Below are 45870 nucleotides of genomic sequence, written 5' to 3' on the forward strand. Positions count from 1 at the left end.
GGCGTACGGCTCACCGACGTGCGGCTGGTGCCCGCCCGCGAGCACTACTTCCCGCAGGCCGGCCGCAGTCCGATCATGGCCTGCGTCACCTCTTTCGACGGCCGGCTCGCCGTCGAATTCCCCCACCACACCGCCTGTTTCAGCCGGGCGTTCATGCGCGAACTACGCGACGAGGTCCGCGCGAGCCTCCTCGCCCTCGCCGAGCAGGGCGAGGGCTGAGAAAAGGAAGGACCTACACCCGAAAAGACCCACGCCTGAAAGGGCGTACGCCTTAAAGGAACTACGGGAGATTCTTTTCCTCCAGGGCCGCCGCCACGATTTCGCCGATCCGCTGGATCGGCTCCGGCTCCGTCATGTCGTAGTGACCGCACGCCACTTCGTGGTCCTCGATCACCCCGTCGACGTAGGCACCCCACTCCGCGGCCTTGTCCTGGGCGTCCGACGGGTCGTCCGAACCGCCGGAGGCGGCCGCGCCGCCGACGGCGCTGAAGAACAGCACGTCGCCGTGGAACACCTCAAGCTCGAAGTCCGATGCGATGCGCAGGTTGTTGCGCATGACCCGGGCGATCCGGTCCGCCTCCGCGGCCGTCACCTCCGCGCCCGGCGCGGGGCCGGACGCGTCGAGCAGCCGCAGCAGTGCCTCGACGTCGGCCGGCGCGCCCTCGGGCAGGTGGACACCGGTGAGCCGCGAGACCAGGGCCGCCACCTGCCGTTCGGCCACCTCCGGGGACGGGGGGTGGCGGTGCAGCAGCGGGGAGTCCAGCATGGCCAGCAACTCCACCCGCTCGCCCTCGCCTTGCAGCGCGGTCGCCATGGCGTGGGCCACCAGACCGCCGTACGACCAGCCGAGCAGCCGGTAGGGGCCCTCCGGCTGGATCTCGCGCAGCAGGTCCAGGTAGGACTCGACCATGTCCTTCGCGTCGGTGGCGGGGGGTGCGGAACCGTCCAGCCCGCGCGCCTGGATGGCGTAGACGGGCTGCCGGTCCCCCAGGTGGGCGAGCAGGCCGGCGTACCGCCAGCCGATGCCGCCGCCGGGGTGCAGACAGAACAGCGGGCGCCGGTCGCCCGCGGAGCGCAGCGCGAGGACCGGGGCGAAGGCGTCCAGCCCGCCGCCGCGGCGGCCCGCCCGGTCCATCAGGCCGGCCACCGTGGGGGAGGCCAGAACCGTCGAGCCCGGCACGTCGAGCACGCCCGCGTCCCGCAGCCGGCCGGCCAGGAGGACCGCGCGCATCGAGTCGCCGCCCAGGTCGAAGAAGTTGTCGTGGATGCCGACCGGCTCCACGCCCAGCACCTCCTGCCACTGCTCGGCGACCGCGCGTTCGAGGGCGGTGCGGGGGGCGTCGTACGCGGTTTGGAGGTACGGCCGGGGGGCCCGGGTGGCGGCCGTCGCGACCGTGTTCTCCGGGGCCTCCATGGTGTTCGCGGTGTCCGCGGATTCCGTGGTGACCGGCGAGGTGCTCTCGGGTGCCAGGTGCGCGGCGTGGCGTGGTGGGTCGATCCAGTGGCGGCGGCGGTCGAAGGCGTAGCCCGGGAGGGACGCCCCCGGGCCGTGCTCCCGGGCTCCGTCCAGCGGTGCGAGATCGACCGGAACCCCGGCCGTCCACAGCCGTGCCAGTGCCTCGGTGAACACCTGGACGTCGGACCGTGTGCCCTTGGCGTGGCGCATGGTGGTGACCGTGGTCGGCGCCGCCTCCGGCAGACAGGCCCGGGTCAGCTTGGACAGCGCGTCGCCGGGGCCTACCTCCACCATCAGCGGTTCGCCGTGTTCCCACAGGGTCCGGACGCCGTCGGCGAACCGGACGGTCCCGCGGAGCTGGTCGACCCAGTGCCGGACGTCGGTCGCCTCCTCGGCGGTGACCCAGGTGCCGGTGGTGTCGGTGACGTAGGGGATCCGGGGCGGGCGCAGGGTGACCCCGCGGACGAGCTCGGCGAAGTCGTCGAGGATCGGGTCGAGGAGATGGGAATGGGCCGCGAGCGACAGCGCCAGCCGCCGGTGCGGGATCTCCTCGGCCGCCAGTCGCCGCTCCAGTGCGGCCACCGCCTCCTCGTCGCCCCCGACCGTGCAGGCGTCCGGGCCGTTCACCACGCTGAGCGAGAGCCCGCCGGTCAGCAGGGGGCGCAGCCGTTCCTCGCCCAGGGCCACGCTCACGGTGGCGCCGCCGGCCGTCACCGACAGCCGCCCGCGCTCGGCCACCAGCGGCAGCATCTCCTCCAGGTCCATGACCCCGGCGAGACAGGCCGCGGTGTACTCGCCCAGGGAGTGACCGATCAGGGCGTCCGGACGGACCCCGCGCTCCATCAGCACGGTCGCCAAGGCGTACTCGGTGACCACCACCGACAGCAGCCCCGGCACGCCGTCGTCGGCGGTGCCCGCGCCGAACAGCGTGTCCTGCAGGTCCAGGCCCAGCACCGGCCGCAGCAGGCCGGTGCAGTGGTCGACGACGTCACGGTACGGGGCGCAGCCCCGGTACAACTCCGCGCCCATGCCCGGGTAGTGGGCGCCGCCGCCGGGCAGCAGGAAGGCCAAGCGCGGGGAGCGGTCCGCGCCCCGCGCGGGAGTGTCGGACAGCGGACGGCCCAGTGCCTTGACCGCGTCCCGGCCGTCCTCGACGACGACCGCGGCCCGGTGGGGCATCGCGGGGCGGCGGGTGCGCAGAGTGTGGGACACCTCGGCCAGGTCCGCGTCGGGACGGTCCGCCAGATGCCGGGCGAGCCCCTCGCACTGGCCGCGCAGGGCTCCGGGGGTACGGGCGGACAGCGGCAGCACCTGCCACCGCGCCCCGGGGGTGTCGTCCGGGCGGTCGCTCACCGGTGCCGGCGGCGCTTCCTCCAGGACGACGTGGGCGTTCGTGCCGCCGATGCCGAAGGCGCTGACGCCGGCCCGGCGCGGACCGTTCCGCGACGGCCACTCCTCCGGCGCGGCCGGCACCCGGAACGGGCTCGCGGCCAGGTCGATCAGCGGGTTCGCGCGGCGGAAGTGCGCGACCGGCGGGATCAGCCGGTGCTCCAGGACCAGCACAGCCTTGATGAACCCCGCCATGCCGGCCGCGGCCCCGAGGTGGCCGATGTTGGGTTTCACCGAGCCCAGGGCGCAGAAGCGCGTGCGGTCGGTGCTCTCCCGGAACACCCGGGTCAGCGCCTCCACCTCTATGGGGTCGCCGAGGTTCGTGCCCGTGCCGTGGGCCTCCAGGTAGCCGATGGAGTCCGCGTCGACGCCCGCCAGCGTCTGGGCCGTCAGGATCGCCTCGGCCTGCCCCTCGGTGCTGGGCGCGCTGAAGCCCACCTTCCGACGGCCGTCGTTGTTGACCGCCGACCCCTTGATCACCGCCCGGATCCGGTCGCCGTCGGCCAGGGCGTCCCCCAGGCGTTTGAGGACCACCGCGCCGACGCCGTCGCCGGGCACGGTGCCCGCGGCGTCCGCGTCGAAGGCCCGGCAGCGGCCGTCGGGGGAGAACATGCCGCCCGGGACGTGGCGGTAGCCGAGCTTCGCCGCCGGGTTGACCGAGACCGCCCCGGCCAGCGCCATGTCGCAGGCGTGGTTCAGCAGGTCCTGACAGGCCGTGTGGATCGCCACCAGCCCGGTGGAGCAGGCCGTCTGGAGTGACAGGCTCGGTCCCGTCAGCCCGAGTTCGTACGAGATCCTGGTGGCCAGGGTGCCCAGCGAGTTGGCTGCGGTGCTGTGCACCAGCTCCACCGAGCCGGGCCGGCCGGCGAACCTCGGGTACACGTGGGAGGCGTAGTAACGGCTGTCTCCGGCGCCCGCGTAGACGCCGATCGTCCGCTCCTCCCGGTCGGCGGCGTACCCCGCCGCCTCCAGCGCGTGGTAGGCGCACTCCAGCAGCAGCCGCTGCTGCGGGTCCACGATCGCGGCCTCGGCGGGGCTGCAGCCGAAGAAGTCCGCGTCGAACAGGTCGATTCCCTTGACTACCGAGGCCCTGCGCACCAGGGAGGGGTCCTTGAGGTCCGCCGGATCGCCGCCGGCGGCGAGGAACTCCTCGTCGTCGACCGGGCGGATCGACTCCGTGCCGGCGACGACGTTCTCCCAGAACTCCTCCACGGTGTCGGCCCCGGGGAAGCGCGCCGCGATGCCGATGACGGCGATGTCGTCGTCCGAGAACTCCTCGTCCGGGAGGCCGTTGTCCGTGCGCCCGTTCTCCGGAGTGTCAGGAGTGTCAGTCATCGCCGTCGGTCCCCTTGTCCCGCTTGTTCTGCCGAGTGGTCCTGGTGCGTGCGGCGCGCTGCCGCTGAGCCCGCTGCCGTGCGCCCGCCAGGGGTCCGCCCGGCGCGGGAGGTCCGTCGTTCCGGGCCACCTCTTCTCCGTCCGCGGTCTCGGGGACGGTCACCCGGTCGACGAGGTGCCGGGCCAGCGCCGCGACCGTGGGATGGCTGAACAGGTCCACGACGGTCAGGTCGCAGCCAAGTTCCCCGTTGATCGAGGTCATCGCCCGTACCAGCAGCAGGGACGTGCCCCCGAGGTCGAAGAAACTGTCGTCGACACCCACGCGGTCGCGGTCCAGGACCCGGCGCCAGATGCCGCACAGCCGGTCCTCCAGCGCCCGGAGCCCGTCGGTGTCCGGATCGGCGGGCCGAACGGGCGCCGCACCGGCGGGCGCCGTGCCGACGGGCGCTGTGCCGGCCGTCCGCAGGACCCACCGCTCGGCGGCCCCCGCCAGCCGGGCACCGTCCGCCGCGGCCCGGTACAACCCCCCGAGGTCGGTGCCCTCGCGCAGCGCCACGCGGGCCGCGAGGCGGTGCACCGGGCGCGCCGGGCCCGTGAGCCGGCCGCGCACCCAGGGGGCGCCGCGGTCGACGCCGATGAGCAAGTGCGGCTCGTCCAGGGAGCGGGCGAGGTCGAGGGAGCGCAGCGCGGCGGCGTGGTCCAGGACCCGGTACCCGCGCGCTTCGGTGAGCGCCCGCAGCTCGTAGCCCCGGCTCATTCCGATGTCGTTCCACATGCTCCAGGCCAGGCTGTGGGCGGTCATCCCGCCCTCGCGGCGCTGACGTACCGCCAGGGCGTCGAGGAAGGCGTTGGCGGCGGCGTACGCGCCCGTCATGGAGCCGCCGAAGAAGCCGTTGACCGAGGAGAAGGACAGGAACGTCGACGCCGAGCAGTCCTCGGCCAGCCGGTGCAGCACCCAGCCGCCGGTGACCTTCGCGGCGAGCGCGGCCCGCCAGGCGTCCAGGTCGTACTCGGTCACGGGCCGCTGGTCGAACGCGCCCGCGAGGTGCACCACCCCGGCCAGCGGGGTCGACCAGGCGGCGGCGGCCTCGTCCACCACGGCGCGCACCTGCGCGGGGTCGGTGACGTCGGCGCACGCGTAGCGCACCTCCCCGCGCTCGCGCACCCTGCGGTACGTCTCGATGCGCCGGGCAGTCTCGCCGTCCCGGTCGGCCGCGGTGTCCCAGGTGTGCTCGGGCGGCAGTTCGGTACGGCCGACCAGCAGTAGCCGGGTGCCCGGCACCGCGAGCAGATGCTCGGCGACCAGGGCGGACACGCCGCCGAGTCCACCGCTCACCAGGAGGAAGCCGTCGGTGGCGGGGGCCGGTCGCCTGCGGGGGAGCGGGTCGGGCAGCGGGGCCAGGCGGCGCACCCAGCGCTCGCCGTTCCGGTACGCCACCTCGGTGTCGGTCGCCGGGCCGTCCGCCTCGGCGAGGATCAGCCGGGCGGCCTCGGCGGGGTCGGCGACCGGGAGGTCCAGCCGGCCGGCGTCCAGCCAGGGCAGTTCCTCCCGCAGGCTCTTCAACAGGCCGCCCGCGGCGGCGTGCAGGCAGGAGGGCCGGTCCTCGGGCAGGACGTCCTGGGTGCCGCCGGTCACTAGACGCAGGGCGACCGTACGGTCTGAGGTGCCGTTCGGGGACAGGGCCCTGGCCAGGCACACCAGGCTGTCCACGCCGTCCTGTTGGGCCTCCAGCAGGCCGGTCACGGACTCGGGCTCGTCGCGGCCTGCGGTCAGCGCTCCCAGGTGGATCACGGTGTCCACCGGGCGGCCGTCCACGGTCAGGCCGGCGAGCAGCGCTTCGTAGTCCTCGGGCCGGTCGACGCGGACGTGGTAGCGGGACGCGTCGACCCGGCGGAACCCGGCGGCCGCGGTGACGACCGTGCACAGGGCGCCGCGCCGCCACAGCAGCCCGGCCAGCTTCTCGGCGACCCGGGCGCCCAGCGTGTCGCGTCCGGCGACCACGAGGGTGTGCCGAGCGGGGGAGGCCGTGGGCCGCGGGCGCCGCGCCCGCCGCCACACCGGGCGCAGGAACCAGTCCGGTACGGTCGCGGCGGTGCCCAGCAGCACCTCGGTGCGGCGGATGTCCTCGTCGAACTCGCCCGCCTCGAAACGCGCCCGCAGCTGCGTCCGCTGGATTTTGCCGATCTCGGTCTTGGGGATGGTCTCCGGCTCCACCGGGACCAGGTACGCGGGGGTGATCCCGATCTGCCGGGTCACCTTGCCGCGGACCGTGCGCAGCGCCTCGGCCAGATCGGTGCCGGGCAGCACCCGCAGGAACAGGGCCAGTTGGTCGGTGTCCGCCGCGGGGTCCGGCCGTACCGCGCACGCGGCCGTGAAGGACCGCTCCACGAACGGCAGTTCCTCCACGCAGGCCTCGATCTCGTGGCTGTAGTGGTTGACGCCGTTGATGATGATGACGTCCTTGGCCCGGCCGGTGATGTACAGTTCGCCGGCCCGCAGGAAGGCCAGGTCCCCGGTGTCGAACCAGCCGTCCTCGGTGAACGACTCGGCGTTCTTCTCCGGGTTGTCGTGGTAGCCGGAGGTCACTGAGGTGCCGCGGACCTGGAAGTGCCCGACCGTGCCCTCGGGCACGACGTGGCCCTGGTCGTCCACCACCCGCATGGCGAACCCGGGGTAGGGCAGCCCGCAGCTGACGAAGCCGTCCTCGTCCGCCGCAGGTTCGGCCGGCAGCTCGGCGTCGGTGACCACCGAGCAGGTCTCGGACATCCCCCAGCCGGGGTGCACGACCGTGGGCGGCAGCCCGAACGGGGCGAGCACCTGGAGGAAGCGGCGGGCGGTGGCGGCCACCACGACCTCGCCGCAGTTCATCACCAGCCGCATCGGCGACAGGTCCCACCGGCGGTCGGCCATCCGGTCCGTGTGCTCGGCGGGCAGCCCGAAGGCGAAGTTGGGCGCCCAGGTGACGGTGACCCGGTGCCGGTCCGCCAGGTCCATCCAGCGCAGCGGGTCCTCAAGGACCCACGAGGTGGGCGCGTGGACCTGCCGGCAGCCCAGGTAGACGTCCCGGAGGTGGAACATCACCACGCCGGTGACGTGGTCGAGCGGGATCCAGTTCAGCGAAACGTCGTGCTCCGTCAGGCCGTTGACCTGCGCGGTGGCCGCGGAACGGGTGAGCACGCCCCGGTGACTGATCCGGACCGCCTTGGGCAGGCCGGTGCTGCCGGAGGTCAGCAGCATCAGGATCAGGTCGTCCGGGCGGGCCGGATGCCAGTCGGCGTCGGCGGGCCCCGAGCGCAGCTCGTCCACGGTGGTCAGCCGCAGGTCGGCCAGACCGCGCCGTCCGGCGAAGGCGCGCAGGCCCGCCTCGTGACCGCCGGAGGTGACGATCCACGGACGGCCCAGCATCCCCCATACGCCCTCCAGCTTGTTCACCGCCGCGGAGTCCTCCGCGTAGGACGACGGGACGGTCAGCGGCACCGTGACGAACCCGCCGAGGACGCAGCCCCACAGGGCCGCCAGGAAGTCCTCGGTGTCGTCGCACTGGAGGATCACCTGGTCGCCGGGGCGCAGGCCCAGCGCGCGCAACCCGCCCAGGACCCGGGACGCCTCCTCGGCGAGGCTCGCGTAGCTGCGGCGCACGGTGGTGCCGTCGGCCCGCACGTGCACCACCTCGGCGTGCGGTCCGCCGGTCGCCGCCCGGCGCAGGGCCTCCGCCCACGTCCGCACCCGGGGTTCGGGCAGTTCGGGCCCCTCGCTCAGCGAAGGTACGGCCTCCTGCCCGGGGGCGGCCGCCGCCTGCGCGGCCTCCTCGGCCCCCGTCCGCTCGGCCGGGCGCGAGGCGGCCGGTCCCGCGTGCAGCAGGCCCAGGGGCTCGGTGTCCTCCTCCAGTTCCACGGTGACGTCGTCCACCCCGGGCAGCTTCGCCAGCGCCCGCCGCCACCGCTCCGCCTGTTCCGTGCCGATTTTTGGGAGGCTGTCCAGCGCGGCGGTGTCCAGGGAGCCGTCCGCGCTGCGGGGCAGGTCGGTGACGGCCATGATCCGCGGTGCCCGTCCCTGGGGAGCCGTCTGCCGCAACGCGCGCTCTGCCTGCTCGGCCGCGTTCGCCCGGGTGGGCACGGCCAGGACGGTCGGCCTGCCGTCGTCGCCGTCCTGTGGCGGCAGGGCCACGCACTCCCTGATGCCGCCCGCCGCGAGGACCGCCCGTTCCAGGGCTTCCGAATCGAAGGTGGCGAAGGGGGCGTCCGCCGCGGGGGTCCGCGCAGGCCGCGGGCCGGGGTCGGGCAGCTCGCTGATCCGCAGGTCCGGGTCCGCGGCCACGGCGGCGAGCGTCTCGCGCAGTCCGTCGGCCAACCGGCGGACCGTGGCCTCGTCGAAGAGGCCGGTGTCGTACTCGACATGGCAGGACAGCCCGGCGGGTGTCCCGTCGTCGGCGCGGCGCTCCGTGAACTCGACGAACAGGTCGAACTTCGCCGTGCCGGTCGCCGTGGGATGCAGAGGCGCCGCGTTCTCGCCGAGCCGCAGGACCGCCTCGGTGTTGTTCTGGAGGGCCAGCATCACCTGGAACAGCGGGTGCCGGGCGGCCGCGCGGGCCGGGTTGAGCTCGTCCACCAGCCGGTCGAACGGCAGGTCCTGATGGTCGTAGGCCGCCAGGTCGAAGGCGCGCACCCGGGCCAGCAGGTCGCGGAACGCGGGGTCCGCCGAGGTGTCGGTGCGGGTGACGAGGGTGTTGGTGACGACGCCGATCACCTCGTCCAGGGCCGCGTCGGCGCGCCCCGCGACCGGCGTGCCGACGGGGATGTCGGTACCGGCGCCGCAGCGGGTGAGCAGGGCGGCCAGAGCGCCCTGGAGGACCATGAACAGACTGGCCCCGCCGGTGTCGGCCAGCCGCAGCAGGGCGCGGTGCAGGCCGGCGCCGATGTCGACGCTCAGGCCGCGGCCCCGGCGACCGGGCACGGCGGGGCGCTCCCGGTCGGCAGGCAGCGGGATCTCCTCGGGCAGGCCGGCCAGAGCCTTCTTCCAGAACGCCAGTTGACGGCCCATCAGGGAGTCGGCGTCGCGCAGTCCGGCGAGCAGCTTCTCCTGCCACAGCGCGTAGTCGGCGTACTGGACGCCCGGCGGCGCCCAGTCGGGAGCCCGGCCCTGCGCGCGGGCCGCATACGCCGTCGAGAGGTCGTGCGCGAACGGCACCAGCGACCACCCGTCGGCCGCGCTGTGGTGCAGGACGAGTACCAGCGTCCGCTCCCCGTTCCGGGGGCCGTACAGTCCCGCCCACAGGGGGAGGTCCCGCGTCAGGTCGAACGGACGGCGCAGTGCCGTGGCGACGTACGCCGCCACCTCCTCGGCGGGACAGTCCACCGACTCCAGCGTCGGCCGCACGGTTCCCGGCGCGCGGATGTCCTGGTACGGCGTGCCGTCGGCCTGCGGCAGGAGGGTGCGCAGGCCTTCGTTCCGGTCGACGACGTCCGTCAGCGCGGCGCGCAGGGCCTCGTCGGCGACCGGCCGCTTCAGCCGTACGACGAGCGGCATGTTGTACGTGGCGACCGTGGGGTCGAGCTGGTTGAGGAACCACATGCCCTGCTGGGCGGAGGACAGCGCGATCCGTTCCGGGCGCTCGGCGGCCACCAGCGCCGGCCGCGCGGGTGGCCGCGCGGCGGAGGGGGCCGCCATCCCCGCGGCGATCTGGGCGGGGGTCGGCTTGGTGAAGATCGTCCTCAGGGACACCTCGGCGCCGGTGGCGGCCCGCAGCCTGGTCCGCAGCTTGGCGGCGAGCAGGGACTGCCCGCCGAGGTCGAAGAAGTCGTCGTCCGGCCCGACCGAGCCCGCGGGCAGTGCGAGCAACTCCTCGAAGAGGCGGCAGACGAGAGCTTCGGGGCCGCTCGGGGGCTCGATGTCGGTGTCGGTGTCGGCGGTAGGGGTGAGGCCGTCGGCCGGCCCGGTGGGCATCCGGGCGGGGCCCTCGTCCGAACGCGAAGAGTGCGCAACCGCCTTGTCGACCGTGAACTCCTCCCCTGCGGCGCCTAGTTGGTCCAGCACATCCAGCAGTCCCGCCAGGTGACCGACGATCTCCTCCTCGGCGTACAGCGCCGGGTTGGCGTCGAGGGCGATGTCCAGACCGGTGCCGTCCGCGCCCGGCCGCACGGTGATCAGCAGGTCGTCGACCGCGCCGCCCGACAGGTGGTGCGGCGTCGCGGGGTGGCCGCCGAAGTGCAGTCGGTGGGAGAAGGGGACCAGGTTGACGAGCGGCCCGAACAGCCGTCGGTCGCCGCCCAGGAACTTCAGGTCCCGGCGCAGGTCCTCGCCGCGGTACTGCTGGCGTTTGCGGACGTCCCGCAGCCCGTCGGCCGTCGCCGCGATCAGCTCGGTCGCCGTGGCGCCCGGCCGCACGGACAGCCGTAGCGGAAGATTGTTCGACACCGTGCCCGGTGTGCGCAGAGCGGCGGATCCGAGCCGGCTCATGGTCGTCACACCCAGGACCACGTCCTCGTGGCCGGTCACGCGGTACGTGTACGCGGCGACGGCGGCGAGCAGCAGCTCGTTGCGGTTCGCGCCCGCCTCGGACGCGACGGCCGAGAGTCGCTCGGCGGCGGCCGGGGACAGGCGCGCCGCGCGGCGCACGAAGGCGGGCGAGGGCAGCGCGGAGCCCTCGGTGAGCGTGACGGCCCCGGAGAGGCCGGCGAGGCGCTTCGCCCAGTGGGCGCGGTCCCGCTCGTAGCGCTCCGAGGCCCGGTAGGTGGCCTCCTCGTCCTGGAGCGTCCGGACGGGGGCGAACCACGCGGCCGGCACTTCCTGCCCGGCCGCCAGCGCGCTGTAGACCTCGGCGGTCCTGCGGAAGACGAGCAGGTATCCGTAGCCGTCCAGGAGGATGTGATGGACCTTCATGAACCACAGGTGGCGGTCCTCGGCCGCCTTGAACAGGGCATGGGTGAACGGCGCGCCCTCGTCCAGCGGCACCGTGGTGGCGAGGTCGGCGCGCATCCACGCCTCGGCCGCCCCCGTGGGATCTGGCGCGGAACTCACGTTCTGCACGTGCAGCACCCAGTCGTCGGTCGGCGCCCACCGGCAGCGCGGTCCCTCGGGTGTGTCGACGAAGCGCAGCCCCAGCGCTTCCGTCTCGGAGACGGTGCGGCGCAGCGCCGTCTCGAACAGGTCCCTGTCGAGCGGTCCGTGGATCTCCAGGTACTCGCCGGTGTTGTAAGCCGGGCTCCGCGGGCCGAGCTGTTGCCCGTACCAGATGCCTTCCTGCGCTCCGGTCAGGCCCGTCGGCACGGCCGGAGTCACCGGGCCCGAAGTCGCCGGGCCCGAAGCCGTGGCCGGCTCGGGAGCACTGCGCGGCGGCGACGCGGAAACCTTGGAGTCGTCTGCGTCCTGGAGCACGGTTACCACCCTCGTCAGACAAATGGACTACGGCCGCACGGATCCCGGTGTCCCGCTCGGCCGCGCTGGCCCGGCAGGTTCACCACGCGGGACTCCGGAGCGTCACGCCCCGGGGGATGCCGACGGTCGCCGTGGCAGTGGTCCATTTCGGCGTGCGTGGGGGTGCTCATCAGGTCTCCAGCGTCGGATCGCCCGAGGCAGCCAGCTTCCGTATTCCGGCTCGAACGCGGGTCAAGGAGCGGTGGAAAAACCTGCTTCAAGGGCGGCTCAAGCACCCCGTGACACAGTCGCATCGCCTCGCGCGCCGAGGGCGCGTCCGCCGTGCACCGGACCGACCGCCTGCAAGGGCGCCCGAGCCAACCGCCTGCGAAGGCGACTGAACCGACAGCCTGTACAGGCGACTGACAGGAGCCGTACCCCCATGACCGTTCCCCTGCTGTGCTTCCCCTTCGCCGGAGCGGGCGCGAGCTTCTTCACCCCGTGGCAGCGCTACGACCTGAAGGCCACCCGGGTTCATCCCGTCCAACTCCCGGGGCGCGAGCGGCGCCTCGACGACCCGCCCTACCCGGACGTGTTCACCGCGGTCGAGTCGATGGCGGACGACCTCGTCGCCGAGGCCGGGCTGTCCTCGGGGCCGGTGGCCCTTTTCGGCCACAGCTTCGGTGCCGTCCTCGCCTACGAGACGGCGCGTCACCTCCGCGAGCGGCGGGGGATACCGGTGGCCCACCTCTTCGTCAGCGGTTCGGCAGGACCCACGACCAGGCGTGAGGTGGGCGCCACCGGGCTTCCGGACGAGGAGTTCCTGGCCCGGGTGCGCGAGTTCGCCGGATACGACCACCCGACCATGGCGGACCCGGAACTGCTGGAGCTGCTGCTGCCGACGCTCCGCTCCGACGTGGAGATGCACGAGGCGTACGTCTCGACCGCGAAGGACCCTCTCGACGCGCCGATCACGTCCGTGCGCGGCCTGGACGACGCGCTGGTCTCGGCCGAGCAGGCCGGTCAGTGGAAGACGGTCGCCCGGTCCGGGTTCCGTCTGGAGGAACTGCCCGGCGGCCACATGTACCTGACCGAGTACCCGGGCCCGCTGCTGAAGCTCATCGACGACGAGCTCAAGGCGTGGGCATGAGCCAGAGACTGAACGGCAAGACGGTCATCGTGACGGGCGCCGCCCGCGGCATCGGCCGCGCCTGCGCCGAACTGCTCGCCTCGCACGGCGCCGATCTGGTGCTAACCGACATCGCAGACGACCTCCCGCTGGTCCTGTACGCCCTCGGCAGTGAGGGCCAGTTGGCCCACACGGAGAAACTGTGCCGGGCGCACGGCGCCACCGTCGTCTCCCATCCCGCCGACGTCCGTGACCTGCCCGCCGTCGAGGCCGTGGTCGCAACAGCCGTCGAGCGCTTCGGACGTGTGGACGCCGTGGTGAACAACGCCGGCATCGCCGCCCCCTCGGGCCGGGCGGTCCACGAGATCGGCGAGGACGAGTGGACCGTCATGCTGGACGTGGACCTCTCCGGGGCCTGGCGCATGACCCGGGCGGTCGGTGAGGTGATGGCGCGGCAGCGCTCCGGCAGCATCGTCAACATCTCCTCTACCGCCGGGCTGGTCGGCTACCGCAACTTCGCCGCCTACGTCACCGCCAAGCACGGGCTGATCGGCCTGACCCGCGCCGCCGCCCTCGACTACGCGCCGCTCAAGGTCCGTGTGAACGCGGTGTGCCCGGGGTCGGTACGGGACGATCCGGTGCTGGAGGGCCGCATGCTCTCCGAGATAGCCAAGTCCCTCGACGTGCCCGTCGCGGAGCACGAGGAGATCTTCGTGCAGGCCCAGCCGACGAACGAACTGGTCGAAGCGGGCGAGGTCGCCGAAGCCGTGCTGTGGCTGGTCGGCGACGGCTCGCGCGGTGTCACCGGCAGCGTGGTCACCGTCGATGGCGGATTCACGGCCAAATAGGCGGCTGCGTCGCCGAGCAGCCGGATGCGTGGCCGAGAAGCCCGGTAGCCGACCTCAGGGCCGGGGAGCCTGGCGGCCCTCCCCACGGTCGGGGAGCCCGGCAGCCCCGGCCCGCACCTCAGACAGGGAGCCCAGATGTCAGCGGTCCTGACCGCGTACGAGTCGCACAACGCCCTCTCGCCCACCGAGCGTTCCCGACCCGACGACCAGCACGCGGTCGTCCTGCGCCCGGACCGGCGTGTGGACCCGGAGGTCCTCGCAGAGCGCCTGCGGGACGTCGTCGCCGGATGCCCCGTACCCGACGAACGCGACCTCTGCGCGGCCGTGCGGAACGGCGCCCGGGAGCCCCGGACGGTGTGGTGCGAGACGGTGTCCTGCCGCTCGGACGACCCCCGGGCGGTGCGGGCACTGCACCGAGAACTGCTGCGCCCGGTGCCCCGGTACGGTCCGGCGCCGGTGCGGCTGGTGGTCCTGCGCTGCGCGGACGCCGACCAGCTCGTCTTCACCGCGTCTAGGCGGTGTCTCGACCGGGCGTCCCTCACCTCGGTCGCCAAGGCTGTCGCCGCCGGCCCCGACAGCCCCGCGCCGCGGCTGTGGTGGGACCTCCCGGCCACGGGCCCGGACGACACGGCGGGCGTTTCGCGGGCAGCCACCGCGGCCGCCGCGGGCGCGCCGGGCCCCGCCGACGGCCCCGCCCGCCGCGCGGCGCACCGGTTCACGCTCCCCACGGCCCCGGCCGGCCACCGCCCGGCACCGGGCACGCCGGAGCTCCGCGCCGTCCAGCTGGCCGCGGTCGCGTACACGGCGATGCGCTACCTGGACCGTGCCGAGGTGACCGTGGACGTGGTGCGGCGCCGTCACCGCAGTGCCGCCGTCCTGGGCGCGGCGGAGGAAGCCGTACCGCTGACGCTGGCGGAGACCGACACCACGGGCGAACTGCTCGCACGGGCGCGGTCTGCCCTCGACGACCTCGCCCGGTCCACGGGCGCCGCACCACCGGCCGCCGACGACGGCGGCGAGCACACGCTGTCGCGGATCACCGTGGCCTTCGACGACGAGAGCCCCGACCCCGAGGTGGCGTACTTCCCCGGCACCCGGCCCGGCACGCCCCTGGCCCTCCACTGGTTCGATGAGGGCCCCGAGGGGCCGGAAGGGGTGTGCCTCTTCGACGAGAGCCGTCACGACGGGACGCTCGTCGCGCAGTTCTGCCGGCACCTGACCGGGGTCCACGGACAGCTCCTCGACCAGCCGCCCACGACGCCCGTGGACCGGCTGCGGATCCTGGACGATGAGGAGGAGGCCGCGATCCTGGACTTGGCGGACGGCGGTCCGCTCGACGCGGAACTCCGCTGTGTCCACCGGGCCTTCGAGGAGGTCGCCGCCGCCCGGCCCGACGCCGTGGCCGTCACCCACAAGCGGGAGACCCTCACCTATCGGCAGCTCGACGAGCGGGCCAACCGCTTCGCCCACACGCTGAGGTCCCTCGGCGTGGCGGAGGGGGACCGGGTCGGCGTCTGCATGGAACGCTCCGCCGATCTGGTGGTGGTGCTCCTGGCCGTCCTCAAGAGCGGGGCGGCCTACGTCCCCACGGACCCCGGCTATCCCGCCGAGCGGATCGCCTACACAGTGAAGGACGCCGGTCTGCGGCTCGTGATCGGCCCCGAGGAGGACTCGGGCCCGGACATCGCCGGAGCCCGCACGGTGTCCCTCGCCGACCTGGCCGCGCTCGCCGAGCGGGAACCGGACACCCCCGTCACCGACCGGAGCGACCCGGCGCGGCCCGCGTACGTCATCTACACCTCCGGCACCACCGGCCACCCCAAGGGAGTGGTCGTCCCGCACCGCAATGTCACCGCGCTCGTCGAAGCCACCCGCGCGGACTTCGCGCTCTCGGCCGACGACGTGTGGTCGCAGTTCCACTCGGTCGCCTTCGACTTCTCCGTGTGGGAGATCTGGGGCTGTCTGCTCACCGGCGGACGGCTGGTGATCGTCCCCTACTTCGCGGCCAGGTCACCGCAGTCCTTCCTGGACCTGCTGGTGTCGGAGCGGGTGACCGTCCTGAACCAGACGCCCTCGGCGTTCGGCGAGATCGTCCGACTCGTGCGGTCCGGCGAGGCGGACGGGACGGTGTCGGTGCGGCTGCTCGTCTTCGGCGGAGAGGCACTCGACCCCCGTGTCCTCAGGCCCTGCCTGGACACCGACGGCTGGTCGCGGTGCCGCTTCGTCAACATGTTCGGCATCACCGAGACCACGGTGCACGTCACCGCCCAGACCGTGACACGGACCGAGATCCTGCACGGCGACCGGTCGGTGGGCCGCCCGCTGCGCGGCTGGAGCGTCTCCGTCCGGGACCGCAGGGGCCGGCTGCTCCCGCGGGGCGTCCGGGGCGAGATCCAGGTCGGTGGCGTGGGTGTGGCGCTCGGCTACCTCGACCGCCCGGAACTCACCGCCGAACGCTTCCTCGACGACCCGGCCGGCGGCGGCACCCGGTACCGCAGCGGCGACGGGGGCAGGCTGCTGCCCGACGGACGTATCGAGCACTGGGGCCGCCTGGACAACCAGGTCAAGATCCGCGGCTACCGCATCGAGACGGACGAGGTGCGGGCCGTTCTGCTGGAGGACCCGGCCCTGTCCGACGCCGTGGTGATCCCCGGCCGCGACCAGGTCGGCGGGCTCCGCCTCGACGCCTACCTGATGTTCCGCGACGGCGTGGGCACCGACCACGGCACGGCGGAGATACGGGAACGCGCCGCCAAGACCCTGCCGCAGTACATGCTGCCCAGCACCTGGACGCCGATCTCCGAGATCCCCCGCACGATCAACGGGAAGCTGGACGCCGGCAGGCTGCCGGCGCCGCAGCCCGCCGTGCCGGGCGGCGCCCGACCGGCCGACACGGCGTCCGGACCCGATGCGTCCGGGGCGGCGGCGGAGTCGGGGCTGCTCGCCCGGGTCTGCTTGCTGTGGAGCGAGGTCTTCGGCTTCACGGTCGGTCCGGACCACGACTTCTTCGGCATCGGCGGCAACTCCCTGCTCGCCACCCGGCTGGCGGCCGCTTTCCGGGACAAGGGCCTGCCGACCCCGCAGACACGGGACCTGTACCGCAATCCCACACCGCGAGCGCTCGCCGCCCTGCTGGAGCGGTGATCTGCATGTCTTGGGGGGCGCGAACCGAGTCGCGCCCCCCAAGACATGTGGTGACACGGGGTCAGGACAGCTTGATCGTGGGACGGTACAGGTCCATCCAGACGGCCAGGTCGAGGACCCGCTCGAAGGCGTCGCGCTCGTCGCGCTCCACCGCCTCCGGTGTCTCCCGTACGGCCCGGTCGAGCGCCCCCCGCTCGAAGAACTCCACCGCGCGGTGGTCGTCGGACAGCAGCTCGCCCACCTGACGCTGCAACGCCTCGACGTAACTCAGCTCCTGCGTCAGCGGATAGTGGCCCTTGGGCCGGTCCGCCACCGAGGCCGGCAGCAGATCGCGCACCGCGGCCCGCAGCAGGCTCTTTTCCCGGCCGTCGAACGTCTTCATCGACCACGGCGCGTTGAAGACGTACTGCACCAGCCGGTGGTCGCAGATCGGCACCCGCACCTCCAGACCGACCGCCATGCTCATCCGGTCCTTGCGGTCCAGCAACGTGCCGAGCGCGCTGGTCACATGCACGTGGGAGAACACGCGCATCCGGCGCTCCTGCGCGTCCTCGCCCGGCAGGGACGGCACCTGCGCGACCGCGTCGGACCAGCGCTGCGCCAGATAGCCGGGCAGGTCCAGGACGCCCTGCGTCAACTCCTGCCGGTACAGCCGGGTCGGCACCAGGGGCGCCACCCACGGGAAGGCCGGGGTCCGCTGCGTCGCGGGGTGGTGGAACCACGAGTAGCCGCCGAACGTCTCGTCGGCGGACTCGCCCGACAGGGCCACCGTCGAGTGCTCACGGATCGCCTTGAACAGCAGATACAGCGAGTTGTCGCCCTCACCGAAGCCGAACGGCAGATCGCGGGCCGCGATGACTGTCCGGCGCACCTCCGGGTCGGCCAGCGCGCGGTGGTCCAGCCGGATGTCGCTGTGCAGCGTGCCCACGTGGTCCACGACCGCGTGCGCGAACGGGGCGTCCGGCGAGCCGCGCAGCTCGTCCGCGCGGAAGGCGTCCGGCTGCTCGAAGTCAACGGTGAACGTCCGGACTCGCCCGCCCTCCTCGGCGAGCTTCCGCCCCGCCAGCGCCGTCAGCGCGCTGGAGTCCAGCCCGCCGGAGAGCAGCAGGCACAGCGGCACGTCCGCGACCAACTGCCGGCCGACGCTGTCCTCCAGCAGCTCACGGACCCGGCGCACAGTCTTCTCCGTGTCGTCCCGGTGCTCCTCGACCTCGAGCCGCCAGTAGATGCGCTCGCGCACACCGGACCGGTCGACGATCAGCATCGTGCCCGGCCGGACCTCCCGCATGCCCTGCCACACGGCCACGCCCGGCTCCTTGACGAAGCCCATCATCTCCCGGAAGCCGTCCTGGTCCACCACGGCCTCCACGGCCGGATGCGCCAGCAGGGCCTTGGCCTCCGACCCGAACAGGACACCGTCCTCGGTCTCGTACACGTACAGCGGCTTGATACCGAGCTGGTCGCGCAGCAGGACCAGGCGTTCGGTACGGCCGTCCCAGATGCCCAGGGCGAACATGCCGAGGAGACGGTCGGCGACCTCCTCGCCCCACTCCAGGTAGCCGCGTAGCACCACCTCGGTGTCACTGGAGGTGCGGAACTCGTGTCCACGGCGGCGCAGTTCGTCGCGCAGCTCGCGGAAGTTGTACGCCTCTCCGCTGTACGTCAGCACCACCGGGCCGTCCGGGGTGTCCACCGTCATGGGCTGGACCCCGCCCTCCAGGTCGATGACCGAGAGCCGGCGGTGGCCCAGGGCCGCGCGCGGGGACACCCAGGTGCCTCCGGCGTCCGGGCCGCGGCAGACCATGGTGGCGGTCATCGCGTCCAGGACGGGGCGTTCCTTCTGAAGGTCGTGCCGGAAGGCGATCCAGCCGACGATCCCACACATGTGCGTCCTCTCCTGCCGATGTCTTGTCCGGTGACGGTCCGCCTCGTGCGGAGGTCAGCGGGTGGTGGCCATGTGGGCACGCAGCCCGTCGATGTGGGAGCGGGCCGCGGGCTCCAGAACCGCCCGCATCAGCAGGGGCTTCAGATACGTCCACGGGCGGTGCAGTTCGGCGGCCCACTGCCAGGTGAGCCGCGAGCCGTCCGGGGTGGACTCCACGACGTAGTCCTCCACGAGGTGGCGGAACATGCGGACGGTGCTCTCGACGCCGGTGAACGTCTTGCGGCGGCCCTCCTCCCAGTGGAAGAACCGCTCGCGCAGCACGAGCCCGCTGTTGAGCTCGACCTCCCGTGTGGTGCCGACCCCGAAGGGCCGGGGGGAGGTCCAGGTCAGCCGCTTCACGCCCTTCGTCCAGTGCGCCGGGCCGGAGTCGTCCGTCAGGGCCGCCCAGGTCTCCTCGACCGGGTAGGGGACGTCGACGGAGCGCGTCATGTACAGGGGTGCCCGGGTGAAGTAGGAGTGGTCGGCTTCTTCGATCGGGTGGAAACGAGGGGGCATCGGGGCCGTCCTTCGAGGGGTGCGGGGGAGGAGATCAGGAGAGGTGGCCGCGGACCGCATCGAGCGTGGTCGCGGCGTGCGCGGTGAGCATCGTGAAGTGGTCGCCGGGCACGTCCACCTCGGCGGGCGCGGGCCGCACGGGCCAGTCGGCCTGCCAGCCGGAGGCGGGGAACTGCGGTTCCGGCAGCGGCTCACTCGCCCGGACCTGGAGGACCGGGACGTCGAGGCCGTCCGGACGCCAGTCCGCGAAGAGGCGGCCGAAGCCGCCCATCGCGGTCAGCGCGGTGTCGTCCAGGAGCGCGGCGACGCCGTCGTCGGGCGTCTCGGCCAGCGACCGGCCGATGTACCGCGCGACATGCGGCAGTACGGCACTGCCGGGCGCGTAGCTGTCCAGCAGGACCAGAGCCTCCGGACGGGGGCCCCGGCGGATCAGCTCCGCGGCCACCACGTCCGCGAGCCAGCCGCCGGCCGAATGCCCGACGAGCGCGAAGGGCGCGCCGCCCGTGCACCGTTCGACGTCGTCGGCGTGCAGCCGGACCAGGGCGTCGAGGTCCGCGGGCAGGGGTTCGCCCGTGACGAAGCCGGGTGCGGGCAACACCCACATGTCCCGTTCGCCGCGCGCGCCGGCGGCCAGCCGGGCGTACTGGTGGGCGCCGGACTTGCCCGCGAACGACGGGAAGCACACGAGCGCGGGTCCCCCGTCGCCGCGGGCGAGCCGCACCGGCGCGGGCCGCCGTACCGTCCCGGCCTCGACGTCGGCCGCGTCGAACGTCTCCCGGAACCGGGCCGCATCCTCCAGGAACGCCTGGAAGTCGGCGAAGCGGCCGACCTGCCCGGCCCGCGCGGCGAGCGCGGTCAGGACTCCGGAACCGGTGGACTCGGACGCCGTCGGGGCGGGGGAGTCCTCGGGCTCCTCGTCGCCGGGCGGTGGCAGGAGCGCCGCGGAGACCAGCAGGGTGTGGAGGTGGGCGGCGAATCCGTCGAGCGTGGGGTGCTCGAAGAGCGCCGTGGCCGGCAGCTGTGCTCCGGTGGCCGTCTGGAGGTGCACGCGGATCTCCGCGGCCATGACGGACTCGATGCCCAGCTCCGGCAGGCTGAACGCCGCCTCGACCTCGGCGGTGTCGGCGTGCCCGAGGGCCGTGGCCACCTGCCGGGCGATCAGGGCACGCAGGGCGGTCTCGCGGGCGTCGGCCGTCAACGGGGCCAGGTGATCGCGCAGTTGGGCCGCCGCGTCCCCGGCCGGTTCCGCCCCCCCTTCGCCTCCGGTCGGCGCGGCCATCGTCGGCAGGGTGCCGTCCGGCCAGAAACGGCGACGCTGGAAGGCGTACGTGGGCAGGTCGACCGGGGCGCCGACCGGGACGCCGTCCAGGACGGCGGACCAGTCGACGCGTACCCCGCGCACGTGCAGCAGGGCCAGCGCCTCCAGCGCGCTCTGCCGCTCCGGCCGGTCGCTGCGCAGCAGCGGCGCCGCCTCGGTGTCCGGGCCCGGGCGTCCGGACGCCGCGTCCCGCACCAGCGCCGTCAGCACACCGCCCGCGCCGGCCTCGACCACCGTCGTGACGCCCGCGTCCAGCAGCGCGTCCACGACGTCAGGGTCGCCGGGCGTCTCACGCAGCCGGCGGACCCAGTGCTCGGGCTTGTCCCCCTCCCCGGTCGTGGCGCCCGACAGCATGGCGATACGCGGCGGCCGGAAGTCGATCGTGTCCGCCAGCCGCCCGAACTCCTCCAAGGCGTCCTGGCTGGGTCGGGATTCCCGCGACGCCCCGTGGCGCCCGTCCGGGCCGGAGGCCGACCGCGTCAGCCGTGCCCGCGCCGCCACCAGCCGGCAGGCGTCCTCGGCCGACAGCACACCCGCCGCGTACAGGGCCGTCAGCTCGCCGACTGCGTGACCGCCCATCACGTCCGGTACTACGTCCCAGGACTGGAGCAGCCAGAAGGAGGAGGCGCCGACGAGGAACGCGGCGGCCTGGGCGTACCCGGTCTCGTCCAGCAGGGCCGACCAGGGGGTGCCGGCCTCGGCGAACAGCACGTCACGCAGTCCGGGACGGGCCGCGTCGCCGTCGCCGCCGAGGGCCGGCTCGCGTTCCAGCTTCTCGCACAGCTCGTTCAGGGCCCGCGCGAAGACCGGGTATCGCTCGTACAACTCGCGCCCCATACCGGCGTATTGGCCGTCCTCGCCGGGGAAGAGGAGGCCGACGCGCCCGCCTGCAGCCGTACCGCGTACCAGGCCGGGTGCCGGTGCTCCCGCCGCCAGAGCGGTGAGCCCCGCCTCCAGGGAGTCCTGGCCGGTGCCGACGACCACCGCGCGGTGCGGCAGCGCGGCGCGGGCGAGGGCCAGCGTGCCGGCCACGGACGCCAGGTCCGTCCCCGGGCGTGCGGACAGGTGCTCGCGCAACCGCCGTGCCTGCTCCTGCAGGGCCGCCGCGCTGTGCGCCGACAGCGGCCACGGCAGGGTCTCCCGCCCCGTCTCCGCCGCCGGAGCCTCGGGGCGCGGGGCCTCGTCCTGCCGGGGCGGCTGCTCCAGGATCACGTGCGCGTTCGTCCCGCTGATGCCGAACGCCGACACCCCGGCGCGCCGCGGACGTCCGGTCTCCGGCCACGGGACCGGCTCGGCCAGCAGTCCCACGGCACCCGCGGACCAGTCCACATGCGGAGTCGGCTCGGTCAGGTGCAGGGTGCGCGGCAGGACGCCGTGCTCCATCGCCTTCACCATCTTGATGACACCCGCCACGCCCGCGGCGGCGGCCGTGTGCCCGATGTTGGACTTCACCGAGCCCACCCACAGCGGCCGTTCGGCCGGCCGGTCCCTGCCGTACGTCTCCAGCAGCGCCTGCGCCTCGATGGGGTCGCCGAGCGTGGTGCCGGTGCCGTGCGCCTCCACGGCGTCGACGTCGGCGGGGGTGAGGCGGGCGTTGGCCAGGGCCTGGCGGATGACGCGCTGCTGGGAGGGCCCGTTGGGCGCGGACAGGCCGTTGGAGGCACCGTCCTGGTTGGTGGCGGTGCCGCGGACCACGGCCAGCACCCGATGGCCCTTGCGCCGCGCGTCCGACAACCGCTCCAGCAGCACCAGGCCGACGCCCTCGCCCCAACTGGTCCCGTCGGCGGTGGCCGAGAACGGCTTGCACCGGCCGTCCGGTGCCAGTCCCCGGGTCCGGCTGAACTGGATGAACGGATCCGGCGTCGCCATCGTGGTGACCCCGCCGGCCAGCGCCAGCTCGCACTCGCCCGCCCGCAGCGACTGCGCCGCCAGGTGCAGCGCCACCAGCGACGACGAGCACGCCGTGTCCACCGTCACCGCCGGGCCCTCCAGGCCGAAGGTGTAGGACAACCGGCCGGACATCACGCTCGCCGCGCTGCCCGTCATCAGGAAGGCCTCGATGCCCTGCCGCGCGGCCGCCCCCGCCACCAGCCGTGGATAGTCCTGCCCGGCGAGACCGGCGAAGACCCCGGTACGGCTGCCGCGCAGGCCGGTCGGGTCGATACCGGAGTGCTCGAACAGCTGCCAGGCGGTCTCCAGCAGCAGCCGCTGGTGCGGGTCCATGGAGAGGGCCTCGCGCGGGCTGATCCCGAAGAACGCCGCGTCGAAGCGGTCGGTGTCGGCGAGGAAGCCGCCCTCGCTCGTGTAGGTGTGGCCGACCCGCCCCGGATCGGGGTCGTAGATCGCCTCCAGGTCCCAGCCGCGGTCCTCGGGGAAGGGGCTGATCGCGTCGGTGCCGTCGTCGACCAGCCGCCACAGGTCCTCCGGCCCGCGCACGTCCCCGGGATAGCGGCACGCCATCGCGACGATCGCGATCGGGTCGTCGTCCGTGGGCGTGCCCGTGTCGGCAGGGGCATCCGGTGCCGCGGCCGGGGCCTGCTCGCGGGTGCCGGTGATCCGGTCGAGCAGATGCCCGGCCAGGGCCTGCGGGGTCGGGTAGTCGAAGACGACGGACGCCGACAGGCGGGTGCCGCTCGCGGCGCGCAGCCGGTTGCGCAGCTCGACCGCGGTCATCGACGTGAAGCCGAGGTCGTTGAAGGTCTGGCCGGGCGCGGCGGGGGACGACAGGCCCAGCACGGCCGTCGCCTCGTCCACCACAAGGTCCAGCACCAGCGACTGCCGTTCCGCCGCAGGCAGTTCGGCCAGCCGGCGCGCCAGCTCGGTAACCCCCTCCTCGCCCTCCGGCTCCGGCCGCCCGCCCGCCTGCGCGAAGGCCGGCACGGCACCCAGGGGTGCGGGCACCGGGTCCGCCGCCCGGCGCTCGACCCAGTACCGCCGACGCTGGAACGGATAGGTCGGCAAGTCCAGCACCCGTCCCGGCGGTGTCGTGAACCCGCTCCAGTCGACGCGGACGCCATGGCTGTGGACGTGGGCGGCCGAGGCCAGGAAGCGGGGCCAGCCGCCCTCGTCCCGGCGCAGGGTGCCGGTGACGAGGATGTCGCGCTCCGCCTCCTCGGCGATGGCTTCGAGGGCGAGCGTGAGCACCGGGTGCGGGCTGCACTCGACGAAGGCGGTGTGCCCCTCGGCGAACGCGGTGCGCACCGCGTCGGTCAGCCGGACGGTCTGCCGGAGGTTGGTGTACCAGTACTCGGCGTCGAGCGTCGCGGTGTCGACGGGGTCACCGGTGACCGTCGAGTAGAAGGGGATCGCCGCGGTGCGGGGCGTGATGTCCGCCAGCGCCCGCAGGACCTCGTCCCTGACGGGTTCGACGTACGGCGAGTGCGAGGCGTAGTCGGCGTCGATCCGGCGGGCCCGGATCTCCAACCCCTCGCACAGGGCGACGAGTTCGTCCAGGTCCTTCGGCTCCCCGGCGACGACGGTGGCCCCGGGACCGTTGACGACGGCCACGTGCATCCGCCCCTGCCACGGCTCGATCAGCTGCCGGGCCCGCTCCTCGGACACCGCCAGGGGAACAAGACCACCCCGTCCGGTGACGGCGAGCAGCGCCTGGGCGCGCAGCGCGACGATCCTGGCCCCGTCCTCCAGGGTGAGCGCGCCCGCGACCACGGCCGCGGCGATCTCGCCCTGCGAGTGGCCGATGACGGCGGCGGGTTCGACACCCAGGGACCGCCACATAGCGGCGAGGGAGACCATCACCGAGAACAGGGCGGGCTGCACGTCCACGGAGCGGGTCAGCCGCTCCCCGCCGCACAGCAGCTCGGTGAGGGACCAGTCGACGTACGGGGCGAGCGCGGCCTCGCAGTCGGCGATCGACCGGGCGAACACCTCGGAGGTCTTCAGCAGTTCGGTGGCCATGCCGGTCCACTGGGAGCCCTGCCCCGGGAAGACGAACACCGGACGCTCGTAACTGCCCTGCCCGGTGACGACACCGGGCACCGGGTTGCCGGCGGCCAGGGCCCGCAGCCCGGCGAGGAGTTCGGCGCGGTCGGCACCGAGGACCACCGCGCGGTGGTCGAGGCCGGCGCGCTGGGTGAGGAGGGCGTGCGCCACCTCCCGTACGCCCGTGTCGGCGTCCTCTCGTCCGCTCTCCTCCGCGTCGGTGAGAGCGTCGAGGTGCGTGGCCAGGCGCTCGGCCTGGTCGCGCAGGGCCGCGCCGTCGCGGGCGGAGAGGGCGAGCGGTACGACCGGAGCGAGGGGCGGGACGAACCCGCCCTCGGGCTCCGGGGTTTCGGCGGGCGCCTGCTCCAGCACCACGTGCGCGTTGGTGCCGCTGACGCCGAAGGAGGACACGGCGGCGCGGCGAGGCCGGCCCCTGGCGGGCCACGCGCGCCGCTCGGTGAGGAGTTCCACCCGGCCCGCCGACCAGTCGACGTGCGGCGTCGGCTCGTCCACGTGCAGCGTCTTCGGGAGCACCCCGTGCCGCAGTGCCATGATCATCTTGATGATGCCGCCGACACCGGCCGCGGCCTGGGTGTGCCCGATGTTGGACTTCAACGAGCCCAGCCACAGCGGCTCTTCACGACCTTGCCCGTAAGTGGCGAGCAGCGCCTGCGCCTCGATGGGGTCGCCCAGCCGCGTACCGGTGCCGTGCGCCTCCACGGCGTCGACGTCGGCCGGGGTGAGACGGGCTTCGGCCAGGGCCTGCCGTATGACCCGCTGCTGGGACGGGCCGCTGGGCGCGGTCAGGCCGTTGGAGGCGCCGTCCTGGTTGACGGCGCTGCCGCGGATCACGGCCAGCACCCGGTGCTCGTGGCGCCGCGCGTCCGACAGGCGCTCCAGGACGAGGACGCCGGCGCCCTCGCTGAAGCCCGTGCCGTCCGCGGCGGCGGCGAAGGCCTTGCAGCGGCCGTCGGGCGCCACACCGCGCTGGCGTGCCGTCTCGGTGAACATGAACGGCGTGGCCATCACGGTCGCCCCGCCGGCCAGGGCCAGTTCGCTCTCGCCGCGCCGCAGCGACTGCACGGCCACGTGCACGGCGGCCAGCGACGCCGAGCACGCCGTGTCCACGGTCAGCGCCGGACCCTCCAGGCCGAAGACGTATGCCAGGCGGCCCGAGAGGATGCTCGCGGTCAGACCGCTGATCAGATAGCCCTCCAGATGCTGCGGGTCGTGCCGCAGCAGCGTCCCGTAGTCCTGCTGGCCGGTGCCCATGAACACGCCCGTGCGGCTGCCCCGCAGCGTCGACGGGTCGATGCCGGCGTGCTCGAACGCCTCCCACGAGGTCTCCAGCAGGAGCCGCTGCTGCGGGTCCATGGCCAGGGCCTCCTGCGGGCCGATGCCGAAGAAGGCGGCGTCGAAGCGGTCGGCCCCGTCGAGGAAGCCGCCCTCGCGGGTGTTCGTCGTCCCCGGCGTGTCTGGGTCCGGGTCGTACAGCGACTCCAGGTCCCAGCCCCGGTCGTCCGGGAACGCGGACGTCGCGTCCCGGCCCTCCAGGACCAGCCGCCACAGCCCGTCCGCCGACTCCACGCCGCCCGGGTATCGGCAGGACATGCCGACCACAGCGATCGGCTCGCCCTCGGCGGACTCCAGCTCGGTCAGTCGCTCACGGGTCTGCTGGAGATCGGCCGTCACCTTCTTGAGGAAGTAGCGGAGCTTGTCCTCGGTGGTCTCGCCGTTCGCCACGGTGGTGCCGTCCTCTCTGTCGCGCACGGGTCAGGAGATCCCGAGTTCGTTGGTGATGAAGTCGAAGACCTCGTCGTCGTCGGCCGAGTCCAGACGCGGGGCCGTTCCGTCCGCCGAGGGCGCGGTGCGGGCCGGTGGCATCGGCCCCCAGCCGGCGACGAGGGCGCGCAGCCTCGCGGCGACCCGGTCGCGGTCGGGATGGTCGGCCGTGACGACGGCCAACGACCGCTCCAGCCGGTCGAGTTCGGCGAGCACCGGCTCGGCTGAGGGGATGCCGTCCCGCGGCAGCGCGTCGTCCACGTAGCGGGTGACCGCCTGGGCCGTCGGATGGTCGAAGACGAGGGTCGCCGGCAGCCTCAGCCCGGTTACGGCGCCCAGCCGGTTGCGCAGTTCGACCGCCGTCAGCGAGTCGAGCCCCAGTTCGTTGAAAGTGCGTCCGGCCGGGACGGCCGACCCGTCGGCATGTCCGAGCACCTCGGCGACCGTCCGGCGCACCACGTCGAGCAGGATCCGTTCCCGCTCCTCCCCGTCGACTTCGGTGAGCCGTCGCCGCAGTCCGCCGGAGGCGTCCTCCCGGGCCGGCACGCCCTCTGCCGCCCGGGCCGGCGGGCGCACCAGCCCGCGCAGCAGCACGGGCACCGCCTCGCCCGCGCCGCGCAGCCCGGCGGTGTCGAGACGGACCGGCAGCAGCGTGCGGGGCGCGCTCCCTCCGGCCGTCAGCGCCGCATCGAACAACGCCAGCCCGTCCTCGGGGGACAGCGACAGCACCCCGGAACGACGGAACCGCCGCAGCGCCGTGTCGTCCAGCCGGGCCGCCATGCCCGCCTCCCACGCGCCCCACGCCAGCGACACGGCCGGCAGCCCCAGGGCCGCGCGATGCTGGGCGAGGGCGTCCAGGAAGGCGTTCGCGGCGGCGTAGGTGCTCTGGCCCGCGGCACCGAGCGTGGCCGTCGAGGACGAGAACAGCACGAACAGGGGCGGCGCTGCCTTCCGGGTCACGTCGTGCAGATGCCAGGCCGCGTCGACCTTCGGACGCAGGACCGCGTCCACGGTCTCGGGGGTCGGCGCGTCGAGCACGCCGTCGTCGACGACCCCCGCCGCGTGGATCACCGCCGTCAGCGGGTGCGCGGCGGGAATCCGGTCCAGTACGGCCGTCAGCGCCTCGCGGTCGGCCGCGTCGCACGCCTCCACCGTGACGTCCGCGCCCAACGCGTTCAGCGCGTCGGCCAGTTCCCCGGCTCCGGCCGAGCGCGGCCCGCCCCGGCTGAGCAGGACCAGCCTGCGCACGCCGTGTGCGGTCACGAGGTGGTGGGCGACGAGGCTGCCAAGGGCGCCCGTGCCGCCCGTGATGAGGACCGTGCCGTCGGGACCGAGCCCCGCCACCGGTGCGGCACCGTCCGCTGGTGCCGGCCGGGCACGCGCGAGCCGCGGCGTCAGCGGCGTGCCGCCGCGCAGCGCGAGCTGCGGTTCGCCCGAGCCCAGCGCCGCCCGCCACACCTCCGGCGCGCCGGTGTCATCCACGTCCATCACCACGAACCGCCCGGGATGCTCGGCCTGCGCGGCCCGCACCAGCCCCCACACCAGCGCCTGTTCGAGCCCTCGTACGGCGTCGTCCGCGTCGACGGCCACCGCGTCCCGGGTCACCACCACCAGCCGTGCGCCGGCGAACCGCTCGTCCGCCGCCCAGCCCACCAGCACGCCCCGCACCGCCCGTTCGACCACGCGGGCGGCCGTCGGGAGGTCCGCGTCGGCGGGCACCGCCGCCCCGCAGTCCCACAGCACGGCGTCGGGCACCGGCCGGCCCTCCTCCAGGGCCGCCCCCAGCTCCGCCAGGCCGGCGAAGGTCTCCGCGACCAGGCCGTCCGGCGGCGTGCCGTCGCCCACGGCGACGACGTCCCGGACCGTCCCGGCGTCGGCCGGCGGCTGCCAGTCGACGTGGAAGAGGCTGTCGGTGGACCGGTGCCGGGCGGCGGCCCGCAGATGCTCGGCGGTGACCGGCCGGAACCGCAGCGACTCCACCGAAGCCACCGGCGTCCCATGCCCGTCCGCGACCAGCACCGCCATCGTGTCCTCACCGAGCGGCGTCACCCGCACCCTCAGCGCGGTGGCGCCGGTGCCGTGCAACCGGACGCCCTGCCAGGAGAACGGCAGCGCCACCCGCTCGGCGGTGTCGCCCAGGCTGGTGTGCAGGGCGGCGTCCAGCAGCGCGGGATGCACTCCGTAGCGGGCCGCCTCCGCGCGGAACGGCTCCGGCAGTTCCACCTCGGCGAAGACGTCCTCGCCCGCACGCCACTGCGCGCGCAGCCCCTTGAAGGACGGCCCGTACGGGTAGCCGTCGAGGGCGATGGCGTCGTAGAACCCGGTGAGATCGACCGGCACCGCCCCCGCAGGCGGCCATGGGCCCGTCAGGCCGCGGTCATCGGCGGTGGCCCCGGCGTCCGACAGCACACCGTCGGCGTGGTGCGTCCATGCCTGCGCGGCGGCCTCGCCGTCCGAGAGGGCCGTGGACGCCGGCCGGGAGGCCACGGTGAACCGCCTGCGTCCGTCCCCCTCGTCGGGCCCGACGGTGAGCTGGAGGTGGACGGCCGTGTCCTCGCCGAGGACCAGCGGGTGCTCCTGGACCAGCTCCTCCACCGTGTCGCAGCCCGTCAGCCGGCCCGCGTGCAGGGCCAGGTCGAGATACGCCGTGCCCGGGACCACTACCGAGCCCAGCAGCACATGGTCACCGAGCCAGCCCGGAGCGCGGGACGACAGCCTGCCGGTGAGAACCAGCCCGTCGCCGTCCGCCTGGGTCAGCAGGGCGCCGAGCAGGGGGTGCCCGGCCGGGGCCAGCCCCAGCCCGTCCTGCTCGACCGGGGTGCCCTCGTCGCCGGACAGCCAGTACCGCTCGCCTTGGAAGGCGTACGTGGGAAGGTCGAACGGCAGGGGCTCGGGGGCCCCGTTCCCGGTGGCCGTCAGCTGTGCCCGCCAGTCCACGGGAACGCCCCGTACGTGCGCCTGGGCCACCGCGGTGAGGACCGTGCGGACCTCGGAGCGGTCGCGGCGCAGCAGCGGCACCGCGAGGACGGCGGAGTCCGTGGAGCCCATGGAGCCTGTGGAGCTTGTGGAGTTCTCCTCCTCGGGCAGCGCGGCGGCCGCGCCGTCGCGGGTCATCGCGGACAGCACGCCGTCCGGACCCAGCTCCAGGAAGGTGCGCACCCCCAGGCCCAGCAGCGTGCGCACGCCGTCGTGGAAACGCACCGCCCGGCGGACGTGCCGCACCCAGTAGTCGACCGAGCGGAGCTCCGCCGACGTGGCCGGGCGGCCGGTGACGTTGGAGACGACGGGGAGGTTCGGCTCCCGCAGGTCCAGCGACGACAGGACCGTGCGGAAGGCGTCCAGCATGCCGTCCATGCGGGGCGAGTGGAAGGCGTGGCTGACGGCCAGCTCCTTCGTCCGCCGCCCCCGCTCGCGCAGCGTTCCGGCCACCGAGCGCACCACGTCCTCGTCGCCCGAGACGACCACCGAGGTCGGGCCGTTGACGGCGGCGATGCCGGCCGCCTCCTCGTGGCCCGCGAGGAGGTCGGCGACCTCGTCCTCGGTGGCCTCGACGGCTGCCATCAGCCCGCCGGGCGGCAACTCCTCCATGAGCCGGCCGCGGGCCGCCACCGCCGTGACCGCGTCGTCGAGCGAGAAGACGCCCGCGACATGCGCGGCGGCCAGCTCACCGACGGAGTGGCCCAGGAGATGGCCGGGGCGCAGCCCCCAGGACTCCACCAACCGGTACAGGCTCACCTCCAGGGCGAACAACGCGGCCTGCGTCCACCGCGTACGGTCCAGCAGCGCCGCCTGCTCCGTGCCCTCGTCGGCGAGGAGCACCTCACGCAGCCGCAGGTCCGCCCGCTTCTCGAACAGCGCGCAGATCCGGTCCAGCGACTCGGCGAACACCGGATGGGCGGCGTACAACTCGCGCCCCATAGCGGCCCGTTGGGCGCCCTGCCCGGTGAACAGGAAGGCCAGGCCCGCGCTGTGTGCCGCGGTTCCCGTGACGACCCGACCCGACCCGTCCGGGCCGGAGTGACGCAACTCGTCGAGCCCCGCGAGCAGTTCGTCCCGGCCGGTGCCGATGATCACGGCCCGGTGGTCCAGGCTCGCCCGCCGCACGGCCAACGGCAGGGCGAGCGCCGCCGGATCGGGGTCCGCGTGCGCCACGACCGTCTCGCGCAGCCGCTCGGCCTGGGCGCGCAGGGCCTCGGGGGTGGCGGCGGACAACTGCCAGGGGACGAGCGCCGGGGTGGTGGCCCGGACCTCCCCGCCGGACGGGCCGGAGGAGCCCTGACCACCGGCCTCGCCGATCGAACTCGTGCCTCCGGCTTCGCCTGACGCGCCCTGCCCGCCGGCCTCCTCGATCGCGTACTCCTCGGCCTGTTCCAGGACGACGTGGGCGTTGGTGCCGCTGATCCCGAACGACGACACCGCGGCGCGCCGGGGGCGGCCGGTCGACGGCCAAGGGCGCCGCTCGGACAGCAGCCGCACGTCGCCTGCGGACCAATCGACATGCGGGGTCGGCTCGTCCACGTGCAGGGTCGCGGGCAGGACGCCGTGCCGCAGCGCCAGCACCGCCTTGATGACGCCGGTGACACCGGCCGCGTGCGTGGTGTGGCCGACGTTGGACTTCACCGAGCCCAGCCACAGCGGCTCGGCGCGGTTCTGCCCGTAGGTGGCGAGCAGTGCCTGAGCCTCGATCGGGTCGCCCAGCGTGGTGCCGGTGCCGTGCGCCTCGACCACGTCCACGTCACCGGCGGAGAGGCGGGCGTCGGCGAGCGCGGCCCGGATCAGGCGCTGCTGGGCGCCACCGTTGGGCACGGACAGACCGGCGGAGGCGCCGTCCTGGTTGACGGCGCTGCCGCGGACGACGGCCAGCACCCGGTGCCCGTGCCGCCGCGCGTCCGACAGCCGCTCCACCACGAGTATGCCGACGCCCTCACCCCAGGCCGTACCGTCCGCTGCGGCCGCGAACGGCTTGCAGCGGCCGTCGGGCGCGAGCCCGCGCTGCCTGCTGAACTCCACGAACATGAAGGGGCGGGCCATCACCGACGCCCCGCCCACCAGCGCCAGTTCGCACTCGCCGTCCCGCAGCGACCGTACGGCCAGATGCAGCGCGACCAGCGACGCCGAGCACGCCGTCTCGACCGTGATCGCCGGCCCCTCCAGGCCGAAGGTGTACGCCAGCCGGCCGGAGGCGACGCTGAGCGCGGTGCCGGTCAGCACGTATCCCTCGCCGCCCTCGGCCGTCGTACGCACGCCGGGACCGCCGTAGCCGTGCGGCGCAGCGCCGACGAACACGCCCGTACGGCTGCCGCGCAGGGACGTCGGGTCGATGCCGGCCCGCTCGACGGCCTCCCACGAGGTCTCCAGGAGCAGCCGCTGCTGCGGGTCCATGATCAGGGCCTCACGGGGGCTGACCCCGAAGAAGCCGGCGTCGAACCGGTCGGCGTCGGCCAGGAACCCGCCGTGGCGCACATAGCTGTGGCCCTGCCGGTCGGGGTCCGGGTCGTACAGCGACTCGACGTCCCAGCCGCGGTCGGACGGGAACGGCGTGATCGCGTCCCGCCCCTCGTCCAGCAACTCCCAGAACTCCTCGGGCGAGCGGACGTCGCCCGGGTAGCGGCAGCCCATGCCGACGATGGCGATCGGCTCGTGGCGGGCCTCCACCAACTGCCGGTTGTGCTGTTGCAGGCGCCTGTTCTCCCGCAGGGAGTGGCGCAGCGCCTCCACCATCCGCTCGGTGCGGTCGCCGCCCGGGGCGGCCCCCTTCTCGGCCGGCGCGCCGGGCACGTGCTGCTGCGTCACAGGGATTCCTCTCCGTTCGTGGTCGTCGTCCGCGGCCCGCGCGCGGTCACGGCTCGCCGACGCCGGGCGCCGACTGGTCCCGCACCAGCAGGAGTTGTCCGGCGGTCGCCCGTTGCTCGGGCGGTGTGTCGTCGCGTCCCGGTGGCACGAGTGCCGGGCGGCCGTGGACCGGCTCTGTGGTGACGCCGTCGGTGGGCGCCCGCCCATGGCCCGGGCACTCCAGGCGCACTGTCGCCACCGTCGTCACCGAGACGCCGACCACCTCGGCGATCTCCACGCACGACGAGTCGCCGACCCCTCCCGTGCCGTTCACGGGCGTGAGCCGCACCCGCAGCTCGCTCGGTCCCGCGGTACCGGTCGTCGTCACCTCCTGCCAGACGCGCTGCACCGGAGGTTCCGCACCCGCCTCCGGACACGCCGCGGGCCAGGCCTGGAGCGCGGCGTCGAGCAGCGCAGGGTGCAGGCCGTACCGCCCGGCCTCGTGCCGGATCGGCTCCGGCAGCGCGACCTCGGCGAACACCTCGTCGCCGCGCCGCCACACCGACCGCAGCCCCCGGAATGCGGGCCCGTACTCGACGCCATGCTCCTGGGCCCGCCGGTGGAAGCCGTCGACGTCCACGCTCCGCGCGCCCGGCGGCGGCCAGGCGACCGGACCGGGCCGACGGGCCGGGACGCCGTCCGGGCCGAGGATCCCCGTGGCATGGCGCGTCCACGGCACCTCCCGGGCGGCGCCGAAGGGCCGGGAGGACAGAGTCATCAGCCTGCGACCCGCGGCGTCCGCGCCGGTCAGCCGGAGCCGGAGCGCCCGGCCGGCACAGGGATCGGCGGACAGGTCGAGCGGGCTGTGCGGGGTCAGCTCGGCCACCCGGTGGCAGCCGGCGTACGCCCCCGCCCACCGGGCCAGTTCGAGCATCGCGGTGCCCGGCAGCACCACCCTGCCCGCCACCTGGTGGTCGCCGAGCCACGGCTGCGCCGCCGTCGACAGCCTGCCGGTGAACAACAGGCCGCCGTCCTCGGGCAGTTCCACGACGGCACCGAGCAGCGGATGATCCACCGGCGCCAGCCCGGCCGCGTCCACTGTGGGCGGCCCGGCCTCCAGCCAGTACCGCCGCCGCTGGAAGGGGTACGTCGGCAGGTCGGCCGGCGGACCGCCCAGGCTCAGGTCGGGGAAGGCCGCGCGCCAGGCCACGCTTGTGCGGGACACGTGCAGTCCGGCCAGCGTGGGCAGCAGCCCGTCCGCGCCGCTCGCCCCGCCCACCGGCGAGACGACGACCCGCGCCATGTGCCCCTCCAGAGCCGCCGTCAGACGCGGGGCGACGGCCGAGGGGGCGCCGATCTCGACGTAGAGAGCGTGTCCGCCCGCGCTCAACGTGCGCACGGCAGCGTCGAGTTGCGTGACGGAAGCCCGCACCAGGGGAATCGACCCGTCGCCGTCGGGTATCTCGGTACCGTGCGCCGCGGCCCGGGCGCCCTCCACGAGCGACAGGGCGCCGGACACGCAGGCGGCCGCGATCTCTCCGACACCCTCGCCGACCACCGCCGCGGGCCGGACGCCGTACTCGTGCCACGCCGCTGCCAGTGCCACCAGTACCGCCCACCGCACGGACGGTTCGGACCCGGGGAAGGCACCGCCGCGCAACGCGTGGTCGCCGACCGCGGCGAGCGCCCGCTGACACTCCGCCAGCCGCCGGGAGAAGACCGGCACGGTCAGCACCAGCCGGGCCGCCCACCCGATGTCCTGCGCCAGACCGCGGTCGGAGAACACCAGCACACACCGGTCGTCCGCGGTGACCCGGCCGTGGAAGAGCCCGGGCGCCGGGACGCCCGCCGCCAGGGCCGTCACACCCCCGAGCAGTTCGGCGCGGTCGGCGCCGATGACCACGGCCCGCTGTTCGAACACCGACCGACCCCGCGCCAGCCCGGCGCCCACCTCCATACACGTCAGTTCCGGATGCCGTGCCAGATGGTCCGCCAGCCGTTCGGCCTGCGCCCGCAGCGCGTCCCCGTCGCGCCCGGACAGCACCCACGGCACCCCGGTCGGCCAGGCCCGCCGCTGCTCCGCCGCCGACAGCGGTCCGGGATCGGGGCTCCGCTCGGGCTGTTCCAGCACCACATGCGCGTGGGTGCCGCCGCTGCCGTACGACGAGACGCCCGCCCGGCGTGGACGATTCGCGTGCGGCCAGGCGCGGGTGCCGGTCTCGGCCGGGGGCAGGACTGTGTCCGCGGATCGGGCCGCGTTCGGGCCGCGCGTGTTCCCGCGCGGGGGCGGCGTGTCCCCGTGCTGAGTGCGAGGCAGCACGCCGTGCTCCATCGCCTTCACCATCCCGATCACACCGAGCACGCCCGCCGCCGCCTGGGCGTGCCCGACGGCGGGCGCGACCGAGCCGAGCCACAGCGGCCGTCGCGACGGCCGGTCCGGGCCGTAGACGGCGAGCAGCGCCCGCGTCCCGGCCGGGTCGCCGAGCCCGGTGCCCATGCCATACGCCGCCACCGCGTCCACGTCGGCCGGGGACAGCCCCGCGACGTCCAGGGCCTGCCGGACCACCCGACGCCGCGCGGATCCGTCCGCACCGTCGTGGAGGACCGCTGAACCCCGGACGACGGCGAGGATCCCGCGGCCACCGCGTCGCGCGTCCGACAGCCGCTCCAGCAACAGCATCCCCACGCCTTCACCGAACACCGCGCTGCCGTCGGTCTGTTCTTCCGCGGCCGGGCCGTACCTCCCGCCTGCCCGCGACGCCCGCCGCGCCGCCGACATCACCGTCGCCCCGCCCGCCAACGCCAGATCGCATTCTCCTGCCCGCAGCGCCCGCACGGCCTCGTGCAGGGCGATGAGCGACGACGAGGAGGCGGTGTCGAGGGTGAGGGCCGGTCCTTGGAGCCCCAGCGTGCACGCGATCAGGTCGGATGCCGTGCTGTCGAGCGCCCCCAGAGCCCCGTAGCGCTCGTCCCGCAGGCCCGCGAACACCCCCGTGCGGCTGCCCCGCAGCGCCATCGGATCGATACCGGCCCGCTCGACCGCCTCCCAAGAGGTCTCCAGCAGCAGCCGCTGCTGCGGATCGGTGGCCTGCGCCTCCTGGTCGCTCATCCCGAAGAAGGCCGCGTCGAAGCCGGCCGGATCGTCCAGGAATCCGGGTTCCCGACCACGGACTGTGCCGTGACGTGCCGGATCCGGGCCCGTCAGGTCCTCGTCCCGCCCCCGCGCCACCCACTCCCACAGATGTTCGGGGGACTCGATGCCACCGGGCAGACGGCAGGCCATGCCGACGATCGCGATCGGCTCACGGGCCGCCTCCTCGACCGCACGAAGCCGCCGCCGGGTGGTACGCAGGTCCGCGGTGAGCCGCTTCAGGGCGTCGACGCCCTCGCGCTCGCCGACGACGGCGCCGACCGTCCCGTGCGTTACATCGCTCGTCATGGTGTCGTCGCCCTTTCTGCGCGCGGGGAAAACTCTTCGGCGGCGCACGGTTCCGTGCGCGTGTCCACGGCTGCGCGCGTGCGCGTACGCCCGGATATGCGGAGGGGGGAGGGGGCTCACAGAGGCCTGCGCATCTGTCTCCGCTACGTCATGACAGGCGCAGTTCGTTGTCCGCGATCTCCAGCAGCTCGTCCAGCGAGGCGTCCCCGAACTCGTCCTCGGAGTGCGGTGTCAGCCGGTCCAGCAGATGCCGCAGCCGTGTCGTCACGTGTTGACGCTCGGCGGCGCGCTGGGGGTCCTCGTCGGAGCCGCTGCCGTCGCCGGAGTCGGCGTCGAGCAGACCGTGGGCGAGGAGCCCGGCTTCCAGGTGGTCGAGGCGGGCGAGGAGTGTCGCGTCCCGGTTCCGGTCCGGTCGCCGACCCGGCGCTCTCCCCGCACCCTCGACCAGCAGCCCGTCCAGAAGTTCCGCTACCGAGGCGGGAGTCGGGTGATCGAAGGCCAGCGTCGTGGGCAGCGGCAGCCCGGTTGCCTCGCTGAGCCGGTTGCGCAGCTCCACGGCCTGCAGCGAGGTGAAGCCGGACTGGAGGAAACCCTGCTCCATGGCGACCGCGTCCGCGTCCTCGTGCCCCAGTGCCTGTGCCACCTGCACGCGTACGAACTCCCGGACGGCGTGGGCCCGTTCACCCGAGCCGAGACCGGCGAGGGACAGCCCCCGGGCGCCGCCGACGCCCGGAGCCGTGCCCACTGCGGTGTCATCGCCCGCCGAACCCTCCCGGCTCTCGACGCCGAACGGATACGTCGGCAGGGCGATCCGCCGTCCGTCACCGCCCTGGAAGAAGGTTTCCCGGAGCAGGGCGACCCAGTCGACCGCGACCCCGCGCACATGGAGGCGCGCCGCCGCCGTCAGCCAGGCCGTGAACCCGTCCTGGTCCCGGCGGAGGGTGCCCACGACGCCGGAGACCGCCCCGGCACCGGCCCCGACGTCCTCCAGCGTCTCCTGCACACCACCGAGCAGCACGGGATGCGGACTGACCTCCAGAAACGTCTGATGACCCGCCGCCGACAGGGCCCGTACGGCCGACTCGAAACGGATCTCGGAGGTGAGGTTGCGGACCCAGTACGCGCTGTCCAGACCGGCCGTCTCGCACTCGCCGCCGGTGAGGGAGGAGTAGAAGGGCACGGCGCCGGGGACCGGGGCGATCGCCGCCGTGGCGGTGAGGAACTCGGAGGTGTCGACGGTCAGACCCGGGGTGTGCGCGGCGAGACCGAGGCGCAGCGGCTTGGCCCGCACGCCCCGCGCGGCTAGCGTCTCGACGATCTCGGTCACGGCGGCGTGCTCACCGCCGAACAGCACAGAGCGCGGACCGTTCGTCCCCGCGAGATGGACCCGCCCGCGCAGGTGATCGGCGTCGAGCAACGGCAGGAACTCGCCGAGGGAGAGGGCCGCGGCGGCCAACTCGCCCGCGCCGGCGGCCTTCGCCTGCATCCGGCTCCACAGGACGGCCACCCGCGCGGCCTCGTCCAGCGTCAGTGCGCCCGCGGCATGGGCGGCGGCGATCTCGCCCAGACTGGCACCGACCGTGACCGCGGGTTCCACCCCGCAGGAACTCCACAGCGCGGACAGCGACACGCTCACCGCGAACAGGACCGGCAGGACGACGTCCACGTCGTCGAGGGACGGCGCCCCCGGGACGCCGCGCAGCACGTCGACCGGCGACCAGGGAACCAGCGGCGCGAAAGCCCGCGCGCAGTCCTCCATCCGGGACCGGAACACCTCGGAGCCGTCCAGCAGGTCGACCGCCATGCCCGGCCACCGGGAGCCCAGCCCGGGAAAGACATGGACCGCCCGTTCCGGGCCCTGCACGCTCACGCCGGGCTCGGTTCGGACCACCATCGGGGTGAACCCGCCCTCGGCGACCGTCCGCAGCCCGCGGAGCATCTCCGCCCGGTCGGCGGCCAGCAGGACGGCCCGCCGTCCGAGGCCTGTCGTCCGGGTCGTCGCCAACGACCACCCCAGATCGGCCGGCGACACCCCGGGGTCGGCCTCGACCCGGGCCAGCAGATCCCGTGCCAGCGCCGCCAGCGCCGCGTCGCTGCCCGCCGACAGCACGAGCGGGACGGGCCGTGCACCCGTCGGCGCCGGCACCCCACCCGGGGCGGTCCGGTCGCCGGGGTCGAACGCCTCCACCGGCGCGAGCACCCGCTCACCGGCCCGTACGGCGGTGGAGTGCCGTCGTACGACCGCTATCCCGCCCGTGACGGAACCCGCCACCGCCACCTCACACTTACCATGACGCAGGTGCTCGGCGGCCTCCTCGACGGCCGCCCGCGCGGACAGCCGAGCCTCCAGCGTCACCCGGGGCCCCCGCCACCAGCGGAGATCGCTCCCGACGAGCGCCGCGAGCCCGTCCGAGCCGTCGGCAACGCCGTCCGCGTCCGCCCCCTGCACGAGAAACACACCGACATCGGCCTCCCGCAGCGCCCCGGGCACGATCCCGGCGTCCTCCAGCGCGGTCCACACCAGGTGCAGCACACCGAGCCGCTGCCGCGACGCCCCGCGCACACACTCCCCGAAGAACGCAGCGACCCCGTCGGGCGCACAACGCACCCGAACACCCACCGGACCGGACCCGTCCGCCAGGCGCACGGCCTCGGGAGCCTCCTCCGGGATCGCCAGGCCGACGATCACGATCCTGGCGCCCACGTCGTCCTCGTCATCAGATCCGGGCCAAGGCAGTCTGCTCGTCACGATGTCGTCGGCCTTCTCGTCACTGGCGTCGTCGGCCATGCCTGACGTGGTGGTCCTTCCACACCCGCCACCACGCACTTGATCGACAACACCCTGACGGTGCCGACTTGACCGCACCTTGAGCCCGACTGGACACCGCGCGGCACGCGTGGAATGAACGCCGTTCACCGCCGAGGAGAACAGGCCTCCTACTTCCGCTTGCGCGCCCGCTCCGGCTTTCCCTCAACGATCACCGTCTGGGGCGCCGCAGGCACCTCGTCGTCAGCCGGCGAGTTGGAACACGCCCTCTACCACCCGGTTCTCGCCGACCCGGCGTACCCCGTGGGCCGCACACGATGTGCGCCTGCACCAGACGGGGCTCAAGCGCTTCCGGCACCGCGGCCCACGGCAGCTTCAACCTTCTCGCCAGCTGGGCGGCCTCCCTCGACCGGGACGATCAGCCGGACGGCGCACCCGCCGCCGACCGGCACTCTGCGTAGCCCGCTGCCTCTGTCGCCTCTTCACGGCGGGTTCCATGCCCGCCTGCTCACGTGGACTCTGCTGAAGGGGGTACTGACAGGGTCTCTCAGCGACGGCGCCGCCTGCATAGCCTGGTTGCATGGACAGCCGGCTGAGCAGTCCCAGTCCGGTGAGTTGGTCGATGCGCCGTTTCACCGTGGAGGCGCTGGTCTTCAGCGCGGTTGCCAGGGCCTGGTGCGAGGCCCGCCCGTCCTGGGCCAGGTGTGCGAGGACGGCCCGGTCGGCGGGCGTGACCTGACGTACGTCTCGGCCGGTGGGTGCGGACTTGGTGGTGGCGGTGAGCTGGGCTCGTTGCCCGGGAGCCAGTGCGTCGATCCGCCAGCGCCCGGCCTCGGTGAACATGTGGGTGACAAGCCGGGCGCGGACTGCGGTCACGCCCGGGATCGCCGGCAGATGGTCGAGGGTGTAGCGGGACATGGCGGCCAGGTCGCGGGTGGCCACGGTGGCGAGGATGTCATGGCCGCTGACGGTGCGCTCGACGGTCAGCATATGGGGGTGACGGTTCAGCGCACCGGCCACCGCGGTGGCGCTGCCCAGTGCGCAGTCGATCTCGATGAAGGCCAAGCACACCTGGTTGAACATCCGTGGCCCGGGGGACAAACCGATCCATGCCTCGCCGCGTGTCGCGAGCCGGCTCCAACGCCTGGCCACGGTGACCGGGTCCACGTCGAGAGCTCGGCCCAGAACGCTCCACGATGCCCGTGGCTGCAGTTGGAGCGCATGGATGAGCGCCAGGTCCTCCTCGCTCAGCAACCTGACGTCACCCTGCATACGGACCCACCTGCTTGCGGAATTCCTGCGATTTGTGACCCGTACGGCGTTCGTCGCCATGCGGGCGGCCGAGCTGCCCGGCGCGGTCCCCGTCTCCGGGAAGCACGGCTTCGCCGCTTCCGCTGTCGCCCGGGTGACGGGCGGGCTGCCGCTCAGCACCGTGCGGGCGGACCCGCACGAGGCAGCTCGTACGCCTGACCTGGTCAGGCGAGCGGCAGGAGAGGACTTCTTCCTGATGCTGCTCACCGAGGGGTATGCCAGGCTCCGGCAGGGCGACCGCGCCGCTGAGGTTGGTCCCGGCGACTTCGCCCTCGTGGACAGCGCCCACCCCTACGTGCTCCGCTTCGACCGCCCGTTCCGCTCGGTGGTCCTGCAGATACCCCGCGCGATGCTCACCTCCCGCTGCGCCGTCGCCGAGCACGTCACCGCCGTACCGTTCCGGACCGCGCGCGGCACGGGCGCCTTCGTCAGTCCCGTCCTGCGCGCTCTGGCCGAACAAGGTCATGGCCTTGGCGAGGCGACCGCCGCATCGTTCATGAGGAACCTTCTCGATCTCCAGGCCACCGCGTGCGACGCTCATGGCTCGGACGCCTCCGGGAAAGCGAGTACGGCCGTTCATCGACGTGATCTTCGGCGGGCCCAGGCCTACCTCGCCGACCGGCTTCACGACCCCGGCCTGACGCTGCTCGCCGCCAGCCACGACCTGGGCTTCTCACTGCGTTATCTGCACGAGCTGTTCCACGAGGCCGGCACCACACCGCGCGCGTGGCTCTACGCCCAGAGGCTCGACCGCGCCCGCGCGATGCTGTCGGGGGCCGGGCACCACGCTCAGAGCATCGCAGCATCGTCCTGCACGTCGAGTTCAAGGACGCTTCCCACTTCTCCCGGGCGTTCAAGTCCCGCTTCGGGACCAGCCCCGCCACCTACCGCAGGACGGCCGTAAGGGCACCGTCGGGGAACGTTTGATCCGGATCGCTGCCGCGGCGTACGCCCAGGACGGCCACAGAGAGCGCACCTGCGTCCTGCGGGACGATCTGCCGCCCGGCGGCCCCCGCAGTGAAGGCGAATCCCGCAGATTGATCACGACTCGATATGCACCCCAGGCCGCCGCCGACACATCGTGGGGCGGGTGTTTCATTCCGCTGGTGAGGCTGGTTCCTCGGTGGTCATCCTCGCGACGGGCGTGGCCCGCGGGTGGGGTGTGACGGATGCGGTGCCTGTTGCCGCGTCGCTGGACGCGGTCATCTTGAGGAGGGGCAGTGCGGCGATGAGTGTTCCGGCGGTGAGGAGGATACCCAGGACGCCGACGCCCATGTTGTCCATGATCGCGCCGACGGCCAGGGGGCCGATGCCTGCGCCGAGTGCTCCGGCGCCGCTGAGGGCGGCCACCCACCGTCCGGCGGAGTCGATGACCGAGGCGGCGGCGAGTATCTGTACCAGGACGGCCAGCCAGCACGTCTGCCAGATGACGGCGGTGGCGATGAACAGGGTGGGGCTGTGGGTGACGATGAGGAGCCCCGTGCTGAACGCTTCGACGACGACGAACCCGGTCATCGAGCACAGGCGGCCGAAGCGCTTCACGGCGAGCGGTCCGGCTACGGCTCCGGCGAGTGCGACGACGCTGGAGACGGCCAGGACGGCGGAGAGCGCAGAGGCAGACATGCCAGTGTGGCCGCGCCCCAGGACGGAGGTATAGGACCAGACTCCCTGCGTGACGGCCATCAGGAGGCCCGCGCCGACCAGCAGCACGGCTGAGGGACGGGCCGGCCGGGAGGCTGCGTTGGGGGCGGTCGCGGGCGGACTGCCGGCCGGGCCCGGGCCGTCGGGGAGGTGGCCCACCAGGAACCAGCCGGGCAGGCAGCACACGGCCAGCAGGAAGAAGCCGGTTCCTCCGCCTGCGGACTCGTTGACGGCCGGGAAGGCGAGGAGCAGCAGCGCACTGGCGAACAGCGCGCCGATGATGGCGATCGAGGAGGTCTTGTCGGCGTCGTCGCCGGCGCCGGCCAGGGCGGCGGTGGAGGCGGCGTAGACGGCTCCGAGTCCGGCGCCGAGCAGCAGGCCGGCCACGATCAGCGTCAGGATGTCGAAAGCGATGGCGGCGCCGATGAATCCCGAGGCGGCCAGGGCCAGCCCGCCTCGGGCCATCCGGACGCGTCCGGGGCGGGCGGCGCGGTTGGCGAGCAGGAGGGTGGTGATCGCGACCGCCGTCAGCTGGCTGGCGGCGACGAGTCCGGCGCCGGTGTTGGACAGGTCGAAGCGGTCGGCGAAGTCGTCCACGAAGACGGGCATCACGTTACTGCCGCTGCTGCCGAGCGTGACTCCGGCGATCAGGGCAGCGGCGACGGTGAACGTCAGCGCGGTGTCGCTGTTCGTTTTCACTGAATGCCCCTTGCGCGGAGGGCCGCCTGGCAGGCGGGCGCGGGAGCGGGAGGGAGGGGGAGCATCGTCAGAAACCTCGGAACCGGTAGGCGGTCGGGTGCCGTGTCCAGTACTGGAGTGGCGAAGGGAGCCTCCGGGCATAGAGGGCAGACTCGGCCCGGACGCGTTCGGGGGCGCGGGCCGGCGGCTGGCGGTCAGCCGACCCAGATGTCTTCGACGTGGTGCTCGGGGCGTGCGGGGTGCTCTGGCGGGCGCTGCGGCAGGTGAGGGAACCGGCCGGGGCTCGGGAGCGGGCAGGTGCTGTGCGGGACCTTCAGAACACCCCCTGGGTGGCACCAGGGCCGGGTGTGCGGTGTGCGCCGAAGGCTTGGCCCGGCCCGACGGTCACCGGGTGATGGCGGCTCGGCACCGGCGCGTCAGTGGTCCCCGGGCCTGGGCGGTCAGGCATTGACCTTCCGCAGCAGACGGGTCGGGAGCCGGGCCAGCAGGTATTCAACGACGGCCCAGGGCACTCGGGGCACTGTCGCGTGGACGGCGCCGGCCTCGATGCGGTCCATGATCTTGCGGGCGCCCGTGCGAGTGTCGATGAGGAACGGTCGTTTGTCGCCCAGGGATTCGTTGATCGGGGTGTCGATGTAGCCGGGGGCGACCGTGGTCACGGTGATGCCGGTGTTCCACAGCTCGCCTCGCAGCGACTGAAGGTACCTCGTGACCCCTGCCTTGGAGGCGCAGTACGGCGCCCCGCCCGGCAGGCCCGCCCCGGCCACGACGGAGGAGAAGCCCACCACCTGCCCGCCGCCCTGGCTGCGGAAGTGTGCGACGGCCGCGTCAATGGTCGCCATCGCACCCAGCAGATTGACGTCGACCACCACGCGGTGCGCCTCGAAGCGGCCCTCCCCGATGTTGCCCCCTGCGTCGACCCCCGCGTTGGCGATGACCATTCCGAGTCCGCCGAATTGCCGGGCCGCGTCGTCGATCGCCCGCGCCACGGCCTCGTACTCGGTCACGTCGAGGGCGGCCACGGTCACCGAACGCTGCGGGAAGGCGGCGGTGAGCTGTGCCCGCAGGTCTTCCAGGAGCTCGATTCTGCGCGCGGTGAGGTACACGTCGTAGCCGCGGGCGCACAGCTCGGCTGCCAGCGCCTTGCCGATGCCCGAGCTGGCACCGGTCAGGAACGCGCATCTCGCGGGCAGCGGGGGCCGGCCCGGGTCGACGAAGGGCAGCTTCCCGAGCAGGCGGCGCGCGGTGGACAGTTCAGTGCCGTTCATCGGTCACCGTCACTGTGATCCGCGAGCGCTTTCACCGTGCGTCCGTCTGGGGCGGGCCTGCGGTACTGCTCTTCCTGGATGACTGTCATGCGCTGTCCTTCGTGGAGTGTCGGAGAGGGGGTGCAGCGACCCCGTCGTCATCATGACCACCCATCCAAAGCATGTCAACGATGGTGACACTCACGCTGACACCAGAGCTAGCACCATTGTTGACACCGATGGATCAGAAAGTCAGAGTGATGGCGCCGACAGACGGCGAGAGAGCAAAGGCGTGATAATGAATTCGGACAGCACAACGGCGATCGAACGGCCCGGACGCCTGGGCGACCACACCCGAAACCTGCGTACCGACCCACGCACCGATCCACGGGTCGTCGAGGCACTGACACCCTTCGGCCTGGACGACAACATCGAGCCTGCCCCGTTCGGTCCCGACGCCCCGCGGGAGCAGCTACTCGAGTTCGTCATGGCCGCCGAGGCCGAGACCGAGGGACTCCTCGCCGCGCTCGTCGACGGCCTGGAGCCGATAGCGGGGCTCGACCACCGCACCGAGACGATCACCGGCCCGGCCGGCAACGACATCCAGCTGTACGTGACACGGCCCGCGGACTCCTCTGCCCCGCCGTTGCCCGGGATCCTGTATCTGCACGGTGGCGGCATGGTGATGTGCAAGGGCTCGGGGCCGATCTACGCACGGTCCCAGGATGAGCTGGCCGCCACCGGACTCGTCGTCATCGGCGTCGAGTTCCGCAACGGTGGTGGCGAACTCGGTGCGCACCCGTTCCCGGCCGGCCTCGACGACTGCGCAGCAGCGCTCGACTGGGTGCACGAGCACCGCACGGCGCTGGGGATCTCCACACTCACCGTCGCGGGCGAGTCGGGTGGGGGCAACCTTGCGCTCGCCACCGCGATCCGTGCCAAGCGCGAGGGCAGGCTCGCGGCCGTCGACGGTGTCTACGCTCTGGCGCCGTACATCTCGGGCCTCTACGGCGGCAGCGCCGAGGAGCGTGAAGCGGCATTGCCGTCGCTCGTCGAGAACGACGGGTACTTCATGGCGTGTGACGGGTCCGCGATCTTCGCTGAGGTCTACGACCCCGGTGCTGAGCACGCCACCGATCCCCTCTGTTGGCCCTACCACGCGACGGTCGAGGACCTGTCCGGACTGCCGCCGCACGCCATCTCCGTCAACGAGCTCGACCCGCTGCGTGACGAGGGGCTGGTCTACCATCGCCGTCTCGTCGAGGCCGGGGTCGAGGCCACGTCACGGACAGTGGCCGGGACGTGCCACGGAGGCGATCTGATGCTCCGGGCCGCCACCCCGGACATGTACGACGCGACCGTCGAGAGCGTGCACCATTTCGCTGCCGGCCTCTGAATGTGACGTCACCGGTGAAACAGGAGGAACGTAGTACATGTCTGCCGCCCTACCGTCCAACTGATCGTTTCGGAATGAAATGCCTTGTGTGACGTGGCAGTTGGGTGTCGTGTCGGCAGGATCTGTTGGGTGCCTGTCGATCTTGCGCCTGATGACCTGTGGGAACGTGTGGCTCCCCTGTTGCCGGCTCGTCCGCCCGGACATCATCGGCGAGCTCCAGTGCGGCGCGGCAGCCGATCCCGGTTCGATCACCGCTGGGACGGCTGTGACGCCTGTTGCCTAGTGCTGCTCTGCGTTAGTTCGTGGAGGTGTCATGCGGCTTGGGAGTCCCGCTGCCGGTGGACCGGAGCGGGGCGGGATCGCCGGTCGGGGTGCGGCTGGTGCCGCAGTGGGAGCCGGGGGTTGAGGCGGATGTGCTGCCGCGCTCGTACCGGGACGTCGTCGAGGTGTTGCAGATGCGGTGCATCCGATGAGGGCGCATCATCTGTGCGCCGCGCTGGGGTTGCCGACGGACAAGAACAAGGTGGAGGGTTCCGTTCGAAGCTGAAACGGCTGGTGGAGCGGGGCTGGCTGGCCGAGGACGAGCCGGGCCTGTTCGCGTGGGGTGGTGCGCATCATGCGCTGTCCTTCGTGGAGTGTCGGAGAGGGGGGGCGAACGACCCCGCCGTCATCGTGACCACCCCTCATGTCAACAATGGTGACACCAGCACTGACACCACAATTGGCACCACTGTTGACACCGATGGATCCACAAGCCAGAGTGAGGTCGCCGAAGCTCGACATGTCCATGCGATGAAGGGGCTCAGTAATGCGCATTGAAGTGGGTGGATGGCTGCTGGGAGCCGCCGCGGCGGGCGCCGGGGCGGTCTGGCTGTGGCGACATCAGGACGAGGTGATGACCCACCGCCCGGTCAATGAGTGGACGTTCACTCACATGAATCTCCTCATGCCCACCGAAGATGTCCGCCGCGGCGGAGATGTGTTCCCCCTGCCCCGGCGACCGCGCCCCCTGGAAGTGACCTACGGCTTCGAGGGGCGGGAGCGGAGCCTTGCCGAACTGCACGCTCGAACGAACACCACCTCCTTCGTCGTGCTGCATGGCGGCGAGATCGTCCACGAGGCGTATCCGGGGACCTTCGCCGGGGACGACGTTCGGTTCCAGATGTTCTCGATGACCAAGTCGGTGACGTCGATGCTGATCGGGATCGCCCTCGACGAGGGGGCGATCAAGGATGTGACCGAGTCGGTGACGGTGTACTGCAGAGGGCTGGTGGGCTCCGCCTTCGACGGGGTGACCATCGAGCATCTGCTCGACATGAGCAGCGGGGTGGGCGACCTGGTGGAGGACTACACCGTTCGGGACAGTCTGATCAACCGGTTCGCCAAGGCCGCTACAGGTGGCGGCTCACTGAGCCTCTTCAGCGTTGCCGCTCCAGGGTGAGAATGGCTTTGGCGATTGACGTC

General features: G+C 73.4%; 17 protein-coding genes and 2 pseudogenes (1 of these 19 only partly in view). 8 read left to right on the top strand and 11 right to left on the bottom strand.

All coding sequences use genetic code 11. The features are described 5' to 3' along the window. On the top strand, positions 1–219 hold the 3' portion of the coding sequence (locus ACFU3E_RS11930; RefSeq protein ID WP_384155225.1) for a condensation domain-containing protein. It extends 1059 nt beyond the left edge of the window; the window shows 219 of its 1278 coding nt (coding positions 1060–1278); its start codon lies off the left edge, out of view; it ends in the stop codon at positions 217–219. Between the two features lie 61 nt (positions 220–280). Here ACFU3E_RS11930 and ACFU3E_RS11935 read toward each other — a convergent pair whose 3' ends face one another. Together ACFU3E_RS11935 and ACFU3E_RS11940 are read right to left on the bottom strand one after the other, a co-directional pair. Then, positions 281–4180 (bottom strand): type I polyketide synthase, encoded by a 3900-nt coding sequence (locus ACFU3E_RS11935; RefSeq protein ID WP_384155228.1) that lies wholly within the window; start codon positions 4178–4180, stop codon positions 281–283. Then, the gene (locus tag ACFU3E_RS11940; RefSeq protein ID WP_384155231.1) at positions 4173–11555 is read right to left on the bottom strand and encodes an SDR family oxidoreductase; all 7383 of its coding nucleotides are present in this window, start codon (positions 11553–11555) and stop codon (positions 4173–4175) included. The genes ACFU3E_RS11935 and ACFU3E_RS11940 overlap by 8 nt, the downstream gene beginning before the upstream one ends. A gap of 421 nt (positions 11556–11976) precedes the next feature. Between ACFU3E_RS11940 and ACFU3E_RS11945 the strand changes: the two genes are divergently transcribed. The 3 genes from ACFU3E_RS11945 (at position 11977) to ACFU3E_RS11955 (ending at position 16655) form a co-directional block, all read left to right on the top strand. Beyond that, positions 11977–12684: a thioesterase II family protein gene (locus ACFU3E_RS11945; RefSeq protein ID WP_384155234.1), complete on the top strand. Its 708-nt coding sequence runs from the start codon at positions 11977–11979 to the stop codon at positions 12682–12684. Continuing rightward, the gene (locus tag ACFU3E_RS11950; protein WP_384155237.1) at positions 12681–13511 is read left to right on the top strand and encodes an SDR family oxidoreductase; all 831 of its coding nucleotides are present in this window, start codon (positions 12681–12683) and stop codon (positions 13509–13511) included. Before ACFU3E_RS11945 ends, ACFU3E_RS11950 begins: the two co-directional genes overlap by 4 nt. A 135-nt stretch (positions 13512–13646) precedes the next feature. Further along, positions 13647–16655, top strand: a complete 3009-nt coding sequence (locus tag ACFU3E_RS11955) for an amino acid adenylation domain-containing protein (RefSeq protein ID WP_384155241.1) — start codon at positions 13647–13649, stop codon at positions 16653–16655. Between the two features lie 61 nt (positions 16656–16716). Here ACFU3E_RS11955 and asnB read toward each other — a convergent pair whose 3' ends face one another. The 7 genes and pseudogenes from asnB to ACFU3E_RS11990 form a co-directional block, all read right to left on the bottom strand. Beyond that, positions 16717–18540: an asparagine synthase (glutamine-hydrolyzing) gene (gene asnB / locus ACFU3E_RS11960; protein WP_384155244.1), complete on the bottom strand. Its 1824-nt coding sequence runs from the start codon at positions 18538–18540 to the stop codon at positions 16717–16719. A gap of 54 nt (positions 18541–18594) precedes the next feature. Beyond that, on the bottom strand, positions 18595–19095 hold the full coding sequence (locus ACFU3E_RS11965; RefSeq protein WP_384155247.1) for an SRPBCC family protein: 501 nt from the start codon (positions 19093–19095) through the stop codon (positions 18595–18597). 88 nt (positions 19096–19183) lie between these two features. Further along, a pseudogene (locus ACFU3E_RS11970) lies at positions 19184–26065 on the bottom strand (type I polyketide synthase); the annotation flags it as partial. Between the two features lie 60 nt (positions 26066–26125). After that, positions 26126–31927, bottom strand: coding sequence for an SDR family NAD(P)-dependent oxidoreductase (locus ACFU3E_RS11975; RefSeq protein WP_384155250.1), 5802 nt, complete (start codon positions 31925–31927; stop codon positions 26126–26128). A 46-nt stretch (positions 31928–31973) separates the two neighbouring features. Continuing rightward, positions 31974–35345, bottom strand: coding sequence for a beta-ketoacyl synthase N-terminal-like domain-containing protein (locus ACFU3E_RS11980; RefSeq protein WP_384155253.1), 3372 nt, complete (start codon positions 35343–35345; stop codon positions 31974–31976). A gap of 148 nt (positions 35346–35493) precedes the next feature. Next, on the bottom strand, positions 35494–38133 hold the full coding sequence (locus tag ACFU3E_RS11985; RefSeq protein ID WP_384155255.1) for an acyltransferase domain-containing protein: 2640 nt from the start codon (positions 38131–38133) through the stop codon (positions 35494–35496). A 354-nt stretch (positions 38134–38487) separates the two neighbouring features. Next, complete coding sequence (locus tag ACFU3E_RS11990) at positions 38488–39384, bottom strand: AsnC family transcriptional regulator (RefSeq protein WP_384155258.1); 897 nt, start codon at positions 39382–39384, stop codon at positions 38488–38490. A gap of 58 nt (positions 39385–39442) precedes the next feature. On the opposite strand from ACFU3E_RS11990, the pseudogene ACFU3E_RS11995 reads away from it, so the two are divergent. Together ACFU3E_RS11995 and ACFU3E_RS12000 are read left to right on the top strand one after the other, a co-directional pair. Continuing rightward, positions 39443–39925: pseudogene (locus ACFU3E_RS11995) on the top strand (hypothetical protein); the annotation flags it as partial. Positions 39926–40149: 224 nt separating this feature from the next. Further along, positions 40150–40350 carry an AraC family transcriptional regulator gene (locus tag ACFU3E_RS12000; RefSeq protein ID WP_384155261.1) on the top strand — a complete coding sequence of 67 codons (201 nt, stop codon included), beginning with the start codon at positions 40150–40152 and terminating at the stop codon, positions 40348–40350. Between the two features lie 168 nt (positions 40351–40518). Here the strand turns inward: ACFU3E_RS12000 and ACFU3E_RS12005 are convergent, their stop codons facing one another. After that, positions 40519–41763 carry an MFS transporter gene (locus ACFU3E_RS12005; protein WP_384155265.1) on the bottom strand — a complete coding sequence of 415 codons (1245 nt, stop codon included), beginning with the start codon at positions 41761–41763 and terminating at the stop codon, positions 40519–40521. A gap of 440 nt (positions 41764–42203) precedes the next feature. Beyond that, positions 42204–43031, bottom strand: a complete 828-nt coding sequence (locus tag ACFU3E_RS12010; protein WP_384155268.1) for an SDR family NAD(P)-dependent oxidoreductase — start codon at positions 43029–43031, stop codon at positions 42204–42206. Positions 43032–43308: 277 nt separating this feature from the next. Between ACFU3E_RS12010 and ACFU3E_RS12015 the strand changes: the two genes are divergently transcribed. Both ACFU3E_RS12015 and ACFU3E_RS12020 read left to right on the top strand, forming a co-directional pair. Next, positions 43309–44406 carry an alpha/beta hydrolase fold domain-containing protein gene (locus ACFU3E_RS12015; protein WP_384155271.1) on the top strand — a complete coding sequence of 366 codons (1098 nt, stop codon included), beginning with the start codon at positions 43309–43311 and terminating at the stop codon, positions 44404–44406. 808 nt (positions 44407–45214) lie between these two features. Beyond that, the gene (locus tag ACFU3E_RS12020; RefSeq protein ID WP_384155274.1) at positions 45215–45847 is read left to right on the top strand and encodes a serine hydrolase; all 633 of its coding nucleotides are present in this window, start codon (positions 45215–45217) and stop codon (positions 45845–45847) included. Positions 45848–45870 lie beyond the last annotated feature (23 nt).

It is taken from the genome of Streptomyces sp. NPDC057424 (genome assembly GCF_042803315.1).
Classification (GTDB): Bacteria; Actinomycetota; Actinomycetes; order Streptomycetales; family Streptomycetaceae; genus Streptomyces.

Bases quoted from the DNA above. Each gene is read 5' to 3' on its own strand.
- ACFU3E_RS11990 (WP_384155258.1), bottom strand. From the start codon at position 39,384: ATGCAGGGTGACGTCAGGTTGCTGAGCGAGGAGGACCTGGCGCTCATC.
- ACFU3E_RS12020 (WP_384155274.1), top strand. From the start codon at position 45,215: ATGCGCATTGAAGTGGGTGGATGGCTGCTGGGAGCCGCCGCGGCGGGC.
- ACFU3E_RS12010 (WP_384155268.1), bottom strand. From the start codon at position 43,031: ATGAACGGCACTGAACTGTCCACCGCGCGCCGCCTGCTCGGGAAGCTG.
- ACFU3E_RS11945 (WP_384155234.1), top strand. From the start codon at position 11,977: ATGACCGTTCCCCTGCTGTGCTTCCCCTTCGCCGGAGCGGGCGCGAGC.
- ACFU3E_RS11965 (WP_384155247.1), bottom strand. From the start codon at position 19,095: ATGCCCCCTCGTTTCCACCCGATCGAAGAAGCCGACCACTCCTACTTC.
- ACFU3E_RS11980 (WP_384155253.1), bottom strand. From the start codon at position 35,345: ATGACGAGCGATGTAACGCACGGGACGGTCGGCGCCGTCGTCGGCGAG.
- ACFU3E_RS11955 (WP_384155241.1), top strand. From the start codon at position 13,647: ATGTCAGCGGTCCTGACCGCGTACGAGTCGCACAACGCCCTCTCGCCC.
- ACFU3E_RS11985 (WP_384155255.1), bottom strand. From the start codon at position 38,133: ATGGCCGACGACGCCAGTGACGAGAAGGCCGACGACATCGTGACGAGC.
- asnB (WP_384155244.1), bottom strand. From the start codon at position 18,540: ATGTGTGGGATCGTCGGCTGGATCGCCTTCCGGCACGACCTTCAGAAG.
- ACFU3E_RS12015 (WP_384155271.1), top strand. From the start codon at position 43,309: ATGAATTCGGACAGCACAACGGCGATCGAACGGCCCGGACGCCTGGGC.
- ACFU3E_RS11950 (WP_384155237.1), top strand. From the start codon at position 12,681: ATGAGCCAGAGACTGAACGGCAAGACGGTCATCGTGACGGGCGCCGCC.
- ACFU3E_RS11935 (WP_384155228.1), bottom strand. From the start codon at position 4,180: ATGACTGACACTCCTGACACTCCGGAGAACGGGCGCACGGACAACGGC.